General features: G+C 40.7%; 50 protein-coding genes (2 of these 50 cut by a window edge). 42 read left to right on the top strand and 8 right to left on the bottom strand.

The window, feature by feature from the left end; translation table 11 throughout:
• The 3 genes from spo0A to H2672_RS06780 form a co-directional block, all read left to right on the top strand.
• Nucleotides 1-57, top strand: the end of a protein-coding gene (gene spo0A, locus H2672_RS06790) for a sporulation transcription factor Spo0A (protein WP_186670545.1). 735 nt of this gene lie to the left of the window's left edge; the window shows 57 of its 792 coding nt (coding positions 736-792); its start codon lies beyond the left edge, outside the window; it ends in the stop codon at nucleotides 55-57.
• Nucleotides 58-1290: 1233 nt separating this feature from the next.
• Nucleotides 1291-2853, top strand: coding sequence for a flagellar assembly protein A (locus H2672_RS06785; protein WP_186670544.1), 1563 nt, complete (start codon nucleotides 1291-1293; stop codon nucleotides 2851-2853).
• The gene (locus H2672_RS06780; RefSeq protein ID WP_186670543.1) at nucleotides 2846-3553 is read left to right on the top strand and encodes a glycerophosphodiester phosphodiesterase; all 708 of its coding nucleotides are present in this window, start codon (nucleotides 2846-2848) and stop codon (nucleotides 3551-3553) included. Before H2672_RS06785 ends, H2672_RS06780 begins: the two co-directional genes overlap by 8 nt.
• Nucleotides 3554-3656: 103 nt before the next feature.
• Here the strand turns inward: H2672_RS06780 and H2672_RS06775 are convergent, their stop codons facing one another.
• Nucleotides 3657-3893, bottom strand: a complete 237-nt coding sequence (locus tag H2672_RS06775) for a DUF2627 domain-containing protein (protein WP_186670542.1) — start codon at nucleotides 3891-3893, stop codon at nucleotides 3657-3659.
• Nucleotides 3894-4020: 127 nt separating this feature from the next.
• Here H2672_RS06775 and H2672_RS06770 point away from each other — a divergent pair, with 127 nt between their 5' ends.
• The 11 genes from H2672_RS06770 to meaB all read left to right on the top strand — a co-directional run bounded on the left by H2672_RS06770 (nucleotide 4021) and on the right by meaB (nucleotide 19190).
• On the top strand, nucleotides 4021-6063 hold the full coding sequence (locus tag H2672_RS06770; RefSeq protein ID WP_186670541.1) for a sigma 54-interacting transcriptional regulator: 2043 nt from the start codon (nucleotides 4021-4023) through the stop codon (nucleotides 6061-6063).
• 31 nt (nucleotides 6064-6094) lie between these two features.
• Complete coding sequence (gene yqiS / locus H2672_RS06765; RefSeq protein WP_186670651.1) at nucleotides 6095-6997, top strand: phosphate butyryltransferase; 903 nt, start codon at nucleotides 6095-6097, stop codon at nucleotides 6995-6997.
• Nucleotides 6998-7036: 39 nt separating this feature from the next.
• Nucleotides 7037-8131: a Leu/Phe/Val dehydrogenase gene (locus H2672_RS06760; protein ID WP_186670540.1), complete on the top strand. Its 1095-nt coding sequence runs from the start codon at nucleotides 7037-7039 to the stop codon at nucleotides 8129-8131.
• Between the two features lie 94 nt (nucleotides 8132-8225).
• Nucleotides 8226-9308, top strand: a complete 1083-nt coding sequence (gene buk / locus H2672_RS06755; RefSeq protein ID WP_370569615.1) for a butyrate kinase — start codon at nucleotides 8226-8228, stop codon at nucleotides 9306-9308.
• Between the two features lie 28 nt (nucleotides 9309-9336).
• Nucleotides 9337-10764 carry a dihydrolipoyl dehydrogenase gene (gene lpdA / locus H2672_RS06750; RefSeq protein ID WP_186670538.1) on the top strand — a complete coding sequence of 476 codons (1428 nt, stop codon included), beginning with the start codon at nucleotides 9337-9339 and terminating at the stop codon, nucleotides 10762-10764.
• A gap of 60 nt (nucleotides 10765-10824) precedes the next feature.
• Complete coding sequence (locus H2672_RS06745; protein ID WP_186670537.1) at nucleotides 10825-11832, top strand: thiamine pyrophosphate-dependent dehydrogenase E1 component subunit alpha; 1008 nt, start codon at nucleotides 10825-10827, stop codon at nucleotides 11830-11832.
• On the top strand, nucleotides 11832-12815 hold the full coding sequence (locus H2672_RS06740; protein WP_186670536.1) for an alpha-ketoacid dehydrogenase subunit beta: 984 nt from the start codon (nucleotides 11832-11834) through the stop codon (nucleotides 12813-12815). Before H2672_RS06745 ends, H2672_RS06740 begins: the two co-directional genes overlap by 1 nt.
• A gap of 32 nt (nucleotides 12816-12847) precedes the next feature.
• Nucleotides 12848-14164 carry a dihydrolipoamide acetyltransferase family protein gene (locus tag H2672_RS06735; protein WP_186670535.1) on the top strand — a complete coding sequence of 439 codons (1317 nt, stop codon included), beginning with the start codon at nucleotides 12848-12850 and terminating at the stop codon, nucleotides 14162-14164.
• Between the two features lie 121 nt (nucleotides 14165-14285).
• Nucleotides 14286-15968, top strand: a complete 1683-nt coding sequence (locus H2672_RS06730) for a methylmalonyl-CoA mutase family protein (RefSeq protein ID WP_186670534.1) — start codon at nucleotides 14286-14288, stop codon at nucleotides 15966-15968.
• Nucleotides 15955-18114: a methylmalonyl-CoA mutase gene (gene scpA / locus H2672_RS06725; RefSeq protein WP_186670533.1), complete on the top strand. Its 2160-nt coding sequence runs from the start codon at nucleotides 15955-15957 to the stop codon at nucleotides 18112-18114. Before H2672_RS06730 ends, scpA begins: the two co-directional genes overlap by 14 nt.
• A 41-nt stretch (nucleotides 18115-18155) precedes the next feature.
• Complete coding sequence (gene meaB / locus H2672_RS06720) at nucleotides 18156-19190, top strand: methylmalonyl Co-A mutase-associated GTPase MeaB (RefSeq protein ID WP_186670650.1); 1035 nt, start codon at nucleotides 18156-18158, stop codon at nucleotides 19188-19190.
• Nucleotides 19191-19373: 183 nt separating this feature from the next.
• Here meaB and H2672_RS06715 read toward each other — a convergent pair whose 3' ends face one another.
• Entirely contained in the window at nucleotides 19374-20468 is a 1095-nt protein-coding gene (locus tag H2672_RS06715; protein WP_186670532.1) for a carbohydrate kinase, read from the bottom strand.
• 286 nt (nucleotides 20469-20754) lie between these two features.
• Here H2672_RS06715 and H2672_RS06710 point away from each other — a divergent pair, with 286 nt between their 5' ends.
• The 4 genes from H2672_RS06710 to H2672_RS06695 all read left to right on the top strand — a co-directional run bounded on the left by H2672_RS06710 (nucleotide 20755) and on the right by H2672_RS06695 (nucleotide 25015).
• Complete coding sequence (locus H2672_RS06710; RefSeq protein ID WP_186670649.1) at nucleotides 20755-21624, top strand: EamA family transporter; 870 nt, start codon at nucleotides 20755-20757, stop codon at nucleotides 21622-21624.
• 208 nt (nucleotides 21625-21832) lie between these two features.
• On the top strand, nucleotides 21833-22771 hold the full coding sequence (locus tag H2672_RS06705; protein ID WP_186670531.1) for a carbohydrate kinase family protein: 939 nt from the start codon (nucleotides 21833-21835) through the stop codon (nucleotides 22769-22771).
• A gap of 1 nt (nucleotide 22772) precedes the next feature.
• Nucleotides 22773-23696, top strand: a complete 924-nt coding sequence (locus tag H2672_RS06700) for a pseudouridine-5'-phosphate glycosidase (protein WP_186670530.1) — start codon at nucleotides 22773-22775, stop codon at nucleotides 23694-23696.
• 137 nt (nucleotides 23697-23833) lie between these two features.
• Nucleotides 23834-25015 (top strand): NupC/NupG family nucleoside CNT transporter, encoded by a 1182-nt coding sequence (locus H2672_RS06695; protein WP_186670529.1) that lies wholly within the window; start codon nucleotides 23834-23836, stop codon nucleotides 25013-25015.
• Between the two features lie 620 nt (nucleotides 25016-25635).
• On the opposite strand, the gene H2672_RS06690 is transcribed toward H2672_RS06695, so the two are convergent.
• Nucleotides 25636-26466 (bottom strand): squalene/phytoene synthase family protein, encoded by an 831-nt coding sequence (locus tag H2672_RS06690; RefSeq protein WP_255485525.1) that lies wholly within the window; start codon nucleotides 26464-26466, stop codon nucleotides 25636-25638.
• Nucleotides 26467-27261: 795 nt separating this feature from the next.
• Here H2672_RS06690 and H2672_RS06685 point away from each other — a divergent pair.
• From H2672_RS06685 to H2672_RS06605, 17 genes are all read left to right on the top strand, one after another.
• Nucleotides 27262-27570, top strand: coding sequence for a hypothetical protein (locus H2672_RS06685; RefSeq protein WP_186670523.1), 309 nt, complete (start codon nucleotides 27262-27264; stop codon nucleotides 27568-27570).
• A 458-nt stretch (nucleotides 27571-28028) separates the two neighbouring features.
• Complete coding sequence (locus tag H2672_RS06680) at nucleotides 28029-28823, top strand: excalibur calcium-binding domain-containing protein (RefSeq protein WP_186670520.1); 795 nt, start codon at nucleotides 28029-28031, stop codon at nucleotides 28821-28823.
• Nucleotides 28824-29739: 916 nt separating this feature from the next.
• Complete coding sequence (locus H2672_RS06675) at nucleotides 29740-30681, top strand: thymidylate synthase (protein ID WP_186670518.1); 942 nt, start codon at nucleotides 29740-29742, stop codon at nucleotides 30679-30681.
• A gap of 16 nt (nucleotides 30682-30697) precedes the next feature.
• Nucleotides 30698-31177, top strand: coding sequence for a dihydrofolate reductase (locus H2672_RS06670; protein WP_186670517.1), 480 nt, complete (start codon nucleotides 30698-30700; stop codon nucleotides 31175-31177).
• Nucleotides 31178-31273: 96 nt separating this feature from the next.
• Nucleotides 31274-32113, top strand: coding sequence for a DegV family protein (locus H2672_RS06665; RefSeq protein ID WP_186670516.1), 840 nt, complete (start codon nucleotides 31274-31276; stop codon nucleotides 32111-32113).
• A 38-nt stretch (nucleotides 32114-32151) separates the two neighbouring features.
• The gene (locus H2672_RS06660; protein ID WP_255485524.1) at nucleotides 32152-32967 is read left to right on the top strand and encodes a GDSL-type esterase/lipase family protein; all 816 of its coding nucleotides are present in this window, start codon (nucleotides 32152-32154) and stop codon (nucleotides 32965-32967) included.
• Nucleotides 32968-32978: 11 nt separating this feature from the next.
• On the top strand, nucleotides 32979-33554 hold the full coding sequence (locus H2672_RS06655) for a YpmS family protein (protein ID WP_186670514.1): 576 nt from the start codon (nucleotides 32979-32981) through the stop codon (nucleotides 33552-33554).
• Nucleotides 33555-33566: 12 nt separating this feature from the next.
• Nucleotides 33567-34097: a peptide-methionine (S)-S-oxide reductase MsrA gene (gene msrA, locus H2672_RS06650; RefSeq protein ID WP_186670513.1), complete on the top strand. Its 531-nt coding sequence runs from the start codon at nucleotides 33567-33569 to the stop codon at nucleotides 34095-34097.
• Entirely contained in the window at nucleotides 34094-34513 is a 420-nt protein-coding gene (gene msrB, locus H2672_RS06645) for a peptide-methionine (R)-S-oxide reductase MsrB (protein WP_186670512.1), read from the top strand. Before msrA ends, msrB begins: the two co-directional genes overlap by 4 nt.
• Before the next feature lie 30 nt (nucleotides 34514-34543).
• A complete protein-coding gene (locus H2672_RS06640; RefSeq protein ID WP_186670511.1) occupies nucleotides 34544-34765 on the top strand; it encodes a YozE family protein in 222 nt (73 codons plus the stop codon).
• An 81-nt stretch (nucleotides 34766-34846) separates the two neighbouring features.
• Nucleotides 34847-35551 carry a purine-nucleoside phosphorylase gene (deoD, locus tag H2672_RS06635; protein ID WP_186670647.1) on the top strand — a complete coding sequence of 235 codons (705 nt, stop codon included), beginning with the start codon at nucleotides 34847-34849 and terminating at the stop codon, nucleotides 35549-35551.
• Nucleotides 35552-35668: 117 nt separating this feature from the next.
• Entirely contained in the window at nucleotides 35669-37168 is a 1500-nt protein-coding gene (locus H2672_RS06630; protein ID WP_186670510.1) for a lmo1851 family serine protease, read from the top strand.
• A gap of 74 nt (nucleotides 37169-37242) precedes the next feature.
• Nucleotides 37243-38166: a CobW family GTP-binding protein gene (locus H2672_RS06625; protein WP_186670509.1), complete on the top strand. Its 924-nt coding sequence runs from the start codon at nucleotides 37243-37245 to the stop codon at nucleotides 38164-38166.
• 146 nt (nucleotides 38167-38312) lie between these two features.
• The gene (locus H2672_RS06620; RefSeq protein ID WP_255485522.1) at nucleotides 38313-39152 is read left to right on the top strand and encodes a CAP domain-containing protein; all 840 of its coding nucleotides are present in this window, start codon (nucleotides 38313-38315) and stop codon (nucleotides 39150-39152) included.
• Between the two features lie 184 nt (nucleotides 39153-39336).
• Entirely contained in the window at nucleotides 39337-40767 is a 1431-nt protein-coding gene (locus H2672_RS06615; protein WP_255485521.1) for a spore germination protein, read from the top strand.
• Nucleotides 40764-41783 (top strand): GerAB/ArcD/ProY family transporter, encoded by a 1020-nt coding sequence (locus H2672_RS06610; RefSeq protein ID WP_186670508.1) that lies wholly within the window; start codon nucleotides 40764-40766, stop codon nucleotides 41781-41783. Before H2672_RS06615 ends, H2672_RS06610 begins: the two co-directional genes overlap by 4 nt.
• A complete protein-coding gene (locus H2672_RS06605) occupies nucleotides 41780-42859 on the top strand; it encodes a Ger(x)C family spore germination protein (RefSeq protein ID WP_186670507.1) in 1080 nt (359 codons plus the stop codon). Before H2672_RS06610 ends, H2672_RS06605 begins: the two co-directional genes overlap by 4 nt.
• Before the next feature lie 50 nt (nucleotides 42860-42909).
• Here the strand turns inward: H2672_RS06605 and H2672_RS06600 are convergent, their stop codons facing one another.
• Entirely contained in the window at nucleotides 42910-44256 is a 1347-nt protein-coding gene (locus H2672_RS06600; protein WP_186670506.1) for an MATE family efflux transporter, read from the bottom strand.
• 116 nt (nucleotides 44257-44372) lie between these two features.
• On the opposite strand from H2672_RS06600, the gene H2672_RS06595 reads away from it, so the two are divergent.
• From H2672_RS06595 to H2672_RS06570, 6 genes are all read left to right on the top strand, one after another.
• Nucleotides 44373-45449: an undecaprenyldiphospho-muramoylpentapeptide beta-N-acetylglucosaminyltransferase gene (locus H2672_RS06595; RefSeq protein ID WP_186670505.1), complete on the top strand. Its 1077-nt coding sequence runs from the start codon at nucleotides 44373-44375 to the stop codon at nucleotides 45447-45449.
• 200 nt (nucleotides 45450-45649) lie between these two features.
• Nucleotides 45650-48460 (top strand): 2-oxoglutarate dehydrogenase E1 component, encoded by a 2811-nt coding sequence (locus tag H2672_RS06590; RefSeq protein WP_186670504.1) that lies wholly within the window; start codon nucleotides 45650-45652, stop codon nucleotides 48458-48460.
• Nucleotides 48461-48531: 71 nt separating this feature from the next.
• Nucleotides 48532-49755: a 2-oxoglutarate dehydrogenase complex dihydrolipoyllysine-residue succinyltransferase gene (gene odhB / locus H2672_RS06585; RefSeq protein WP_186670503.1), complete on the top strand. Its 1224-nt coding sequence runs from the start codon at nucleotides 48532-48534 to the stop codon at nucleotides 49753-49755.
• A gap of 117 nt (nucleotides 49756-49872) precedes the next feature.
• A complete protein-coding gene (locus tag H2672_RS06580; protein ID WP_186670502.1) occupies nucleotides 49873-50070 on the top strand; it encodes a DUF6501 family protein in 198 nt (65 codons plus the stop codon).
• Between the two features lie 302 nt (nucleotides 50071-50372).
• Nucleotides 50373-51236, top strand: coding sequence for an ATP-binding protein (locus H2672_RS06575; RefSeq protein ID WP_186670501.1), 864 nt, complete (start codon nucleotides 50373-50375; stop codon nucleotides 51234-51236).
• A 10-nt stretch (nucleotides 51237-51246) separates the two neighbouring features.
• Nucleotides 51247-53154, top strand: a complete 1908-nt coding sequence (locus H2672_RS06570; protein WP_186670500.1) for a hypothetical protein — start codon at nucleotides 51247-51249, stop codon at nucleotides 53152-53154.
• A 57-nt stretch (nucleotides 53155-53211) separates the two neighbouring features.
• Here H2672_RS06570 and H2672_RS06565 read toward each other — a convergent pair whose 3' ends face one another.
• Together H2672_RS06565 and H2672_RS06560 are read right to left on the bottom strand one after the other, a co-directional pair.
• Nucleotides 53212-54396 carry a toxic anion resistance protein gene (locus H2672_RS06565; protein WP_186670499.1) on the bottom strand — a complete coding sequence of 395 codons (1185 nt, stop codon included), beginning with the start codon at nucleotides 54394-54396 and terminating at the stop codon, nucleotides 53212-53214.
• The gene (locus tag H2672_RS06560; protein ID WP_186670498.1) at nucleotides 54389-55045 is read right to left on the bottom strand and encodes a 5-bromo-4-chloroindolyl phosphate hydrolysis family protein; all 657 of its coding nucleotides are present in this window, start codon (nucleotides 55043-55045) and stop codon (nucleotides 54389-54391) included. Before H2672_RS06560 ends, H2672_RS06565 begins: the two co-directional genes overlap by 8 nt.
• Nucleotides 55046-55246: 201 nt before the next feature.
• Between H2672_RS06560 and H2672_RS06555 the strand changes: the two genes are divergently transcribed.
• Nucleotides 55247-55543 carry a DUF1033 family protein gene (locus H2672_RS06555; RefSeq protein WP_186670497.1) on the top strand — a complete coding sequence of 99 codons (297 nt, stop codon included), beginning with the start codon at nucleotides 55247-55249 and terminating at the stop codon, nucleotides 55541-55543.
• A 132-nt stretch (nucleotides 55544-55675) separates the two neighbouring features.
• On the opposite strand, the gene H2672_RS06550 is transcribed toward H2672_RS06555, so the two are convergent.
• Nucleotides 55676-56344 carry a hypothetical protein gene (locus tag H2672_RS06550; protein ID WP_186670496.1) on the bottom strand — a complete coding sequence of 223 codons (669 nt, stop codon included), beginning with the start codon at nucleotides 56342-56344 and terminating at the stop codon, nucleotides 55676-55678.
• A 132-nt stretch (nucleotides 56345-56476) separates the two neighbouring features.
• Nucleotides 56477-57671: the 3' portion of an ABC-F family ATP-binding cassette domain-containing protein gene (locus H2672_RS06545; RefSeq protein WP_186670495.1), read on the bottom strand. Its footprint extends 422 nt past the window's final position; 1195 of the gene's 1617 nt are visible here — the last part of the coding sequence; its start codon lies beyond the right edge, outside the window; its stop codon occupies nucleotides 56477-56479.

The raw sequence follows: 57671 nt of genomic DNA, 5'->3' as shown, positions 1-57671 counted from the left end.
TCAGAATTTATCGCAATGATTGCAGATAAGATTCGTCTTGAGCATATGGCGAGCTGATTGTTGGTATGAAAGAATTTCATGAGCTACTAAGCCAACCTGTTTTCAGGATTTAGACTAAACTTCAATTTCTAAGCAAATAAACTCCTACTCAACAAGCCGACTAATTTTTAGATTAGTTGGTTTTTTTGCCTCCAGAAAGAAGTATATCTATTTTAGTTAGCAAACGGCAAGAGAGTGTAAGTGTAATTCATCTCCCACTATAAATCATCAATTACAAAGATAATCCCCTCTTCCTGACTAAAGGTGTTGCTGAATGGATTGAATACACAGGAAGAGCTGGATAGTTATTGAATTCGGTTGATGAAGACGAAAAGCTGACACATACATTATATTTATTAAGTTAGAATCGTGAAATGTGGTTCCTAACTGAAAGCGCAGATGAAAAAGTAACTATATACAACGTATATAGTGAAGGTTGAACTTTTATTTGTCAATCAACTATATAAATGAACAGAAATAGGCGCACGGAGTCATGCGAGGTCTCTGTGTGTTCTTTCTGTATAAATATTATTATGTAATTCAACTTTTATTCGAAGTGTCTTAAAGTGGATTCTGTGAGCTCTTAAATGAAGGAGGTATATCATATGGGGAAAATGACAGCAGAAGAAATGTTAAAGATGACTGAGGAATTAAAAAGGAAAGAAGAGGAGCCAAATAACGAAAGACAGGATAAAGAAGAACCACGCTAAGGCTCATTCAAAGGAAGTTCTTCTACATAAAGAGGATATTCTCCTAAAGAGATTTAAGAGCGCCAGAGAGGCCGGTCATTATACTGCAGAAAACGGATAATGTTCCTTTGGTTGGTGCGGTAAATCACTCCATACAGGTGAGAAGACTAAGTCTACTTTTTTATTTCCAATTGAAGGCTATCTATTCGTATATATTGATGATAAAATTGAGTTTGAAAAGATCAACTAATTTTATAAATTGTACAATAAACTTTCTGCTTTTTGAGTAGGTATGGAAGAAATTGAAGTTGATATAACAACGTTTATTAAGTCTAATTCTAGAATAGGTAAAACATGTTCAGAATTCATCGCAATGATCGCGGATAAAATTCGTCTAGAGCAGATGGCGAGCTGATTGAAAAATATCTAGTTACGATAATAGCTACGCCTACTCTCCGAATCTATTTTCGTGTGGTAGGCTTTTTTAAACTGAAAGTTAATTAATCTGACAAATTGGCTGAGAACGCTCTATAATGGGTAAGAGAGAAAGGATGAAGCGTCAGTGTTAGTTCAAAATGAGTTTTTCGATCTTTTAGTAAAAGAGGAAAAAGTGATATTGCGCACCAAGAAGAATGGTTTTCCACTTAAATCGTTCGATGCAATAACGCGTGAACATCCGCGTTTAAAAATAATTTCATTCCCGGTTTTAAGGAAAGCGCTTACAGAAGTAGAAGCAGAACATATAATAGGCAATTGGATTCCAACTATAGAAGTTGCTATTGCTGCTGATAAAATGACCGCTCAACTTTACATAAATGTGTCAACCAAGGAATTTGAAGAAAATAAACAATCAATCCTAAATCAGGCTGAAAAAGTGCTTGATGATACGGGGGTGATTTACGGCAGAACAACTTTGCTAGATGAGCCGTTTAAACCGGGTGAAACGATTATCGCGGCTATAGGAAGAAAGCCGCAAAAAGGTGAAGATGCGGTCGTGTCATATATAGAAATACCAGAAAGAAGACCGATGATTCGTGAAGACGGTTCTGCTAATTATTTTGAAATGAATTTCGTTACGCCTATCAAGCAAGGCGATTGGCTTGGTGAGAAAACATCGCCACAAGAAGGCATCGACGGTAAGGATGTTTTAGGTAACGATCTTGCAGCACAGCGTGGGGATGATGCGAAGATTTACTTTGACACGAAGTCAGTGGCTGACGAACAAGAAGCGGATAAAGTAGTGCTAAAGGCGTCACACGGAGGGGCTTTGGAAAGCATTGATGGTCTCATTAGTGTAAGGAAGCAATTAATTATCAGCGGTAATGTCGGACCTGAAACGGGCTCGATTAAATTTGACGGATCAGTTGCTATATACGGAACAGTACTTGCAGGATACTCGGTAAATGCGACTGGGGATATTTCTGTAGAAGGAAATGAAGGTATCACAAATGCGAAGGAAATTCAGTCATCTGAGGGAGACATCTACATTAAAGGTGGGATTTTCGGTGGTGGATTGACGATTGTCGAAGCGCAAGGAAATATTTTTGTTAAACACGCGAATAATTGCAAACTGTACGGGAAAGAAGTACATGTAGGCTTATATTTACTCGGCGCAGAAGTTATTGCGGAATCTGTATTTATCGATAAAAATAAAGGTAAAATTATTGGCGGAGAAATTAAGGCACTTTATAAAATTGAATGTGCATTTGCAGGTAATAGTCACGAACGAAAGACAATCCTTAGTGTGAAGGGGATTGACAAGGAAGTAATGTATATGGAAGTTCAAGAAATGGCTAAAAGTATGAAAGAACGCCAAGGAATCATCGAAAAGCTTGAGCAACATGCTCTCCCATTTAGGAATAGTGGAAGTCTTATGAAGGGGCCACAAGCTGAAGCATATGAAAAAATGCTGGAAACGATTGAATCGAACAGAGATGCTATAGTTGAACTTGACAAAGAAATTCAACTTGGGCTGCGTAAAATTAAGCAAGCAGTTCCCGCTCAAATCGAAGTGACGAAAGAAGCGTATCCGGGTACGATCATTCAAATTGGATCCAAGTCGTCTACACTTCATAGTGGGACAAAAGGCATTTTTGAAATCGTTGATGGTGTTTTGAATGTCTAATCCGACCGTTTTTGCACATCGGGGCTCATCAGGTATCCGCTTTGAAAATACAATGAAAGCATTTGAGAAGGCCGTCGATCAAGGTGCTGGCGGCATCGAATTAGATGTGCAATTGACAGAAGATGGAGTGCCGTTCGTCATCCATGACCCAGGGCTCTTAAGGCTTGCTGGCATTCGAAAAATGATTTCATCTATGACAAGTACAGAACTCACAAGAATTCGTGTGGGGAGAAGATACAGACGTTTATTCTGTGGGCACTGTATTCCGACGTTGATAGAAGCGGTGTCATTTTGCGAAAAGAACAATTTAGCACTCAATGTTGAATTGAAAGAAACTGTTTCGGATCGACCCGAATTGATCAAAATGATTGTTGATATTATTTCTGTGATGGAGAATGTTCACATATCCTCATTTGATTATCGCTTGCTTGAAGTGGTCAAGAAGGAAAGCGAGCGAATGGAAACAGCCTTTCTCGTCGGAAAGAAGAGCGTGGATTGGACTAATCTTAATCAGTATTCATGTGCAGATGGATTCCATTTTCACAAACGATTGTTAAAAGAGCCCTTTTTGACGAAACTTCTTCAATCTGGGAAAAAGATTCGGGTTTATGGAATGACTGGAACAGAACCAATCACTCTTAATCCGCCCCCTTATATAGACGGTTGGATAACGGACTACCCAGATCGATTCAGTCAATAAGCAAAAGGACCAAGACGATGAACATGTCTTGGTCCTTTTGCTAGTCTTCCAAATAGATTGTAGGCGCTTGCTCATAGCTATGACAACAGTAAAGCTTACGCTGTTACTGTTGTTTAAACCGTTCTTGTACGCGTCCTTTTCGTCGGTCGCGGCGTAATAAAAATCCTGCGAAAAACCACAGGCCTCCCGCAAACAGTAAAAAGCCTACAACGAATTGAAGCCAAATGAACGGAAATGGGTTAAATAATACGCCAAATATCGAATCTCGCATTAATTTTATACCGCCGGCCGCAAAAAGTCCGGGGATTAGCAAGACCATAAATGCTGCTAGACGTGCCATATACAACAACTCCTTACCGAATCTAATTTTACCTACTCAAATTTGATTGTCAAGAACAGCGCTTTCATGTATGATGAAATTGTAATTGCAATAGATTGCATGGTTCAAAAAAGGAGAATGAACATCCTTGCAAAACGTTCTCATTGTCGGGGCGGGGACAGGCGGATCGATAATACTGGACCTTCTCCAAAATTTAGAATTCATGAATGTAAACGCAATCATTGATACTGATGAACATGCACCGGGAATAATTCGTGCAAAAAAACAGGGTATCGCATATGGAATGAATTGGACGAATTACCTGACCGACGATTTGGATATCATTTTCGATGTAACCGGTGACAAGTCTGTATTCTCGGCGCTATTAAAAGCGAGGCCTGCCCATACCGTACTTATACCTGGTTCTGTCGCAAACCTCCTTGTAAGGCTGCTTGAGGAGAACGATACATATATTAAGCGCATTCATACAGAAATGTATAAGCAGCGAATGATCTTTGATTCAATTGAAGAAGGTATGGTTGGAATCGACGAGGAAGGAACTGTTGATTTCTTCAATAAAAGTGCCTCTAAGATGATTGGTTTCCCGATTGAAGAGGCTGTTGGCCGGATGATTACGGACGTAATTCCAACGACAGAGCTCCCAAGGGTATTCAATTCAGGTAAGGCGGAACTGAATGAGGAACAGATTCTTGGCAATGGCTTGAAAATAGTTACTTCCCGCTATCCACTCTTCGATTCCGCCGGGAAAAAAGTTGGTGCTTTCGCGGTATTTAAAGATATTACGGAAGTAGTTGCGCTAGCAGAGGAAATCACAGATCTGAAAAAAGTGAAAACTATGCTGGAAGCAATCATTCATTCGAGTGACGATGCCATTTCTGTCGTTGACGATAATGGAAATGGGATCCTCGTCAATCCTGCTTACACGAGGATTACGGGTCTTACGGAAGATGAAATAATCGGCAAGCCTGCAAATGCAGATATTATCGAAGGTGAAAGTATCCATATGAGGGTACTCAAGTCGAGAAAGCCGGTTCGTGGTGTCAATATGCGTATCGGCGAAAATAACCGAGAAGTAATTGTCAATGTGGCACCAATCATTGTTGATCATCAAGTGAAAGGAAGTGTTGGTGTCATTCATGACATCACTGAAATGCGCAACTTGATGAAAGAACTTGACCAGGCACGGACAATTATTAGGGAACTTGAATCTACTTATACATTCGATGATATCTTTGGCGGTTCGTCTGATATTGAAATTTCAATAGAGCAGGCAAAGCTAGCTGCCAAGTCCGACATCGCAATCCTTCTTCGAGGAGAAGCGGGAACAGGAAAAGAATTGTTTGCACATGCCATTCATAGTAGCTCCGACCGGCGGTTCAATAAGTTTATCCGTGTGAATTGTTCGGCAATTCATCCATCTAAATTGGAAGCGGAGTTATTCGGACAAGAATCGGGAGTTTCTCAAAATGGGAATGATAGCACGCCAGGACTTTTCCAAGCATCTGAAAAGGGCACGCTATTCCTTGATGAAGTGGTTGATTTACCACTTGTAGTTCAAGCGAGACTGCTTAACTATTTAAAAAGCGGAACAATCTTCAAAAATGGGGGGACTTATCCCGTTCATTTGTCGGTCCGTATAATTGCAGCGTCTACGAAAAATTTAGAAAAGGCAATGCATGAGGGAACATTTATTGAAGAACTCTATTATGTGTTAAACCGACTCTCTATTCAAATTGCACCGCTACGGTCTCGCAAAAAAGATATTCCATCCATTATTGGACACCTGCTAGTGAAATTGAATCAGGAGTTTGGGATGAATATTGAGAAGGTTACTGATGAAGCACAGGAGCGGCTAGGGCAATATGATTGGCCAGGAAATGTACGAGAACTCGAAAACGTACTTAGTCGCGCCATGATTTATATGGAGTCGGGAGATGCCGTTATCGATTTAAAAGACGTGGTTAAATCTCTGTCATCTAGGGAAAATACGGAAGAGGAACAGATTCTTCCGGAAAAAAGCACTCTTACTTCGATTATGGATGAATACGAAAAAACCATTCTTGAAACGGCCCTCCGTGAAAATAATGGCAACAAATCATTAACCGCCAATAGGCTTGGTATTTCACTGCGATCACTTTATTATAAACTGGAGAAATTCAGTCTTATTTGATCGACATGTAGTCACAGGAGGAGAGACAATGATTACACTCGACTCACTTATCAGTCAGGCGGCATCGAGGATAGGTCCCGTTGTTGCTGTCGCATCAGCCGCAGATCGAGAAGTACTTGAAGCGATTAGTATTGCTAGTGAAAAAGGCATTGCTTCATTCATGCTTTTCGCTGATGAAAGGCATATCGGCGAGTTGATCCAAGCAAATTATCCGTGGTTACTGGATAATGAAAAAATCAGCATTCATCACGCTGAAGATGATAATCAAGCAGCGACGCTCTCGGTGAAAGCGGTTTCAAGTGGACATGCACATGTGCTGATGAAAGGGAACTTAGCAACGTCAACCATCCTCAAGGCTGTGTTGAATAGCGAGTACGGTTTGCGGACGGGGAAAATACTGTCGCATGTCGCGGCGTTTGAAGTTGCCGGTTATAACCGTTTACTTTTCGTAACAGATGCTGCAATGAACATCGCACCTGACCTAGAAGCAAAAGCGCAAATCATTCGTAATGCAGTTGCTACTGCGCATGCGTGTGGTGTCTCTATACCAATCGTCGCTCCACTAGCTGCTGTCGAAACAGTGAATCCGGCGATGACACCAACGACAGACGCCGCCTCATTAGTTGTCATGAATCGACGCGGTCAAATCACCGGTTGCATCATTGATGGGCCACTTGCACTTGATAATGCGGTATCAGTGAAGGCTGCAACGCAAAAAGGGATTACGGGGGAAACAGCTGGTAAAGCTGATATTCTTGTCGTTCCGAATATCGAGGCAGGCAATATTCTCTACAAATCACTAATGTACTTCGCCAACGCGAAAGTCGGTGCGATTATCCAGGGCGCCAAAGCACCAATCGTTCTTACATCAAGGGCGGATAGTGCCGAAAGTAAGCTGTATTCACTAGCACTAGCAATTCTTTCGATAAAATAAAACAATAAAAATGAACGATACCCTTAGGAGGAATTTACAATGGAAATTTTTAAATATATGGAACATCAGGATTATGAACAACTCGTTATTTGTCAGGATAAAGCATCAGGACTAAAAGCAATCATCGCTATTCATGATACGACACTCGGACCGGCACTAGGCGGAACACGTATGTGGACGTATGCAAGTGAAGAAGAAGCAATTGAAGACGCACTACGCCTTGCGCGCGGTATGACCTACAAAAACGCGGCTGCTGGATTGAATCTTGGTGGCGGAAAAACAGTTATTATAGGAAATCCAAAAACAGACAAAAACGATGAAATGTTCCGTGCTTTCGGTCGTTATATTGAAGGTTTGAACGGTCGTTATATCACTGCAGAAGATGTAGGAACAACTGAGGCGGATATGGACTTAATCAATCTTGAAACAGATTATGTGACAGGTACTTCTGCTGGATCAGGTTCATCTGGTAATCCTTCGCCTGTTACTGCTTATGGCATTTACTACGGCATGAAAGCTGCAGCAAAAGAAGCATTTGGCGACGACTCGCTAGCAGGTAAAACAGTAGCAGTACAAGGTGTCGGAAATGTTGCTTATGCACTTTGTGAGTACTTGCATGAAGAAGGTGCAAAACTAATCATAACGGATATCAACGAAGAAGCTGTTCAACGTGCAGTTGATGCATTCGGCGCAACTGCAGTTGGCATCAATGAAATCTACTCACAAGAAGCAGACATATTCGCACCATGTGCACTAGGTGCAATTATTAATGATGAGACGATTCCACAATTGAAAGCAAAAGTTATTGCAGGATCTGCTAACAATCAATTGAAAGAACCACGTCACGGCGATTTAATTCACGAAATGGGAATTGTTTATGCACCTGATTACGTTATCAACTCAGGTGGTGTTATCAACGTTGCAGATGAGCTTGATGGTTATAACCGTGAACGTGCACTTAAACGTGTCGAAGGTATCTATGATGTAATTGGGAAAATTTTCGCAATCTCAAAACGCGATAATATTCCAACGTATGTTGCAGCTGACCGCATGGCGGAAGAGCGCATTGCACGTGTTGCGAATACAAGAAGTACATTCTTACAAAACGAAAAAAGCGTACTTTCAAGACGCTAATAAAAATAGTCTACAGCGGTCTGCTACGTCTGGTCGCTGTAGCTAAACATTTAGAAAAGAAGGAAGTTGCATTGATATGGAAGGAGGACCTATTGTGTATGAAAATCACCATAGGATCCTAGTTATTAACCCAGGATCTACATCAACAAAAATAGGTGTCTTTGAAGGCGAAAGTCAACTGATGGAAAGTACGTTGAGGCATAGTTCAGAAGAAATTGCACAGTACCCTTCCATTATCGATCAATACAGTTTTCGTAAAAAGGCAATTCTTCAATCACTTGAAAAAGAAGGCATCAACATTTCTACATTGTCTGCCATTTGCGGTCGAGGCGGGCTTCTTCGCCCAATCGAAGGTGGTACGTATTCTGTTAATGAAGCGATGATTCAAGACTTGAAAACAGGTTATTCAGGTCAACATGCATCGAACCTCGGGGGCATAATTGCGCATGAAATCGCATCCAGCCTAAACCTTCCCGCTTTCATCGTCGATCCCGTCGTCGTCGATGAACTTGCACCAATCGCGAGGATTTCTGGATTTTCGTCCATTAATCGAAAATCCATATTCCATGCGCTTAACCAAAAAGCGGTTGCAAGACGCTACGCAAAACAAGTCGGTAAAAAATACGACACCCTCCGGTTGATTGTCACCCATATGGGCGGGGGTATAACTGTCGGTGTGCACGAATTCGGCAAAGTAATTGATGTAAACAATGGACTTCACGGAGATGGGCCATTCAGCCCTGAACGTGCGGGAACTGTTCCTGCAGGGGAACTCGTCGAACTATGTTTTTCCGGTGAGTACTTCCGTCACGAAGTAATGAAAAAACTTGTCGGTCAAGGCGGTCTCGTTGGTTATCTCGGGACGAACGACGCAGTTCGCGTGGAACAACGAATTGAAGATGGCGATGAAAACGCAAAACTAGTTTACGAGGCAATGGCCTATCAAGTTGCTAAGGAAATTGGCAGTGCGGCTGCTGTCCTTCACGGCCAAGTAGATGCGATTATCCTTACGGGTGGTCTCGCTTATGGCAAGGGATTTGTGAAGGACATTACATCCAGAATCGACTGGATATCGGATATCGTTGTATATGCTGGAGAAGACGAACTACAAGCACTTGCAGAAGGCGCACTCCGTGTTCTAACTGGTGAAGAAATAGCTAAAATCTACCCGTCTTGACGGGTCGTTGTGAGGGAGGCCATCTATAATGGCGAGGGAATATGATGTAGTTATTTTAGGGGGCGGAACGGGTGGCTATGTCGCTGCTATTCGCGCTGCTCAATTGGGACTGAAAACGGCACTTGTTGAAAAAGGGAAACTAGGTGGCACATGCTTGCACAAAGGGTGTATCCCGAGTAAAGCATTATTAAAAAGTGCTGAAGTATTTGATATGGCAAAAAATCAGGCAGCAGATTTTGGTGTTAATGCTAAAGACGTATTACTGGATTTCAGCCGTGTACAAGCACGGAAAGACGGTATTGTTAAACAGCTGCATGCTGGCGTGACAGCATTAATGAAAAAAGGGAAAATCGACGTATTTGATGGACTTGGCAGAATGCTTGGGCCGTCAATTTTCTCACCAATGCCCGGTACGATTTCAGTGGAAATGAATAACGGTGACGAAAATGAAATGCTCATCCTAAAAAACCTGATTATCGCTACAGGATCTAGACCACGTACATTACCTGGTTTAGAAATTGATGAAAATCAAGTTATGTCTTCCGATGGAGCGCTTTCTATGGAAGCACTACCTAAGTCGATTATTATCGTTGGTGGCGGTGTCATCGGTATTGAATGGGCTTCTATGCTCAATGATTTCGGTGTGGAAGTCACGGTTCTTGAATATGCAGACCGAATCATTCCGACTGAGGACGATGACATCTCGAAAGAAATGAAAAAGTTGTTGACGAAAAAAGGAATCACTTTTGCGACAAGTGCGAAAGTACTCCCTGAAACGCTTGTTAAAGTAGAAGGATCTGTTACAATTTCTGCGGAAATGAATGGTGAAACGACGGTGTTCACAGCTGAAAAAATGCTTGTTTCTGTCGGTCGTCAAGCTAATGTCGAAGGAATTGGCCTTGATAATACGGAAATTGAAGTCGTCAATGGATTTATTAAAACACGACCAACATTCCAAACAAAAGAACATCATATCTATGCAATTGGTGATGTTATTGGTGGGCTGCAACTGGCGCATGTTGCTTCTCACGAAGGAATTGCGGCTGTTGAACATATTGCAGGCCTGAAAAACGAAGCGATTGATTATACAAAAATATCGCGCTGTATTTATTCTAGTCCTGAAGCATCAAGCGTCGGCATTACGGAGAAACAAGCGAAAGAACAGGGCTTTGACGTCAAAGTTGGGAAATTCCCGTTTATGGCAATCGGAAAAGCACTTGTCAATGGTAATTCGGATGGTTTTGTCAAAATCATTGCTGATAAAAAGACAGACGATATTCTAGGCGTTCATATGATAGGTGCACACGTGACCGATTTAATCTCAGAAGCAGGACTTGCGATGGTTCTTGATGCGACGCCATGGGAAGTAGCAAGCACGATTCATCCACATCCATCGCTCTCTGAAGTAATGGGCGAGGCCGCTTTAGCTGTCGATGGCAAAGCAATCCATATGTGAGAAATAGTGTCAATTAGTCTAAGATAAAAGACTGCGAACCATAGAAGGGGGATTTTAGAAATGGCAAAAACGCGTCATGAGGAACTAGGTTTAACACATGAAGATGCACTACAAATTTATGAAACAATGTTGATGGCCCGCCGTATTGATGAGCGTATGTGGCTCCTTAACCGTGCCGGAAAGATTCCATTCGTTATTTCATGTCAGGGGCAGGAAGCAGCACAAGTTGGAGCAGCTTTCGCTCTTGATAATGATAAAGACTGGATTGCACCCTATTACCGGGATATGGGAGTTGTTCTGCATTTCGGAATGACTCCGCAAGATTTGATGCTGTCCGCATTTGCAAAAGCAGAAGATCCGAACTCGGGTGGTCGTCAGATGCCTGGTCACTTCGGTCAGCGGAAAAATCGTATCTTGACAGGTTCATCTCCTGTTACGACGCAATTACCACACGCAGTTGGTGTAGCTCTTGCAGCGAAGATGAAGAAGGAAGATTTCATCACTTTCGTTACACTTGGTGAAGGTTCATCCAACCAAGGAGATTTCCACGAAGGTATGAACTTTGCAGGTGTCCATAAACTGCCGACTGTTATCATGGTTGAAAATAATAAATATGCAATTTCAGTTCCAGTTGAAATGCAACTTGCCTGTGTTAACGTTTCGGACCGTGCAATCGGTTACGGAATGCCAGGTGTTACAGTTGATGGAACGGATCCGCTTGAAGTCTACAAAGTGGTCAAAGAAGCAGCAGATCGTGCACGCCGTGGGGAAGGTCCAAGTCTTGTAGAGACCATCTGTTACCGATTGACGGCTCACTCTTCAGACGATGATCAACGCCAATACCGCGATGCTGAAGAGCTTGCAAATGAGAAGAAACTGGATCCGATTCCTATGTTTGCTGCTTATTTGAAAGAAGTTGGTGTACTAACGGAAGAACTCGAAAAAGAAATGGAAGAACGCATCATGAAAGAAGTGAACGAAGCGACCGATTATGCGGAAAACGCTGCGTACGCCGAACCTGAATCTGCGATGCTCCATGTGTATGCTGAAGATGGGGGGAACGAATAATGGCAGTTATGTCTTATATCGATGCAATCACACTTGCAATGAAAGAAGAGATGGAACGGGACGATCGCGTTTTCGTTCTCGGAGAAGACGTTGGACGTAAAGGCGGCGTTTTTAAAGCGACGGCAGGTCTTTACGATCAATTCGGAGAATACCGTGCACTCGATACACCACTTGCGGAATCTGCAATTGCAGGTGTTGGAATCGGTGCAGCAATGTACGGCTTACGCCCGATTGCTGAAATGCAGTTTGCTGATTTCATAATGCCGGCTGTAAACCAAATTGTTTCGGAAGCAGCAAAAATCCGTTACCGTTCAAATAACGACTGGTCGTGTCCGATTGTTATTCGCGCACCATTCGGAGGCGGTATCCACGGAGCGCTTTATCACTCACAATCTGTAGAGGCAATGTTCGCAAGCACACCTGGATTAAAAATCGTTATCCCGTCAACGCCATATGATGCAAAAGGACTTCTCAAAGCGGCAATTCGCGATGAAGATCCAGTATTGTTCTTTGAACATAAACGTGCTTATCGTTTGATTAAAGGCGAAGTGCCTTTAGACGACTACGTATTACCGATTGGAAAAGCAGATGTCAAACGCGAAGGTGATGATATTACAATCATCACCTACGGACTATGTGTCCACTTTGCGTTGCAAGCAGCTGAACGTCTTGCAGAAGATGGAATATCTACGCATATCCTTGATCTTCGTACAGTTTATCCACTTGACCAAGAAGGTATCATCGAAGCAGCTTCAAAAACAGGGAAAGTCCTGTTAGTTACTGAAGATAACAAAGAAGGAAGCATTATGGGTGAAGTTGCAGCAATTATTGCTGAAAACTGCCTGTTTGAACTTGATGCGCCGATTAAACGTCTTGCTGGACCAGATATTCCGGCAATGCCATATGCACCGACAATGGAGAAATTCTTCATGGTCAATCCAGACAAAGTAGAGAAGGCAGCGCGTGAGCTTGCTGAATTTTAAGCAGAATTTTAATCGGGACGGGGGTCAATCAATTGGCTATTGAAAATATTTTAATGCCACAACTCGGTGAAAGTGTGACAGAAGGCACAATCGAGAAATGGCTTGTCAAACCGGGCGATACAGTTAACAAATATGATTCACTTGCAGAAGTAACTACTGACAAAGTAACAGCTGAAGTACCTTCTTCATTTGCAGGTGTCATCAAGGAATTGATCGCACAAGAGGGAGAGACGCTTGCAGTTGGAGCACTTGTTTGTACGATTGAAACTGAAGGTGGTGGAACTGCGGAAGTGGCAGTAGAAGCGGTACCAGCTAAAGCAGAACCTGCAAACGAAATACCTGCAGCTGGTTCTGGGAAACCGACTTCATCTTTGAATAGCGAAAAAGGAGCAGCAGCAGGACGTTATTCTCCTGCAGTACTTCGTCTATCACAGGATAATGGCATTGATTTGTCACTTGTGGAAGGTTCAGGAAAAGAAGGGCGCATCACGCGTAAAGATTTGCTCGCTATCATCGAGAGTGGCAACATTCCGACAGCAGCAGTAGCTTCTGTAGCGCCAGTTGTGGAAACAGCAGCTTCGGCGCCGGTTACACAGGCAGCACCTGCACCTAAAGCAGTGGAGCAAGTCAATGTACCGGTTGCAGTAGGCGATATCGAAATCCCTGTTACAGGCGTGCGACGTGCAATTGCCAGCAATATGCTGCGTTCGAAACACGAAGCACCACACGCATGGATGATGATTGAAGTCGATGTTACGAGTCTTGTTCAATACCGCGATTCCCTGAAAAATGATTTCAAAAAGAAGGAAGGCTTCAACCTGACTTACTTTGCATTCTTCGTGAAGGCAGTATCTCAGGCATTGAAAGAATTCCCGATGATGAACTCGATGTGGGCCGGCGACAAAATCATTCAGAAAAAAGACATCAATATTTCCATCGCAGTGGCGACGGAAGATTCCCTTTACGTTCCAGTCATCAACAATGCTGATGAAAAAACAATCAAAGGCATTGGCCGTGATATTCAGGAACTTGCGGGTAAAGTACGTTCAGGTAAACTGAAATCATCCGAAATGCAAGGCGGTACATTCACTGTGAATAATACCGGTTCTTTCGGATCTGTACAGTCAATGGGCATCATTAATCACCCGCAAGCGGCAATACTACAAGTTGAATCAATCGTTAAACGTCCTGTTGTGATGGCGGGCGGCATGATTGGTGTGCGTGATATGGTGAACTTATGTCTATCACTTGATCACCGTGTTCTTGACGGTCTCGTCTGCGGTCAATTCCTTGCACGCGTAAAAGCGATTCTTGAAAATGTAACTGCAGAAAATACATCTATCTACTAATCAAAATTGTAAACCCCAGTGCCTTAAAATATAGCACTGGGGTTTATTTTACCTTTCAACAAATGCGCAAGTCGGGTAAACTAGTAATAGATTGATTATTTTGAGGAGGGAAGCGCAAAATATGACTATACATAACATGCAAACAACAACATTCGAAAAAGCTGGTTTCGAACAATGGAAAGCAGCCGCTGTCCAGTCATTGAAAGGCAAGCCTTTCGATTCGCTTGTTACGAAAACGATTGAAGGGATTGACCTTCAGCCATTATATACGCAGGAAAGCCTTGCGAAACGTGCACAGCAAATTCGTACGGCAAAAAAAGAGACAGGCTGGATTGTTGGACAGCAACAATATGCTACCGATGGACAACAGTTCGTCGCTGAATTAAAGAATTCGATTGAACGTGGCAATGAAGCGATTGTTTGCGATGGTACAAAACAACTTCACTGGGATGAGCCTTCTCTCGCTGAAATCGCCCAACTTATGAAGCAATATCCGATTTTCATTACAAATATGAAGCATGATAACTCATTTCTGCAAGCGTTTTCCCTTGTTCCAGAAGCGGACCGTTCCTCCGTAAACGGTGCGATTTGTGTATCCGGCTGGATCATTCCAACTGGATACACAAACGTCCGGACAGCCAGCGCAGATATGTGGGAAGCACATCACAAAGGGGCGGATGCAGTGACTGAACTTGCATTAGTCCTCGCAAATGCAGCCAATCAAGCGTCAATAGCGGCCAACTTTAGCGATTTTTCCGATGACTTTTTTGTTCGATTTGCGGTTGATACGCATTTCTTTATGGAAATTTCAAAATTCCGCGCGTTTCGTATTCTGTGGCAAGCATTCAGTTCTGCATATGGGATAGCTGAAGCACCTTATATTCCGATCATTGCAACGACATCGTTGCGTTCTTACTCGAAACTAGATCCATATGTTAACGTATTGCGGGCTGGAAATGAGACATTTGCCGCGGTTCTTGGCGGCGCTGACGTCATTACAGTCCACCCACACAATATTATTACTGGACCGACAAGCAGTTCTGTACGTATGGCACGTAATATTCAACTCGTTATTAAAGAAGAAACCCATGCTGATAAAGTTATCGACCCTGCAGGCGGTTCTTATTACATGGAAACGTTGACGTCTGAACTTGTTGATAAAGCATGGACACTCTTTTTGGAAATCCAGTCTATAGGCGGCTATGATGCATTCATTACCAGTGGCCAGTTAGGGAAATTGCTTGAACAACGCAGGGGTGACGTTTCGAAAGGGAAACAGTCGTTGATTGGTACAAATGTTTACGCTGAATTGACAGATACGAACTTTACTGATTGGGAAGGCTTCCAGATTGAAGGACGTCTTGCAGAACCTTTCGAAAAATTAGCTGCAATGCATAAAGATAGCACGACACGAATTGCATTATTGACGTTCGGTGAGTTAAAAGATTTCAAACCACGTGCAGATTTCGTCAGAGGCTTTCTAGCGACAGGCGGTATGCGTGCTCAATGGAGTCCTACATTCGATAATGCACAACAAGCTGTTTCATGGCTTACGGATGAAAAGCCTGATTATGCAATTGTTTGTGCAACAACTTCACTTACTGAAACTGTAATGGAACAATTGTTGGCAGGACGTCCTAAAGAACTTATCTTAGATGCAGCAGGAAAGTATGACTCTGCTCTTTCGGAAACGTGGCTTAATGCTGGTTTAAATGGCTTCATTTTCGCGGGTCAAGATAAAGTTGGAAAACTGATAGCAATAAACGTTAAATTGAAAGGAGGCCAGACTAATGAACAAGCCTGATTTCAACAAAGTAGACGTGCAGCAGATTGCTCGAAATACGATAGAAACAGCAAACCAGTCAGGAAAACTTTTTAGAACAAATGAAGGTATCGACGTTAAAACGATTTATACAGATAAAGACACGAAGAAACTTGATCATTTGACTGATTTACCTGGTATCGCGCCAAATACAAGGGGTCCCTATCCGACGATGTTCGTTTCACGACCGTGGACCGTTCGACAATACGCCGGATTTTCAACCGCAGAAGAAAGTAATGCATTTTATCGCCGAAATTTGGCAATGGGGCAAAAAGGATTATCGGTCGCATTCGATCTTGCAACTCACCGCGGATATGACTCCGATCATCCACGTGTGACTGGTGATGTCGGAAAAGCAGGCGTAGCAATTGATTCAGTTGAAGATATGAAAATCCTATTTGACGGTATTCCACTCGATCAGATGTCTGTGTCTATGACGATGAATGGTGCAGTTCTTCCGATTATGGCGTTTTACATCGTTGCAGCTGAGGAACAAGGTGTGTCACCTGAAAAGCTTGCAGGTACAATTCAAAATGATATTTTGAAAGAGTATATGGTAAGAAATACGTATATTTTCCCTCCTGAAATGTCAATGAAAATCATTGCGGATATTTTTGATTATACGTCTACTAAAATGCCGAAATTTAACTCAATTTCTATTTCGGGCTATCATATGCAAGAAGCGGGCGCAACGGCGGATATCGAACTTGCTTATACGCTTGCAGATGGTCTTGAATATGTACGGACAGGTTTGAAAGCGGGCATTGATATCGATTCATTCGCACCTAGACTATCGTTTTTCTGGGCGGTTGGCATGAATTACTTCATGGAAGTCGCAAAAATGCGCGCGGCAAGGAAAATGTGGGCGCAAATGATGCAGACGTTTGAACCGAAAAATCCCAAGTCACTTGCGCTTCGTACACATTCGCAAACGTCAGGCTGGAGTTTGACGGAACAAGATCCGTTCAACAATATAACGCGAACATTAATTGAAGCGAACGCTGCAGCGATGGGGCATACGCAATCACTCCATACAAATGCGCTTGACGAAGCAATTGCATTACCGACAGATTTCTCCGCACGTATTGCGAGGAATACGCAATTGTTCTTGCAAGAAGAAACGATGATGACAAAGGTGATTGATCCATGGGGTGGTTCATACTACGTTGAAAAATTGACTGATGAGTTGATGGATAAAGCTTGGGAATTAATTGCGGAAATTGAAGAACTTGGTGGCATGGCGAAAGCGATTGAAACTGGGCTGCCGAAAATGAAAATTGAAGAAGCGGCAGCAAAACGCCAGGCTCAAATTGACTCACGTGCAGAATCAATTATCGGAGTGAATAAATACCGTCTAGATACTGAAGATCCAATCGATATTTTGAACATCGACAATACGCTGGTACGCCAGAAACAAATCGATCGCATCAATCAGATGAAATCAGACCGAGACGAAACGGAAGTGACGACTATCCTTGCTGAGTTGACCGAAATTGCACGCAGTGGCGACGGTAATCTACTGGCGTGTGCCGTTAATGCAGCACGTGCACGTGCAACAATCGGTGAAATTTCAGATGCGATTGAAAGTGTGTCAGGTAGACATAAGGCGGTGATTCGTTCTGTGAGTGGCGTATACAGTTCGAATTTCTCGAACACAGAAGAAATTGACGAAGTGAAAATGATGGCGGAAGATTTCCTAGGGAATGAAGGCCGTCGTCCACGTATCCTTATCGCAAAAATGGGACAAGACGGCCATGATCGCGGTGCGAAAGTGATCGCTTCCTCATTTGCGGATCTTGGTTTTGATGTTGACATCGGACCATTATTCCAAACGCCCGAAGAAACGGCTCTGCAAGCCGCTGAAAATGATGTACACGTAATCGGAGTAAGTTCACTTGCAGCAGGGCATAAGACACTTGTACCGACGTTGCGTGAAGAGCTTGCCAAAATTGGTCGAGAAGATATTCTGATTGTTGTCGGTGGGGTTATACCTGCACAAGATTACGCATTTCTGCGTGAAAATGGGGCGGCGGCAATTTTCGGTCCTGGAACCGTCATTCCAGTCGCCGCGCAAAAAGTTATTGAAGAAATCTATCGCAGGCTTGGTTACGAGGAAGTGGCGGATTGAAAGACAACAACCGTTTAACTGATGACAGTGCGTTGAATGTGATGGGTGGGATTACGTCCTCACATGATGGTCTGGCAGCAACGGCGCGGAAACGATTTGTGAAAAAGGGTCGCGAAATCCCGGTTGAAGAGTTGACGGAAAAGATAGCGAGTGGATCTCGACTTCATCTTGCAAAGGGAATTACACTTCTTGAAAGCATCATTCTTAATGATAAAGTTGCCGGTCAACAGCTTTTGCTCAATCTGTTGCCGAAAACGGGCAATAGCATTCGGATTGGCATCACTGGCGTTCCAGGTGCGGGGAAAAGCACGTTCATCGAAGCATTTGGCCTAATGCTAGCGAATGCAGGCCAAAAAGTGGCGGTGCTCGCTATAGATCCGAGTTCTACTGTAACGGGCGGCAGTATCCTAGGCGATAAAACGCGGATGGAAGAACTTGCGAGGCATCCGAACGCGTTCATTCGCCCTTCACCGTCGGCAGGTACACTTGGCGGTGTTCACAAAAAATCGCGCGAAACGATGTTACTTTGTGAAGCAGCTGGTTATGATGTTATTTTGATTGAAACGGTAGGAGTCGGGCAAAGTGAAACGGTTGTCCGCGGAATGGTCGATTATTTCATGTTGCTCGTGCTAACTGGTGCCGGAGATGAATTGCAAGGGATGAAAAAAGGGATTATGGAGCTGGCAGATGGTGTTGTTGTTCACAAAGCTGATGGTGATAATTTGAGGCTAGCGAAGAAGACAGTACGAGAATATCGCCAGCTTCTTCACTTCCTTCAGCCTGCATCACCCGGTTGGACTTCGACTGCACTACCTGTTTCATCAATCAAAAATACTGGGCTCGAAGAAGTTTGGGAAATGATAGTATCATTCCAAGAAACAATGGATGGTGGAGGATTTTGGGACGAACGCAGGCAGTCACAGACGAAAGATTGGTTCCGTTCCATGATTAATGATCGGCTTATTGACACCTTTTTTGCTGAGCCTGGAAAGAAAGAAGTAGTTGCGGAACTTGAGAAAGCGTTAGTCGAAGGAAGTCTAACGGTGACGAGTGCAGTGGATTGCCTGTTTGGATAAAACACTGAGGCACGGGGAAGTCGCTCAATATCTATTGTTAAATGAAAATACAATGCCAACTAAAATGAAGATCAGACAACTACGCAAATGTCTGATCTTTTTTTGTTGGCCTTGGAATGATTATCGTAATAATGTTGAACCATGTATTAAAAGTGCGACTCTTGGTAAAAGCAGAATAGTGGATTATCGCAAAGATTCATCCACTATCTCATGAATTTTTTCGGGTTTTAAAAGTGATGAAACAGAATCCTCAGTTTGTTGGGTAAGTGCAGAGCCAGCAAGTCCTAATTGACAAGCTCGCAACAGTGATTCTTCGTTCATGAGCCCATATATTGCGCATGAAGAAAACGCATCACTAGCCCCCGTGACATCAACAACTTCAGTCTTGAATGGTGATATATGTCCAGATTCTTGTGGGGAAGAATAATAAACCCCTTGATCATGAAGCCTAATAATAACTTTTTGAACGCCGCGTGTTCTAATTTTTTCACAGACAGTTTGGCAATCCTCAAAAGAAGAGATTTTCGTATCAGCTAGCATTTCTGCTTCTTCTTGATTAAGTAGCAATAATTCTACTCCTTCAAGATGAAAGGGAAGTTTTTGCGCCTTGGCCGAAGAAATTGGATCAATGTATAATGGAATACTTTCATCTTTGCAACGATTAATTAAATAATTTATGCAATCCTTAGAGATATTTGTGTCCAAAAAAACGGCTTGTGAGGCAACTATATAAGACCATTTCTCTTCAATCATAGGAATAGTTATTTTCTCGTAGATGTTCATATCGGCCATGGAGACAATCATTTCACCATTAACATCCAATAAAGTGGTATAAGTTCCTGTCCGTTCTGTCTGTAAAACCCATACTTGACTGACATCTACTCCTTGGTTTTTCGTTTCCCTCAGTATCCAGTTACCTTCCTTGTCGTCTCCCACACAAGTCATAAGAGAAGTGTTATACCCAAGCCGACTTAAATTTTCGGCAAAGTTTCGTGCAACACCACCACAAACTTCAGTTGTTACTACAGGATTGGATGAATACAAATGCACTTCTTGATTCGATCGTGCTTTTCGATCTGTATTTGCTCCCCCGATACACACGATTGAAGATTCTTCTTGAAGAATATAGGCGCGCCCTTTGATTTCGCCGCGTTTTGTCAGGGTAGCAATATAGTTAGCTACTGCCGAACGTGATAAACCAACCTTATTTGATAGTTCTTGCTGCGAAATGAAAGGGTTTATTCTAATATGATGTAAAATTTGATGTTCTTTATTCATTGGAACAACCTCGCTTTTGGTTAAACAATAGTTTACAATGAAAACTATTGTTTGTGATACTTATTTGAAATAACTAAAAAAGAATTTATGGATGTTAAGAATTCCGTTAATAACCCGGAAATTAAGGTTTCGTGTATAAAAAAATCCTTTATTTAGGAATTGGTAGTCTTGTCCAAATCCAATATAAAGGAAACCTAATACAACAATCATACACCATTATTATCGTTTGGTAAATGCACTTCATCCATAAATATACAAAAATACAGGAGGGAATAAAACAATGAAAATGTGGTTATACCCTTTGTTGGTAGTTTTAGCAGCTAGTAGTTATGGTTTAGTATCAACTATTATTAAGCTCGCAATACAAAGTGGTTTTTCGGTCTCAGAAGCAATTACAAGCCAATTTTTTATAGGATTTTGTATAGCAATATGTATTTTCCTTCTAACAAATAGAGCCAAAATAAGCTTTAATGGGGTTAGAATTCTTATTTTGGCGGGAGGATTAACAGGATTGACGAATATTTTTTATGGGCGTTCTTTAATCTATTTACCCGCTTCTTTAGCGGTAGTACTTCTGTTTCAATTTACATGGATAGGTATGTTGATTTCTTGTATAGCTAAACGGCAACTACCAAGTCGAATCGAATTTATTTCGTTATTCGTCTTGTTTGCAGGGACAATACCCGCCGCAGGTCTGATTGATGTAGATTTAACACAGATACCTATACAAGGTTGGTTATGGGGATTAACTGCAGCACTTTGTTTTTCTTTATTTTTATTTGTTAATAGCAAGCCGATTAAGAGTATGAACACCTCTAACAGGTTACTATTGGTTTCCTTTTTTGCATTTATAACGACAGCTGTTTTTCAGTCCCCAGAGATCATTTGGAATGGAACTCTGTTTAGTGAGGGACTCTGGGTATATGGTTTGGCATTGGGATTATTCGGTATGATCATCCCGGTTTATTTATTTACTATTGCAGTTCCTAAAGTTGGATTGGGTATGTCGTCAATATTGAGTGCATTTGAATTGCCAATTGCGGTAATGGTATCAGTATTATTATTAAGCGAGATTGTTACACCATTACAAATAGTGGGTATAGTAATCATTATTATGGGTATAATTTTACCAACAGTCTTTAATAAAAAATTATAGATTCAAAATGAAGATTTTAAGCATTTGAAATGTAATCGCTATAGAAAAGACCTCATCCAATATGACAAAAAGGGTGGGGTATTTTTATGTTGACAACCTTTAAATAAGTCGTATAATAAACATATGTTCATTAAGTAAACTTTTGTTTCCGAGGAAATAAAGGAGGTGTAATAAAATCGCTAATGAAAATGAGGATTTAATTTTAGGGATGATTATAGAAAACCCACCTATTATATGCGTGGGAGGGGCTAATGTAGACAGAAAACTCTATGCAAAATTTGAACTTACTAATGAAACGTCTAACCCAGTAATATCTTCTCGAACGATTGGAGGAGTAGCAAGAAATATAGCTGAAAATCTAGGTAGACTGGGTGAGCAAGTTGCATTAATTTCAGCAAGTGGTAACGATTTAGAATGGAAAGAGATTTATGACATATCGTCTCCTTTTATGAATTTAGAGCATGTTACCCAATTTGAAAATGCATCAACTGGTTCCTATACAGCAGTGTTAGATAGGAATGGCGATTTATCAGTTGCATTTGCAGATATGGATATTTTTGAAGAGATTACCCCTGAGTTATTGAAAAAAAACAGTACTATTCTTAGAAGTGCTAAATGTATTATAGTTGATTTGAATTGCCCTGTTGAATCGATTGAATTTCTTTGTTCATTCACAACTACGCATAATATTCCATTAGTTATCATCCCTGTTTCGTCTCCAAAAATGAACCGACTTCCCAAAACATTGAGTTCGGTAAGTTGGCTAATTGTCAATAAAGATGAAACGGAAACTTTTATGAATATTAAAATTAGTGATGATAAGGATTGGGAAAGTGCAGTTGATAAATGGTTAGAGCTAGGAGTTAAAAATGTAATTGTAACTAACGGATCAAAAGGTGTATTTACAGGTAGTGAAGGTGGCGAGATTCGTTATTTCCCAGCTATCGAAGAATCAACGGTTGTAGATGTTACAGGTGCAGGTGATTCATTTTGTTCGGCAGTTATCTATTCCTGGTTACAAAAGAAAGAATTTGATTACATTATTAAATCCGGATTGGTCAATGCCCGGAAAACAATTTTGTCAAAGCATACAGTTAGACAAGAATTATCACAAAATCAATTTAAAATAGATATGGAGGAAATTTAATATGAAAAATTATATTGTTTTATCAAAAGAAGTACAACAGGCAAAAGAGGAAGGGAAAGCAATTGTGGCATTAGAGTCTACAATTATTTCTCACGGTATGCCTTATCCTCAAAACGTGAAAATGGCACGCGAGGTTGAACAAATTGTACGTGAAAACGGAGCTGTCCCGGCAACAATTGCTATTATTGATGGGAAAATAAAAATTGGTTTAACAGATGAAGAGCTGGAGTTATTTGGTAAGAGTTCAGATGTTGCTAAAGTGTCAAGACGCGACTTACCACAAATTATTGCTACGAAAAAACTTGGTGCAACGACTGTTGCAACAACAATGATCTGCGCAGAATTAGTAGATATCAAAATCTTTGTAACAGGCGGTATTGGTGGAGTTCATAAAGGTGCGGAAACTACAATGGATATTTCGGCTGACCTTGAAGAATTAGCTCAAACTGACGTAGCTGTAGTTTGTGCAGGAGCTAAATCAATCCTAGATCTAGCGCTTACTTTAGAATACCTTGAAACAAAAGGGGTTCCTGTGCTTGGCTACGAAACAGAGTGCCTACCAGCATTCTATACAAGAAATAGTGAATATAAATTAAACTTCTCTACTGATTCAATTGATGTAATTGCAGATGTGTTGAAAACTAAATGGGAATTAAATCTTAAAGGTGGGGTAGTAGTAGCTAACCCAATCCCTAAAGAATTCGCCATGGATGAAGCATATATCAATGGAATTATTGACCAAGCAATTAAAGAAGCAGCAGAAAATAATATTATTGGTAAAGATACTACACCATTCTTGCTCGGGAAAATTAAAGAATTAACAGATGGTAAAAGCCTAGATGTAAATATTGAATTAGTAAAACACAATGCTAAAGTAGGAGCCCAAATTGCAGTTAATTTAAACAGCAAAACTAACGAACAATAAAATTAATACTTAAGGCAAGCTAAGTTCCAATAATATTAGTTCACTCCATATAGTTCCTTTTCGTATTTACAAAAATATGAAAAGGAACTAATATTTTCAGGTAATTGAAAGCGCTAACATTAAAGGGGAGTATTTACATGAAGTTTTTGTTCTTAATATCTGGGATTTTACTTGCTTTTTTTATTGCGTTTATATTTAGTAATGATAGAAAGAAGATAAAATATAAACGTATTCTGATTATGTTAGCTGTGCAAATCGTTTTAGTATACTTCATGATGAATACTAGTATAGGTCTTATTGCCATTACTAAAGTTGGCAAGTTTTTTGAAAAATTGCTCGCTATTGCTGATACAGGAATTCAATTTGTATTTGGTGGTCTCGTGAATGAAGGTGAAATATCGTTTATATTTGTAGCGCTATTACCTCTAGTATTCCTATCCGTCCTAATAGGAATACTAAATTATATCAAAGTATTACCATTCGTTATTAAATACTTAGGTTTAATTTTAAGTAAAATAACTGGTATGGGTAAACTTGAAAGCTATTTTGCTGTATCTACTGCTATTCTTGGACAACCTGAAGTATTTTTGACAATTATTAAACAAATCCCGCTTTTATCTCCAAAAAGACTTTACACAATTTGTACTTCGGCAATGAGTGCAGTAAGTATGGCGATGGTTGGCGCTTATATGACGATGTTAGAACCGAAATATGTTGTAACAGCTGTTGTTTTGAATATTTTTAGTGCACTCATAATTGCTAATATTATTAATCCCTATGATTTAGATAATGATGAGGATTTAATTCAAATTGATGAAAATAAGAGAGTTCCTTTTTTCCAAATGGTTGGAGATAGCATAATGGATGGTTTTAAACTAGTTGTTACCGTAGCTGCTATGCTCTTAGGATTTATTGCTTTGATGGAATTGATTAATGTGATTTTTCAAGGTGTATTTCAAATTTCATTCCAAACAGTTATTGGTTATATCTTTGCACCAATCGCATTCTTGATGGGTGTTCCATGGGCAGAAGCCGTACTGGCCGGTGGAATTATGGCTACAAAACTTGTTACTAATGAATTTGTTGCAATGTTGAGTTTTGGTGAAATTTCAACAAAACTTTCAGATAAAACAGTAGCAATTGTATCGGTTTATTTGGTTAGCTTTGCAAATTTTGGAACTGTTGGTATTATTGCAGGTTCAATTAAGTCTATTAGTGAAAAACAAGGTCATTATGTTTCGAAATTTGCTTTAAAACTGTTGTTAGGTGCAACACTAGCCTCTGTAATTTCAGCAACTATCATTGGTATTGCTATGTAAGTTTATATCAGAAAACACATTTACAAAGATGGATTCCTATAGTTTTGAAATCCGGCAACTACATGTCACCCTTTTGCTTTACTTGGTTTTTATAGCTAGTTAAAAGTTGACTGATTGGCTTGAATATATATACCCTCAAAAACGTTCAATTCAATTTTGGGGGCAAAGTTAATCAGATATGATCAACAACTGAATCCAGATGTCTGTTTGTATATATTAAACAAATATATGGGTAACCTGGCCAAACCAAACCAAACCAAACCAAACCAAACCAAACCAAACCTCATTTCCTGGCCGCTTTCGCATGCTTTCATTTTGATGGACATGTACCTGTACCTGCGTATAAAATTATTCGGAAAATATATTTCAAATAGATAGAAGAAAGTAAGAATTCGGCTGTATTATGTGGGTGATCTCTTTTTTTGTATATTTATCCTCTTTGACTTTAAAATATGGGATCCAGTCATAGATTAATCTTTAACAAGATGATTACACAAGTACAGCTTAAGGCACCTGATAGTTAATCAAAAAGGCGACTTTACATTCAATATTCGAATGTACAGTCGTCTCTTTTTGAAAGTCATTAAAAAACATAGATTGTTTCAGTGACCTGAAACAATCTAATCGTTTTTTTTCTCGTTAATAATTTCATTCACAGTGGATTCTACTTCGGCACGTGACATTTTTTCATTGCCATTTTTTAAGGTTGTGAGTGTCCTCTTTGCCAAGGCAAGTGGGATTTTACAGAACAACTGAATATTTTTAGTATCAATCGATTTTAAATATTCATCCGCTTTATTTAAATTCATTGTTGCGTACGCAAACATATCATTTCGGTCCCATCCATCAGGAATAAAACGTACACCGCGATCAGCATCTTCATCCTGATTTCGTAGCATATTAACCGCTTGCAGACCTCGGCCATAGCCAATTGCCAATTCGCGATCCGTTACTGTCCCGTCATACAATTCCCATATATCAGATAGCATAATACCTACTAAGCCCGCTACATAATAAGTATACTCATCTAGATCTTCCTTTGTTTTTACTACCCAATCCTTTTCTACCCAACGGGCCATTCCATCTGCCATAATGCTTGTTGACTCTTTAACCTTGTCAATAATATTTTCTGGACAAACGGAAAGCCAATCACCGAGTCTTAACGTCACTTCAGGTAAAATATTTTCATATGGCTTTAGAAGTTGTTGATAGGCAATGTCATCAAACTTCGTTTGTAAAAGCTTACTAGTCGAACGTAACAGATGCTGCTTAGTTTCAGATAGTAAGTCTTCGTGATCTTCAATTTCATCAATCGCGCGCATACATAAATAGGCAGAGCCCACCGTCTTTCTTAACATTGGATTAAGCAGTTTAATTGGAATGTAAAACGTTCTACTTGTCAGCTTTAGTACATGCATGGCTTCTTTTTGCAATGTGGTTTCAATACTCAATGAGATTTTCCCCCTTCAGCATATGGTAGTATTTTTTGACTTGTCTTATCGCCTTGTACGACATCGGTTGTGTGTTGATGTTTCAGTCTTCTAGAAGGGTAAATAGTTATAGACGGAAAAAAACATTGTTATAAAGAAAAAAGAAGTATTGAACGTAGAACTTCTGAAATCTACACCTTTTACTCACAAAAGCTGAAAATAAAGATTATACTCTTATTTAATCATATTCGGGTGAAAAACGGAAGTCACTGGAACGACTAATTCGAGAAAGACAGGGAAAAATAGGCATTTTATCTAGATGTCAATCATGTAATTATTTGAATTGCTTAAAATCGGCAATAGAAAAGTGGGAAGTGGAATAGTTCATTACAAGCTGTATGCGTAGCTGGAAACATATATGGATATGTTTAAACGTTCCTGCGAAACTAGCTATTGATTACTGAAGAGTCAGTGATGTTAAAAAAAAGGTGGAAAGGGATATTTTGATAAATAGTGGATAAAGAAATCTCTTATTAGCAACTGGTGGAATTTAGTGGGCAGTTTGGATATCGTTAACCAAGATGGGGATACTTTGTCCGTTTTAAAGAGAATTGGTACTGTATTAAGCTCTGCTGCTTTATCTATTGGAATGTTACGTCTGCTGCCAGTGCTTCAACCACGGTGATTCGGCAGCCTGGAAAAGTGCGAATTCAAGTCGCTTAAACAGAAACGGTTTTCGCAAAAGTTTATTTAATTAAGAAAATTAATAAGTTGTTTCCTAATCGATTTGATTTCTTAACGCATAGTGATTTTCAAATGGGTGGTAGTCACTTTTATCCTGATGACGATAAGTTACGTTATGATCTAATGTTCACTAAGACAATTAATGGTATGCGGTTATACGGTAATGTTGTATTTGTTGGAAAGGATCTAAAAATTGAGCAATTTTACTATCAACCACCCATTGAATCAGAAGCGCTATTTACAGCAAAGACCTCAAAGGTAGTGTCTAGAAAGATAGCAGTCGAATTTGTTAAGAAGTTTGTTGATGGTGAGGAATATCAGTTAGAGACAGATCGCTTCAACTACTATCCGAGGCAAATATCAACAGAACCAATTCGTTAATCATTCTCCTTTTCGCGTACTAAAAATCAAGTACCCATTTCTGATCAAAGAATAGAAGTATCCGTTCTAGGAAATGGCGAAGTTGTTAATTTCTATTGGCGTTCTGAAAAGTTGGGCTCGACAACTTTTGATGACTTAAAACAACTAAAAAATTAAAATGAAATTTTGACCTTTTTATTTTAGGTTCGAATACTATAATATGAGATTAAAATTATTTAATCCTAAAAGACTATGAGAACTGTTACTGTTCTCTTTTTTTGTTGTCCTGAGAATTGTGAAAATCATATTTTAATTTGTATGTAATGTGGTCAATTTTGTTGGTGTTTGATTAGAAGTGGTTATTTTTATTCAGTTATAATTTATTATTAGAACTGTGCTTTATCAAAAGTAGTATAGTTTAACTGAAATATGTGTTATATTAATATGTTTGTAATTCTAATTTGAGTAGGAGTGGTCAAATGAATACTTTTTTTGCCTTATTAGTATTCGCTAGCGGTATAGCGGTTATTGTATTTTTAGTAATATCCCTATTAAAAAAACTAGGAAAGAAAAAAGGTTCTAAAAAGAGTTTACGTAATGCGGGCATTTCCTTCGCAATTGCAATTGTTTCCTTTATTGTATTTGGAGTAACTTCTGATTCTTCTATGGAAAAGGAACAAGAAAAGCAAGAAATAGTAGAAGCGAAGGCTAAAACAGAAACAGAAGCGAAGGCTAAAGCAGAAACAGAAGCGAAGGCTAAAGCAGAAACAAAAGCGAAGGCTAAAGCAGAAACAGAAGCGAAGGCTAAAGCAGAAACAGACGCGAAGGCTAAAACGGAAACAGAAGCGAAGGCTAAAGCAGAAATAGAAGCGAAAGCTAAAGCGGAAACAGAAGCGAAGGCTAAAGCAGAAACAGAAGCGAAGGCTAAAGCGGAAACAGAAGCGAAGGCTAAAGCAGAAACAGAAGCGAAGGCTAAAGCGGAAACAGAAGCGAAGGCTAAAGCAGAAACAGAAGCGAAGGTAAAAGCGGAAACAGAAGCAAAGGCTAAAGCAGAAACAGAAGCGAAGGCTAAAGCGGAAACAGAAGCAAAGGCTAAAGCAGAAACAGAAGCGAAGGCTAAAGCGGAAGCTCGAAAACCGCAAGCTACATCTACATATGAATCATTCCAAAACTGTACAGAAATGCGCAAGGTATATCCAAGTGGTGTTGCTAGTTCACACCCTGCATATGAAAATAAACATGATAGAGATAAAGATGGATGGGCTTGTGAGTAAGTAGTTTGTAATGGTAAAAGATTTGAGAGCTAATAAGTAGCTCTCTTTTTTATGGGCTTATATATCAGAAGCGTTCAAAGGAAAATATCTTATCTTTACAGGTGCTTCGCAGTTTCCAAGAGTATTAATGCAATAAATCGCAATAGCGTGTGGAGAAGAAGTATGGGCTATTAAAATTAACAAAGCAATAGAGTTATATGTGCAGATGAATGAGAATAGTTGGTTTATTGATGTTGTCTTTCAGAATTTAACAATTGAAGAATCTGAGCATAAGCCGATGGAGCTAGCTAGCAGTTCTGAGCTAGCACAGTATTCACCTAAGCAATCCTCATACAAGTTACTTAGTGAGTTTGAAGGTAAGAAAGTGAATATAGCTTACCTAAAGTTACGAGTGCAAAGCATTGTCGGTGGGTTACTTTAAAACATGGGAGCAATAATTGTCGCTAGCCCAAGTGCAATGAAAGTAGACTACATGATTTACATAGACAATGGTGAGTACAAGTTATTAGAGCAGTCTGTTGAGTTGTAGGAACACGCTATGAGTTTTCCTTTGAGTAAGGGTGATTCATTTTGTGGTAGTAGCTGTGACCACATCAAGAGCTTGTAGTGAACAGATAGTAGGGGACGGGGTTTCCGATATTTGGGCAGGGTATCTTTCTAATTAAGTCTTATTCCCAGTTGATATTACCCATGTATTTTTGGAATATGTAACCACAACCGATCTCCATAATACTTGGGTAGCCAAGACCAAAATGCTATAGTTAGGTAACAAAAACCAACAGACTTTTCATTATCAAGGCCGAAAAGCACACCTCTGGCATGGTTATCCTAAATAACCATGCCAGAGGTGTGCTTTTTTATTATGATAGCTAGATCATATTTGATATACTGAACACTAATGCAAGGAGGCTTTTTAATGAAACAGTATTTAGAATTATGTAAACATGTTCTTGAAACGGGTGAAAAGAAAGAAGATCGCACAGGGACAGGGACAATCAGTGTCTTTGGTTATCAAATGCGCTTCAATTTAAATGAGGGATTTCCACTCATGACAACGAAAAAAACGGCTTTCCGTCTTATTTCATCTGAATTGTTATGGTTCTTAAAAGGCGATACGAATGTCAAAACGCTTATTGAAAATCGAAATCCAATCTGGGATGAATGGGCTTTTGAACAATGGGTGACGAGCATCGAATACAGTGGTCCAGATATGACGGACTTCGGACGTCGCGCTTCAAAAGACACCGAGTTTGCGGCTGTCTATAAAATTGAAATGGATGCATTCAAAAAGCGTGTAGTGGAAGATGAAGAATTTGCCGCAAAATACGCCGACCTTGGACCGGTATATGGTAAACAGTGGAGATCATGGTCAAATGGGGAACAAACGATTGATCAAATTGCCAATTTAATTGAAGGCATTAAAAATAATCCGGATTCCCGTAGGCATATTGTTACTGCATGGAATCCTTCTGAAGTGGAAGATATGGCATTGCCGCCATGTCATGCATTATTCCAATTTTATGTAGCAGACGGGAAGCTATCATGCCAGCTTTACCAGCGAAGTGCGGACATCTTCCTTGGCGTACCATTTAATATTGCATCTTATGCACTTCTAGTTCATTTGATTGCGCATGAATGCGATCTTGGTGTAGGCGAATTCGTCCATACGCTTGGGGATGCGCATATTTACTCGAATCATGTTAATCAAGTAAATGAGCAGTTGACTCGGGAACCGCGAACGTTACCGACATTAAAATTGAATATCGAAGGCAAAACGATTTTCGAATTAGAAACGCAAGATATAGAACTTGAAAATTATGAACCACATCCAAAAATTAAAGGACCAATAGCTGTCTAAAGAAAGGTGGATTTCAATGATTTCACTACTTGTAGCTCATGATCCGAACCGGGTCATAGGTTTGAATAACGATTTGCCCTGGCATATTCCAGCTGACCTTGCTTACTTCAAAAAGATGTCGATGGGAAAAGCAATGGTAATGGGGCGTAAAACGTTTGAGTCAATCGGTAGACCTTTACCTGGTCGGCTCAGCATCATCGTTACACGAAATGAAGCGTATACAGCTGAAGGCGCTGTTGTCGTACACAATCTAACTGATGCGATTGCAAGGGCAGGAGAGTATGCAGAAGAAGTGATGATTATCGGTGGTGCGGAAATATTCCGTGCAGCACAGGGAATAGCGGATCGCCTCTACATTACGTACATTCAAAAAGAGTACGAAGGGGATACCTTTTTTCCTTCATATGGTCCTGAATGGAAGCTCATAACGACTTCGCAAGATCACATTACAGAAGATGAAATTCCGTATTCATTTCTTGTTTATGAAAAGGAATAAAAAAGTCCCTATTTACAAGTGAAGGAACTTTTTACTTCGAATTATATATCATTTACTTATATTGATAACTGCTACTACTCGAGGGGAGTGCGCATTATGAAAAAAGTCCATATCGTCACGGATTCAACAGCTGATTTAAAAGTGGAGGATATTCTAAAGTATGGTCTACATGTTGTTCCACTTACGATTCAAATAGATGGTAAAACGTTTATCGACGGTGTAGATATACAACCTGAAGAATTTCTGGAAAAGATGAGAAGTTCTGCTCAACTGCCGAAAAGCTCGCAACCAGCGGCAGGTGTTTTCAAGGAGTTGTATGACAAACTGGGGGAAGATGGCAGTGAAATCATCTCCATACATATGACTGGCGGCATGAGCGGTACTGTGAAATCTGCCCAGGCGGCAGCTGAAATGACAGATTCCAAAGTAACTGTCATCGATTCAATGTTCATCTCACATGCTTTAATGTTTCAAGTAATGGAGGCTGCGGAGTTGGCTGAGCTAGGGAAGTCAGTTACTGAGATTGTTGAACGGCTGAACACAATCCGTAATAATACATCGCTTTTCGTTGTTGTCGATTCACTCGATAACCTTGTGAAAGGCGGCCGAATCGGAAAAGGGAAAGCAATGATTGGTTCCTTGTTGAATATAAAACCGATTGCGACTTTGCAGGGGGGCGTTTATACACCTGTCGCGAAAGCGCGCAGTCACAAACAAGTCGTAGCCCATCTATTCAAGGTTTTCAAAGAAGAGACGGCTGGAAAGATTATTCGTGGGGTCGGTATTTCACACGCTAATGGGTTGAAAATGGGAGAACCATTGAAGAAAATGATACAAGAATCGGGCATCAAAGACGTGAAGCTTACATTTACGGCTCCAATCATCAGTACACATACTGGAGAAGGAGCGATAGGCTTCATGTATTATGCGGATTAATGAATGATTCTTTATTGAAGAAAAGGGGAACTCTACGTATGAGAAGAGTATTTCTGATTGTGATCGCCTTCTCATTATTTTTGTCTGGCTGTCAACAAACGCAAATCGAAAAAACAGGTGCATTTACTGGTCGACAAGAAATCGCATTTACTGAGTGGACTATCCCAGGGTATTTCATTCCAAAAAATATCAATGTAATTGGATTAGGGGATTCACTTACACAGGGTGTCGGAGATGAACTGAAAAAAGAAGGTTATTTTGGCCGTGTAACTGACAAAATGGATGAATGGAAAGGGGTTAAGGATGTTGATGCTTCTAATTTGGCAAAGCGGGGTCGAAGAAGCGACCAACTCATCGACAAACTGGAAGAACCTGAAGTTCAATCGTCTTTGAAAACGGCAGATCTAATCTTTTTGACAATTGGCGGCAATGATATTATGAAAGTCGTTAAGTCCAATCTATTCAATTTGAAGACGGAACAATTTTATAGTGAACTAGGTAAGTTTGAAAATAGGCTCGATGAATTATTCAGTATCATCCGAGATTTGAATGGCGATGCAATCATTATTGTAGCAGGTCTTTATAATCCGTTTTCAATTGTGACGGATGAAACGAATGAATTTGAAGATATTATTGCTGACTGGAATGAAGCGATTGAAGTTCGTGCCATGATGGACGGAAAGTCATGCTTTGTCCCCGTTTTGGACCTGTTCGATTCAAATACGAACATGGTGTACCACACCGATTTCTTTCATCCGAATGCAAAGGGGTATGACGCGATGGCGGAACGTTACCTTGAAAAGCTGGAAGAATGCGGCTTGCAAAAATTATCGGACGGGGAATTGGAAATGTAGGAGCTGATCGCGTGAATCGATGGAAAATAGGTTTTTTTTTACTTGCAGGTCTTGTTGCAGCAGCACTTTCAGCCATAATTTTTTTCATCAGTAGTACCCCTGACTCGATCCCACTTCCTAATATGGAAGTAGTGGACGCATCGAATAATGTCTTAACAGTGAGTGCGACAAAAGAAAACCTCGAATCGATTGCCAATACGTATGTTCGGAAAATGACGAAAGGCGGGCCACTCCCGTTAACGATTAAAGTGGATGGCGATGTGGCATTATTTTCGGAACTGACAGTTTTCTCATTTACATACCCTGTCATTATGCATTTTGACCCGGTCGTACGAGAAGATGGTAATTTGATTTTGAAGCAATCATCAATGGAAATCGGGCTATTAAACATCCAGCCTTCAACCGTCTTGAAAATATTGAAGGACTCAGTGAAATTTCCTCCTTGGCTGATTGTTCGTCCCAAGGAAGAGGAGTTTTTCATCGACCTGTCGGAAATTTCTGTTTCGGGTAATTTAAAAGTGAGAGCGAAGACATTCAATTTGGCGGATGATGAGATTATCTTGGAAATTATTATACCGAAAGAATAGGGAGGTTTTACAATGGCGAAATCATTGGCCACATTTGCTGGAGGTTGTTTTTGGTGCATGGTGAAACCGTTCGACCGATATGACGGTGTCCATTCAGTCATTTCTGGCTATACTGGCGGGGATGTAGTAAACCCATCTTATGAACTGGTCTGTACGAATGAGACCGGCCACCGTGAAGCAATTCAAATTACGTTTGATGATGAAGTCATTTCGTATCGCGAACTGATCGACATCTTTTGGAGACAGATTGACCCAACCGATTCGGGCGGCCAATTTTTCGACCGGGGTGAATCCTATCAGACAGCCATTTTTTATCATACACCCGAGCAACTACAACTCGCTGAGCTAACAAAGGCTGAACTAGATGCTTCAGGGAAGTTCGACAAAGCCATCGCAACTGATATTCTACCTGCGAAACCATTTTACGTAGCTGAAGAAGGGCATCAAGATTATTACATGAAAAACCCAACACATTATAATCGATATGCAACTGGCTCAGGCCGTGAAAGGTTCAAATCTGATAACTGGGGTGAAGATTCATGACAGAAGAATTGAAAAAAAAATTAACCGAAATACAGTACCACGTCACACAGGAAAATGGGACTGAACCACCGTTTCGAAATGAATTCGATAGCCATTTTGAAGATGGGATTTATGTCGATATTATTTCAGGCAAGCCACTGTTTAGTTCAAAAGATAAATATGATGCGGGCTGTGGGTGGCCAAGCTTTACAAAACCGATTGAATCGGTGGAAGTTGTAGAGAAAACAGATAGGACCCATGGTATGAAACGTGTAGAAGTGCGCAGTAAAACTGCTGATTCGCATCTTGGTCATGTATTTCCAGATGGACCTGGTGAAGGTGGACTCCGTTATTGCATCAATTCCGCGGCACTTCGTTTTGTAGCTGTAGACCAACTTGAAACAGAAGGTTACAGAGAGTACTTGAAACTATTTTAAATGATGAAAACTGAGAAGGGAGATGAATGGATGGATCGATCTTTTTATCGATTCGCCCTATCCTTCCGCGGTGGGACGATAGATGATTTAAAATCAACGTTTGCGGAATATATGTTTAAGGATTCTAGTTTTCCAAAAGAAGAAAAAAATTTCGACCCTTTATCGCGTTATGTCGAAGAAAAGGCTGATTCAAAAATGGCATCTGTCGTTTTCGACGAGTTATTTCTGTTATATGAAGAGCGATTTTTGTAAGTAGCTTCTGCATCTTCATTGCATAATGGATAGGTTGAATGTATGATTGAAAAAGAAAATTTGAAAGCGGGGCTATTTATTATGAGTATACATATCAATGCAAAAAAAGGTGACATCGCGGATACGATTTTGCTTCCGGGAGATCCACTACGTGCAAAATACATTGCCGAAACATTTTTAGAAGATGTAATACAATACAACGAAGTACGGAATATGTTCGGCTATACAGGAACATATAAAGGGAAACGCATTTCTGTTCAAGGTACAGGTATGGGTGTTCCATCCATTTCTATATATGTAACAGAATTGATGCAAGAATACGACGTTCAGAAATTAATCCGTGTAGGTACTTGTGGTGCGATCCAGAAAGACGTTCATGTACGGGATGTTATTCTTGCACAAAGTGCTTCTACAGATTCTAAAATGAACGAAATCATATTCAGTGGTATCAGCTACGCACCAACTGCAGACTTCGATCTTCTTTTGAAATCGTATAATGCGGGACTTAAAAAAGGGCTTGATTTGAAAGTCGGAAATGTGTTTACAGAAGACGTTTTCTATAATGAATATGCACAACATGAAAAATGGGCTCAGTATGGTGTCCTAGCTGTTGAAATGGAAGCGGCGGCATTGTATACGCTTGCTGCGAAATTTGGCCGCCAAGCACTGGCAATTCTTACTGTGAGCGATCACCTTCTAACGGGTGAGGCGACATCATCAGAAGAGCGCCAAACAACGTTTAACGACATGATTGAAGTGGCACTCGAAGCAGCAATACAAGAATAATCGAGCAGTAGGACCGCCCGCTATACAGCGGTCCTTTTTTAGAATTGTACAGATGTCTAGCCGGTGTAGCTAGACACAGGGGAATCTTGCAATAAATAGTAGAGAGTGGGGAATGGGATGGAAGAGAATAATGGCCACGAAACAGAAATTGAGCCAAATCGTCAACCGCCAGCAAAACGATATATTAAATTAAAACCGTTCTCTTTTGTCATGCTTGTATTCGGACTTGTACTGGCCAGTGCTGCCATAACGTTTTTCGTATTAACAACGGGTGATGATAAAGTTGTCGAAGTTGTAAGCCCACAAAAGCAACCGCTAAAGGACCGAAAAGAATTTGAAAAGTTATATAATGCCTATGATGAAATGGAAGGGAATTACTTCGAAGATATCGATCAAACAGCAGTTATTGATGGTGCCATCAATGGGATGATTGATGCACTCGGAGACCCGTATTCCGATTATTTGAATCAGAAGGAAGCCCGACAACTAAACGAGAGTATTTCGTCTAGTTTCGAAGGAATTGGTGCTGAGATTCAAGAGAAAAATGGATACATCAACGTCGTTTCTCCTATAAAAAATTCACCCGCAGAACGAGCAGGGATATTACCGAACGATACAATCATTGCGGTCGATGGTGAAAGTATCCAGGGAATGTCATCATCAGAAGCGGTTCTTTTAATCAGAGGCGAAAAAGGGACAACTGTGACTTTAAGCATTAAACGAGGTGCAGCAGTCGAGCCGGTAGACGTAAAAATCAAACGTGACGTTATTCCGATTGAAACAGTTTATGCTGAGATGCTTGATGATGGAATTGCACATATTCACCTTACAAGCTTCTCTGAAGGAACGTACGATGAGTTGCTAGTTGCCCTTGATGAGATGGAAGCGAAAGGTATGAAAGGGTTAGTTGTCGACGTACGCCAAAATCCAGGCGGTAGACTTGACATAGCCATCAAAGTTTCTGATCTGTTTTTGGAAAATGGAAAGAATATTTTCCAATATAAAGAAAAAGAATTGCAACCAGAAATATATACAGCCTCTGGAAAAAGAAAAATTGGAGTTCCGGTTACAATGGTTATTGATGACGGTAGTGCCTCAGCATCAGAAATACTGGCAGCTGCGTTAAAAGAATCTGCCAATGTTCCACTTATCGGTGTGAAAACATTCGGTAAAGGAACCGTTCAATCACCTAAAAATCTTCCAGACGGCTCAAATTTAAAACTAACTACAGCTAAATGGCTTACGCCTAATGGCAATTGGGTTCATAAAGAAGGAATTAAACCGGATATCGAAGTGCCGTATCCATCTTATGCAATGCTTCCGTTTCTTGATCCAGCAATCGAAATGAAAGTGGGTATGCTTTCACCTTCCATTAAAGCTGCAGAAGAAATGCTTGAAGCTGTTGGTTATGAACCAGGTGAAATTGATGGCTTGTTTGATGAAAAAACAACTCTGGCTGTCAAAAAGCTGCAAAAGGATCTAGCGCTAGACACCAATGGTATTCTCTTAGGAGAAACAACATACGGTCTGATGGAAAAACTTCGGACGAAAATTCAAGAAGACGATCCACAGCTGTTGAAAGCAAAAGAAGTTTTACTTGAAAAAGTAGGGAAATAATTAAAAAGCGTCCAGTCCTAATCCGGCCGGACGCTTTTTTTGAATTTATCGAAAAAATGAAATGAGGCGTACATATGATTGATGTTTACTTATTTAGTGGTTTTCTAGGAAGCGGAAAAACGTCACTATTACTTCATACAATTGCACAATTGAAAGAACAAGGAAAAAAACCTGCTGTATTGATGAATGAATTTGGAGCATTGCCTTTCGATTCAGATGCTGTAGAAGGAGAAGGTGGAGTTCCGCTTAAAGAACTGCTAGACGGATGTATCTGTTGTACAGGTTCAGAGAAAACAGAGGCACAGCTTCAGGGGCTGCTTGAGGAGAACGATGATATCGATGTCATCTTAATTGAAACAACGGGTGCTGCACACCCCGTGGAAGCACTAGACGCTATCTACTCTCCTTTATTCGCAGACCGGCTTAACATAAAAGGAATTATAACAGTTGCCGATTCGAAGCGCTGGCTGGAACGTGATCTGTTATCTCCGCAAGTACGTGCTTTATTCATGGAACAAATTCGTCATGCTCATTTACTACTAGCAAATAAAGTTGATCTCCTAACTGAAGAAGAAGTAGCGAAAGTGACATTTGAACTAGCTAGTTTCAATGAATCTGCTCCAATTATACAAACGGTGGGCGCAAAAGTTGCGTTCTCCTTCATTGAGAAAACCCTTAGTTCGTCGAAAAAAGGGACTGATAAACAAATCATATCAGGAAAAGGCCTTCCTCTTTCTTCAAAACTTCTTACATTTAATGATAGTGTTACAAAAGAAGAATTTGAGAATTGGGTGAAATCACTTCCTGATACAGTGTATCGGATGAAAGGTTATGTGCCCATTAGCGGCTATAAAAATCCATTTATGTTTCAATATGCATATGGAATGGTCAACTGGTTGCCTGAATACGTCAAGATGGAAGCCTGCCTAGTTATCATTGGTGAAGGCATCGAATCGATAAATTATGAGGTCGTCAACCCCTTTTCAGATGAAAATTAAAGATAGTTGACCAGACTTATCCATTTCCATAGAATGTGAGGTCCTTTGCTAGGGTATTTATTTAAGAACTGGGTTTACTGGTAAAAAACCCCGATATTCTAAATCTCCCACGCGTTATGATAGATTGCGAAGGGAGGAGTAATGAGATGAAAAAATCGATTGCAGTACTCATGCTCGGTTCGGCGCTCTTACTGCCGAACAACAATAATGTAGAAGCTTCACAATTGGACAATAATGTACAGGTGCACAAGTACATTCAAAGCTACATAGGGGGGGACAAACAACCCGACATGTACAATGTCTTGCTTGGAAAAAATATTAATTTTGAGCAACTTTATAGTTTAGCTAAGTCTTATGCAAAAAATACAGGCGTTATTGACAAACAGGTAAATAAGCCAGTTATAGTCAAGCCAATCAAGAAACCGGTGAATAAGCCAGTTATAGTTAAGCCGGTAGAAAAACCAGCTCCGACTAAACCGGTACCAACACCAACACCAACACCAAAACCGGAAGCAACTCCACCGGCTAAGCCAGCACCAACACCGGAAGTAACTCCACCGGTTAAGCCAACACCAGAAAAACCAGCGGAAACAACATCAGATGCTTCTGTTTCTGCGATTGAAAAAGCTGTACTTGACCTTACAAATGTTGAAAGACAAAAAGCAGGTCTTAAACCATTACTAACAGATGCGAAGTTGATGAACTCTGCACGACAAAAGTCAACAGATATGGCATCAAAAGGATACTTTTCGCATACAAGCCCGACATACGGATCACCATTCGATCAAATGAAATCAAATGGTATAACGTATAAATCGGCAGCGGAAAATATTGCTATGGGCCAACGTTCGGCTGAAGAAGTTGTAAAAGGATGGATGAATTCACCAGGGCATAGACAAAATATCTTAACACCTGGATTCACTCACATCGGCATCGGCTATGACAAAAACGGCAACTACTGGACACAGCAGTTTATTCAAAAATAATAGCAGTCAAAAACTATTCTTCGAACCGACAATAAATCGGTTTGGAGGATAGTTTTTTTACTATACCTTTGTACGCAAAACATTGTTATAGATGCTAGAACTAAGTTATTACATAACAAACCTCACCAAGTGAATGTTTAAATTTTTTCCGGCATGCTCAAACTCTTCATAGGAGGTGAGCATAATGGATGACATGGTTTCGACTGATAGTTTAATTTTATACATAAAAAAAATATTTCATAATTCCTCCGATCTGTTCGTCGAAGAAACGAAATGGCAGGACCGTACAGCTGTCATCTGTTACTACACGGTAATGACCGAAGGAGCACAGGTGAACCTGCAGCTCGAACTAATTAGGAAAAGGGCATCGGACGGACTGATTGATTGGGGAGAAACCGCTATCTCGTCCGTACACGCTTTTTCCGTTTCAACTCTTACTGAAAGTGTTAGTTCAGGCTTCGTAGCTGTTATATTTCCCGAAACAAATTTGTTATTGCAAATCAAAATGCCGAAATTTGCAATGCGAAGTCCTAACGAACCTGACAATGAACATGTTATCCGTGGCTCGCATGATGGGTTCGTCGAAGGATTTGATGCGAATATGTCCCTCATTCGAAAACGGCTTGCAATTCCTGATCTGGTCGTTCAGTCACTAAGGATTGGAAATGATACCAAAACGCATATTAATTATGTATATATAGAATCGATAGCGGATGAAGACGTTGTCGCTGATGTCAAAAAACGACTAGAAAGCATTAAATCGAACAAAGTAATAAGTATAGGTCAAGTAGAGGATTATTTGGAAGACTCCGTATGGTCGCCGTTTCCGCAGTTTCTCAATACGGAACGACCCGATCGTGTTGTTGCGAATTTACTAGAAGGGAAAATAGCACTTTTCACTGATAGTTCTCCAACGGCGCTTATCGCCCCGGTAAACTTTTTTTCGTTTTATGAGTCTCCGGATGATTATAATGGGCGTGTTCTTGTTGGTTCATTTTATAGGCTTCTCCGGATGTTAAGTTTTATGACTGCTATTTTTTTACCAGCATTCTATATAGCGGTCATCGGTTTTCATTCCGATATCATTCCGCTTGAATTAGGTAAACAAGTGAAACTAGCGGTGAACGATATTCCGTATCGACCTATATTTGAAGCGCTACTTCTGGAATTGTTTATCGAGCTCATACGGGAGTCGGCCATCCGCCTACCCACCCCGATTGGCCAAACGGTAGGAATTGTAGGTGGTCTCGTTATTGGTAATGCAATCGTTAGTGCCGGTCTGGTATCGAATTTCATGGTGATTGTCGTAGCGATGACTGCAATTTCGAGCTTTGTCGTTCCATCTTGGGAAATGAATATGACAATCCGAATTATTCGCTTTCCATTTATGATTGCTGCTTCATTGTTCGGCTTTTTTGGAATAGCAATTGGGACACTTGTCCTTTTCATCCACCTTATGAATGTGTCGTCATTGAAACAGCCCTATTTTTCGCCGATCGTTCCTTTTGATCCATCTAGATTTAAAGATGTGTTCTTCAGGTCTCCGTACGTCCGTCTAAAAAAACAGCAAAAAACGTTTACGCATGGTGAAGATAAAGAAGGTGGGAACCGTTGACGTTTAAATTGTCAAGAATCCAGTTTTTTTTAATCATGTTTATTGCACAAACTGGTACTGTTTCTCTTTCCTTTCAAACCCCATTCATCAACGTGGTAGGGCGTGACGCTTGGCTCATTTTCATTGGAGTAGGAATTTTCCATTACGTTTTGTTGCTGTTATATGAAAAAAATTATAAATACTTTGTGCTAGGACCGTTTGGATCTTGGCTCTATAAAGGGTACTGGCTCCTTATCATCGTCTCCTTCATTTCTTATATAGATTATACGCTTGCGGTATGGGCATTTCCTGATACTCCCCAGATTGTCGTCATTTCAATCATGGTAGGCGTATCGCTGTATGCAAATTTGAGCCGTCCTGAAACTGTCATTAATTTAAGTGTCATCCTCATCCCGCTAATACCTATATTTTACCTTTTACTGCTACTTGCATGGCCTGAATTCGTATGGACAAATTTGTTCCCTATCGGTGAGGTAGATAGTTCAAGATTGTTGAAAGGGATTCTAACTTCACAATTTACATTTATTGGGATAGAACTGTTTTTGTTTTTCAGGAAGCATGTAGACATCAAACAAAAAATTAAAGGGTTACCACTTCTCATCTACCAAATGTTTTGGTTAGTCTTTTTTTTAAGTTCGGTTTTGTTCACCCTTCTTTATTTCTCATTAGAGGAAATTAAAATGATCCCTGAGCCAGCCATGTATATTTTGAAATCACAAACCGTTACGTTTGTAGAACGGATTGATTTATTCTTTATTTATCTTTGGATGATGTGGAGTATTATCACGATTTCCCTTTTTGCCTTTACAACGATGTATGTCCATCAGCTTCATGCAAATGGGCACAAAAAAAGGAATACAATTATTTTTCATATCCTGCTCGTCCTATTACCACTTTTCTTACACTCAAAAGAGCATGTAGCAATAATTCAAAAATCACTTGTCTATTTCCATTTATTTTTCGCAATTGTTGTTCCAACTGTGGTTATACTCATGAACCGGAGGAAGAAGAAATGAAAAGAAATGCATGTATTCTACTAATCTGTTCATTTCTATTAAGTGGTTGTTGGGACGAAAGGCAATACAAGGATATAACAATTGTTTCCTTAATCGGAGTAGAAGGGAAACCAGGAGATGTTAAGGCACAATTTGCATATCCAACATTTGAAGATGGTTCTATAAGTTATTCAACATCCAAGGGAAGTGGTAAAACGCTTCGGGAAGCACGAAACGATGCGAATCATAGAACGATGGAGGGGCTTAACATCGCATCCCTTCAAGTTCTTTTTATAGCGGAAGACACTGCAAAATCTGATATATATGAGTACATTGATATGTTGTATAGAGATCCCCGCAATCGACTTGGTGCACATATGGCCATTGTCCAAGGTGACCTGGCTTCTTATTTCAAACCGTCAGCTCATGTAGGGGATGATGTTGCAACTTATTATTCAAACCTTTTAGAAACGGCAATCCGGTATACATTTATACCGGATATCGACATTCAACAAGTGAGTACAGTTCTTTTTGCAGAAGATATATCCCTGTCACTGCCCTATATTGAAATCGAGAAAGAAAGCGGTATACCGGAAATTGCCGGTACTGCGTTATTTAATAAGAAGGAATTTACTGGGGAAACACTTGATAAAAAAGAGTCGATACTACTAAATTTACTAAGAAAGAAAAAGGGGAGCTTTGCACGCTTTTCTTATATATGGAAAAGTGGTGGGGAAGAGAGTCCACTTACAGTCCAAGTGGTTGATAATCATAAACAGTGGAAAATATCTAATGATAAGATAGAGGCGTTTTATAAATTGAAGCTTAGCGTCGAAGAATTCCCGCACGTCGGATTGGATAAAAAGAAAGTAATTAAAGAAGTGGAGGATTTTCTTTCGAAGGAAATGACGAAGGAATTTAACGGAGTTGTAAAGAAATTGCAAGAAGCAAAAAGCGATGCGGTAGGGTTCGGGCGACCGGTACGGGCATTCCATCCCGCACTATGGGGAAAAGGGGATTGGACCGAGACATTTGCCAAACTGCCAATTAGCGTTAAGGTGAAGGTCGAGGTTTTACGAACCGATATTTTGAATTAGACTAGTAAAAACCCGCAAATGCATATTGCTGCATTTGCGGGTTTTCGCGTTTATATAAATTTCTTTTTCTGAATATAGATCAACCGTCCGGTAAGTGTAATCGCGCCCACTGTCAATCCCGCAATGAGACCAACCCAGTATCCGTATGGACCAAGTTCAGTAAACGTCGCCATCATATAACCAATTGGCAAACCAAGGACCCAATAGGAGACAATAGCCATGATGAATGTCATATTAACGTCCTTATAGCCTCGTAATGCACCTTGGACTGGAGCCTGTATTGCGTCCGATAATTGGAACAACGCAGCATAGATGAAGAACTGTGTCGCCAATCCGATAATCTGTCCGTCTGTTGTATAAAGGGAAGCAATTGTCGCCCTGAAAACGAGAAGAATCGCAATTGATACAGAGCTAAAAGCAATGGCAAGTCCAACACTGAGATAACTGTACTGTTTAGCATCGCGCATCTGTCCTGCGCCGACAGCTTGGCCGACAAGTATTGTCGCACCCATCGAAATGCTCAGCGGTAACATATATAACAGAGAAGTGAAGTTTAGTGCAATCTGGTGTGCGGAAATAACCGCAGTCGAATAGTTGCTCATCATAAGTGTGACGGCGGAAAAGATACTTGTCTCTACAAATATTGAAATCCCGATTGGCACCCCAATGAATAAAATCACTTTCCATTTTTTAAATGAAATCTTTTCCCATCCATTGAAAAGTGCGTAGTCCTTAAAAGGCTTACGCTTCCACGCGACGGAACTAGCAATGAAGAACACAAGCCAATACGTTATAGCGGATGCATATCCGGCCCCAGCACCGCCAAGTTCAGGAAAGCCCCAATTCCCGTAAATGAGCAAATAATTTATGAAGATGTTAATGGGAGCAGATAATAAAATGATGAACATCGAAACGCGTGTCGCTCCAAGCGCATCAAAAAATGAGCGTAGCACTGTATAAGCAAAGAGGGGGAGTAGGCCGAAGCTCATTCCTGTCAAATAGTCCGCTGCGACAATGCGTACTTCAGCCTCAAGCGACATTGCTTCTAGTATAGGTGGAACTGCGAATAGAATAATGACAAAGACGATTGCGGCCAGAGCTACCGATACGTAAAGGCCTTGTTGGACGGAAGGTCGGACTTCCGCGTGGAGACGTGCTCCGATGTATTGAGCAATGATTGGTGTAAGTCCTATTAAAATACCAGCAAGCCCTGTATAGACTGGGAGCCAGAAAGAAGATCCAATCGTAACGCCTGCAAGATGGTATGTATCATATCGCCCTGTCATAAGAATATCGAAGAACGTCATCATATACAGAGCAACTTGTGTAACAAGGATTGGCAAGACAATTGTTGCCAATCTGAACGGCTTTTTCTTCAGTGGAACTGCAGTTTCCAAATAAATCACCCTTTAATCTACAATTAAACACCATTGTACCATGCTTCGTTTGCTATAATGGCAATGAAGTTAAGTAAAGTTACACTATATATCTAAAATAGAAGAGGTGAATGGCTATGAAAAGGCCAGTTATATTATTGACAGGGGGCGGCACAGCAGGGCACGTATCTGTGAATGAAGCCCTTATCCCTGTATTCAGTGAAAAAGGATACGAAATTCATTACATTGGGTCGCATAACGGAATCGAAAATGAATTAATCCGTGATGGTCACCCCGAAGTAATTTATCATGCCATTCAAAGTGGAAAACTAAGACGCTATTTCTCCATGAAAAACTTTACTGATCCATTCCGTGTAGGTGCGGGTGTTCTTCAAGCGCTAGCGGTCATTAGGAAAGTTAAACCCGAAATTATTTTCTCCAAAGGCGGTTTCGTATCAGTACCTGTCGTATTGGCAGCGAAAATGGCGAAAGTACGTGTAGTCATCCATGAATCGGACGTGACACCAGGGCTTGCGAATAAAATGGCTTTACCTTTTTCCAATCATATCTTTACTGTGTTCGAACAGACACTTAATTATGTGCCCGCAGGTAAGGCGACTTGCTCCGGTGCGATAATCAGACCCGAGTTGTTTAAGGGTGTACGAAAAGAAGGCTTGCGCATTGCGGGCTTGTCAGGTGAGAAACCTGTGCAAATTATCATGGGTGGTAGTCAGGGGTCGTCCATACTCAACGATGCCGTTCGAAAAGATTTACCTGCAATTTTGCGTACCTTTGATATTATCCATCTTTGCGGGAAAGGGAATCTTGATCAAACGCTCGAAGGTACACCCGGCTATACTCAATTTGAATACGTAACGGAAGGCCTGCCACATTTGCTAGCGGCATCCGATTTTGCGGTTTCAAGAGCGGGGTCAAATGCAATCTTTGAACTACTGGCATTACGTAAACCGATGCTGCTTATACCACTTTCTGCCGCAAAGAGCAGAGGGGATCAGATCTTGAATGCCTCTCACTTTAAATCGCTCGGACTCGCACATGTATTGAAAGAGGAGGAAGTGGGACTACGCCCATTGTCCGAAGAATTCGCTTCATTTGTAGATGAGAAAGGCAGTTTGATTGGGAATATGAAAAAAGTAGCAACCCCCAAAATACCGGAAGAAATGGTTGAAATGATCCTGTCACACCGAAAATAACTGGAAAAGACAGTTTACATTTTTTCGGAGGGTTAACGAATGGTTGCAAGTAATGTGAATCCAGTGTATTCTAGTTGACGGTAATAAAGTTAAAGAGTTAACGCTAAACCCTTTCAGTTAAAGTGTTTGCGTGGTAAAATTAACGAGGATAAAAAATATAATCACAATATGCCTTTTGGCAAATGTGGAGGTCATTTTACATGTCGAACAATGCTGACACTCATCGTTCCCCTTATGCTGCTTTTTCGGGTCCGAACCTTGGGTATATAATGGAAATGTACGAACTGTTCAAAAGGTCACCTGAATCTGTAGATGCTGAACTTTCCGAAATGTTCAGCCGTTTTGGTGCGCCCGTAATGAGTAACACAGACCACGACAATGCGGTCGGGGCAGTAGCTCCTGGCGACTTCGGTAAAGTATTGTCCGCCTATCAGTTGCAGACTGCAATCCGTACATACGGACATCTTGCAGCAGATATCTATCCGCTAAGTGATCGTCCAAAAGATTCAACACGTCTTGAACTTTCCACTTATGGGCTTACGGAAAGTGATCTACAAGCAATGCCAGCATCTCTTTTCTTTAAAAATGTTCCTGCAAGCGTAGAAGATGGGCTTGAAGCAGTAAATTATTTGAAGTCATTGTATACAGGTAAAATCGCCTATGAGTTCGATCATGTCATTGACGAAGATGAAAGAAACTGGATTCAATCCAAAATCGAAAACGGAAATGTTACGTCTACATTATCTGTAGACGAGAAAAAAGCACTTCTCGAACGATTGACGAAAATTGAAGGGTTTGAGAAATTCATTCACCGGACTTTTGTCGGTGCGAAACGGTTCTCTATTGAAGGGCTGGATACACTAGTTATCTTCCTTGACGAACTTGTTCGTCTATCTGAAGAACAAAAAACGAAAAAAGTATTAATTGGGATGGCTCACCGTGGTCGCCTAAACGTACTGACGCATATTTTGAATAAGCCATATGAAACAATGTTTGCACAATTTGCAGGTGTTTCTGAAGATCCATTCCTTCCAACAGACGGTTCACTTGAAACAACACGCGGTTGGTTCGGCGATGTGAAATACCATATGGGTGCCTTATACAAAGGCAAATCGGGCATGCAACGTTTCCTTGCTTATAACCCATCCCACTTGGAAGTCGTCAATCCTGTTGTTACAGGTCAAACAAGAGCTGCACAGGAAAACACGGATAACCCGGGAATTCCTGTACTAGAAACAGATGCTGCTTACGCAGTGCTTATCCATGGAGATGCTGCATTCCCTGGACAAGGAATTGTGCCAGAATCATTCAACTATAGCCGTGTTCGCGGATTCAAAACAGGTGGTTCCATTCATGTCATTGCGAATAATATGATTGGATTCACAACTGAATATTACGATTCTAGATCAACACATTATTCATCGGATCCTGCAAAAGGCTATGAAGTTCCAGTATTGCACGTCAATGCAGATAGCCCTGAATCAGTGATTGCAGCTGCATCATTCGCATTCGAATACCGTCAAAAGTTCAGCAAAGATATTCTGATTGATCTTCTTGGCTACCGTCGTTATGGACACAACGAAATGGATGAACCACTCGTGACGAATCCAGTTATGTACCATTCAATTCATGAGCATCCAACAGTTCGTGCACTATACGGATCTGAACTTGCATCTGCCAACATTTTGACAGAAGAGGATGTAACGAAACTGGACGCTTCAGTTTTTGCAACGATGCAGGCAGCATACGACAAAGTAAAAGAACATACGTCAGAAAAAGCATTGATTTCAAATGCTACACCTGAAGAAGTACTTGTAGGGTATCCAAGAGACCTTGAAACTGGTACGGATGAAGCGAATCTTCGCCGCATCAATGAAGAGTTACTGACGTATCCTGAAAACTTCAATGTATTTGGGAAGCTTGAAAAAATCCTGAAACGTCGCCAAGACCCATTCAACGGAAAAGGGAAAATCGATTGGGCACATGCTGAAACGCTAGCATTTGGTGCAATCCTTCAAGATGGTAATCCAATCCGTATGACAGGTCAGGACGTCCAACGTGGAACGTTTGCACACCGTCACGTAGTCCTTCACGATGAAAAGACGGGTGACGAACTTGTTCCACTTCACCATATTAGCGGTTCAAAAGCATCATTCGTCGCGTATAACAGTCCTTTGACAGAAGCGGCAATTGTTGGTTATGAATTCGGCTATAACTTAGAAGACCAAAAAGTGTTGTCAATTTGGGAAGCGCAATATGGAGACTTTTCGAATATGGCTCAAGTAATGTTCGATCAGTTCGTTTCTTCAAGCTACTCTAAATGGGGTCAGCAATCGGGACTGGTATTGCTATTACCGCATGCCTATGAAGGGCAAGGACCCGAACACTCAAGCGCAAGACTTGAACGTTATCTGCAACTTTGTGCGGAAAATAACTGGACGGTCGCAAACCTTTCTAGTGCGGCAAACTATTTCCATATTCTTCGCAGACAAGCAAAAATGCTCGGTGATAAATCGATGCGTCCGCTTGTTATTGTGTCACCTAAATCACTTCTTCGTCACCCGCTTGTCGGTGCTGATGTCAACGACTTGACAGAAGGCCATTTCCAAACGGTGCTTGAGCAACCAGGAACAGGCAAAAAAACGGATAAAGTAGAGAAAATCTTATTCGCAAGCGGTAAAGTGGCGATTGATCTTGCAGAACGCGTGAAAGATGGCAAAGACTTCGATCATTTGCATATCGTTCGTGTCGAACAGCTCTATCCGTTCCCAGCTGACAAAGTGAGCGATATCATATCACGCTATCCGAATGCCAAAGAACTTGTTTGGGTACAAGAAGAACCGAAAAACATGGGGTCATGGCATTTTGCAAATTCTTATATCCGCGAAGTTGCGCATGGTAAGAAAGTATCCTATGTTGGACGAATTCATCGTGCAAGCCCATCAGAAGGCGACGGGGAATCTCACAAGATTGAACAGAATCGCATTCTTGATGAAGCATTGAAGAAGTAAGGTTAAGTGAAGTTATACTATTAAGTGAATGTTTAGACCGTTGTAACGGTAGACTTGAGGAGGAATTTATTGTGGCAGAGATCATAGTACCAGAACTTGCAGAATCAATTACAGAAGGAACGGTTGCACAATGGTTGAAACAACCAGGTGAAAGCGTTGAGAAAGGCGAATTCATCGTTGAACTTGAAACAGACAAAGTAAACGTTGAAATCATCTCAGAAGAAGCAGGAATTGTCCAAGAACATCTTGCAGCGGAAGGCGATACAGTCCAAGTTGGTCAAGTCATCGCAATCGTTGGTTCAGGTTCAGGCGCACCAGCTGCAACTCCATCTGCACCAGTTACAGAAGCTGCTCAAAAAATGGAAGCAGCACCAGTTGCTCCAGCGGCTATTGAAGATGCAAGCGGATCAGACCGTACAATTGCAAGCCCGGCAGCGCGTAAACTAGCTCGTGAAAAAGGAATCGACCTTGCGGCAGTATCTCCAGTTGATCCAATGGGACGCGTTCGTGTTCAAGACGTTGAAGCGCACGGTACAGCTCCTAAAGCACAACCAGCGGCTACTGCACCAAAAGCAGCTACAGTAGTAGTAGAAGATGGACGTGTTACACGCGAGAAAATGACACGTCGTCGTCAAACAATCGCAAAACGTCTTCTTGAAGTTAAACAATCAACAGCAATGCTTACAACATTCAACGAAATCGACATGACAAACGTTATGGCACTTCGTTCACGTAAGAAAGACCAATTCTTCGAGCAAAACGATGTTCGTCTAGGATTTATGTCATTCTTCACGAAAGCAGTTGTCGCTGCACTTAAGAAATATCCTTATGTTAACGCTGAAATTGACGGCGATGAAATTATTCTTAAAAACTTCTACGATATCGGTGTTGCAATTTCAACAGATGGCGGACTAGTTGTACCAAACGTAGTCGACGCTGATCGTAAAAACTTTGCTGAAATTGAAGGAACTATCGTGGAACTTGCTAAAAAAGCACGCGATAACAAATTGACAATTGCAGATATGACAGGCGGTTCATTCACAATTACAAACGGTGGCGTATTCGGCTCACTAATGTCAACACCAATTATGAATGGTACACAAGTCGGAATCCTTGGCATGCACACAATCCAAAAGCGTCCAGTCGCGATTGGTAACAATGTTGAAATTCGTCCAATGATGTATGTCGCTCTTTCTTATGACCACCGTGTTATCGATGGTAAGGATTCAGTTGGCTTCTTGAAAATGGTAAAAGAATTGATTGAAAATCCGGAAGATCTTCTTCTAGGATCGTAATACGAAAAGCGGAGGGCTGGCGCCCGAAGTCTAGACAAGAATAGTTAGGTAATCGGCCCGTTATTGTTAGCGGGTCGATTTTTCCTTATCCACCCCACAGAAAAGGCGTGATTAACAATGACATTCAAAGATTGGATGACCGCACCTGCAATCCGTACTGTCGTCTGCAAGCATGCAGACGCTGAAAAATATGTAGTGAACAATGTTCTGACACCAGGTAAAGAGTATGAAGTGAAAAACGAAACAGATGAATTCATTTTCATTCTCGATAATTCCGGTAAAGTCGGGGGTTATTATAAAACGTATTTTGAATAATCAAAAGCGGAAGCGCCTGTTCAGCCCCGAAAAGCGCTGAAAGTCTTGCGGGTAAACGCGCTCTTTGCCTTTATCTGCAAGACTGAAGTGGCAGAAAAGAAGGCAGCATAATTTCGCCACGTTCTTTGGCAACAGCTACATGGCTCACTTCGTGTGAGCCCGGGCTAGGCGCTGGAGTCTAGACGTGAAATTGCTAAGTTGGAAATTCTCCAAAATACGAGATTTGATATTTAGTTAAACAAAAACTAAAAGCCCGCTACCCACTCGTTGGTGTGCGGGTTTTTTTATAAGGAGGCAAGTTTATGAACTCGTTAGTAGAAAAAGAACAGCAGCATCGCACAACGAAAACGCATGACACCGCAGCGGTACGATTAATCCAAGAAGGTGGCTACGTTTCTCCAAGCCCTCATTTATGGGATGACGTACTCATTAGTGTGGTATTAAAAAAACCAGTGTTATTGAAAGGGCCTTCGGGTTCTGGGAAAACAAAATTAGCCCAAACCATTTCACATTACTTTAATCAGCCGATGCAAAGCATAAACTGTTCAGTTGATTTGGATGCTGAAGCCTTGCTTGGTTTTAAAACGATAATCAGCAAAGACGGAGAAAGCATTATTGAATTTGTCGAAGGACCCGTAGTCCAAGCTATGAAAAAGGGACATATTTTATACATCGATGAAATCAATATGGCTAGACCTGAAACGTTGCCCATCCTTCATAGTGTTTTGGACCATCGTCGTATGCTGACAAATCCATTTACGGGTGAAGTGATTTATGCGCATGAAGACTTCACGGTCATTTCAGCCATAAACGAAGGCTACGTCGGAACATCTCCGATGAATGAAGCGTTAAAAAATCGTTTTGTATCGTTCACAGTTCCCTACCTAACTGGAGAACAATTAGAATTAGTTATGAAGGATACGTGTCCTTCTGCCCCGAAACAGCTTGTTGAGACTTTCCTTAATATCAGTAACGATTTGAAGAAACAAGTAATGAACGGATTATTATCCGATGAGGCTGCATCAGTGAGAAGCCTGCTCGACGCTATGGGGTTGGCTGAACATATCCCTGTGAAACGTGCAGTCCAGTATGCTATCGCGGAGAAGCTGGATGATACAATTGAACGTAGACTTGTCATGGAATTAGTCGATACTTGGGTGAAATGAGGCGATCACTATGGTGAAGATGAATCGATTCATTCAATTTAATGATGAAACGGTCGATGCCAAGACGCTTTTATTGTATGAACGATTAGGGCGCGCGTTAGCAGACGCACCTTTCATTGAATTAACGGAACGAAAACTACTTGAATTCCGACCTCAAGAAGGGATTATCTCGATGAGTGTTTTTTGGCGTCACCGGACAGATGAAGTGATTCATGCGGGAAGACTTTCTGATATTTATTTGTTAACTGCAGGTTATTGGAAGCATTTTAGTGTTAACTCATGGATGGAGTTCACTCAAAAAAATGGCCCACATCCACTTCGAAAATTTGCATCGGAACTATTGATGATGCTAGAAGAGTTTCGTCTGATTGATCTAATTGCAAAAGAAAGGCCAGGCACCGCACATGCATTTAAGACTAGGAGGGAAGCGTATGTCCACTCCCACCGAGGTGTGCTATCTTCGAATATGCATAAAAATCACCTTGCCGATGCACTAATGAATCAGCTGTTCATATCGCTACATGAAGGACTTTTTGCGGAAACATCTATCGACTGGGGTGCCCACTCCATCGACTTTGGCCTTATTCAATCCGTTCTGCAGCATGCCTACGATTCAAAAAGTACAGAGGACAATACATTTATTGCGGATAGAATTACTGAGATTGTAGAAAGGTCAATTGATAAAGACCTTGTCCATCAGTATTTTTCAGTTGGCGATTCCATTACCGAAGAAAATGCAGTATTTCATTATCATAAAGGGATGTCTGACGCCGAAGAAGGCGAGGAAGGTCCAAAAGAGACAATCGAAGAAGTGTTTCGGTCCTGGCATCGTGAAAGCGAGAGTGAATCAGGCGTCCACCTTGAATTTGAACTCGAGCACGGCCGTTCTGGGAAGAGTGATGCGAACGACGCAACTCCGGGCAATGAAGACGCTGAAATCGAAGAGACGGGCTCTGGTGATTCAGAGGGGAATGATAGCGACCGCTGGACGGATGACACCAGTGACAAAACGGACAAGCGGGATCGAAAGATGAAGGCGGGCAAGATGTTTGGAAAAGAGCATGTCAACGTCGTGTACGAGGAACAACGAATAGAAGTCGTAGACGAGGTTGGAAATCGTCAACAATTGACTGTTTGGCGAGAAGAGCAAAAGCCGTATGTCCGGTCCTTCGTCGAGGAGATGAAGAAACGGATCGATTTGAAACAGGATTCGAAACGTGAGCGCCTTATGAAAGGGCGACTGTCGACGAAATTAACGACGATGGTTGTGGATGAACGACCGAAACCATTTTACAGGAAGAATGCACCTTCTGTTAATCTAGATGCAGTATTTGGTCTACTAGTTGATGGTTCTGCTTCGATGCTCGACAAATTGGACGAAACAAAACAGGCCGTTTTAATGTTTCATGATGTACTCCGTCAACTTGGCGTCAGTCATGAAATTTCGTCCTATTATGAGGATGCAAATAACGCTACAAAGGAAGTTCAACCAAACGTATTTGAGCTTATGCATACGTTTACAGATCGTAATAAAGATAACGGTTTATCAATTTTATCGTTTGATGCTAATGAAGATAACCGCGATGGATTCGCGATTAGATGGATGGCCGATCAACTGGGGGCGAGACAGGAGAAGCACAAGTTTTTGCTGGTCTTCTCAGACGGAGAACCATCGGCGTTTGGCTATGATAGGAACGGTATCCTCGACACGGCAGAAGCAGTAATGGAAACCGAAAAGAAAGGAATCTCCATCATTCATTTATTCCTTTCGAAGGAAGAACCGACTGTTGATCAAAAAGCACTTTTTTCAATGATGTTTGGCAATAAAACCGTTTCATCGAACTCAGTGGATAGCTTTACAGATCAGACCTTGCGGATACTGAGGAAATTGCTCGCGATTGTAATTAGAACTTCGTGAATTTCGGGAATCGCGGGTAAACCCGTATAATTACGGAATAAAAATACAAAACCGCCCTTAGATAGGGCGGTTTTGTGTTTTTTCATGGACAGCAAGAAGGCGCTGTTTCAATTCATCTTCCATTCGTCCGATTTCTATTTCAGCAGCTTTACGTTTTGCACGACCGTCTGCTTGGATAATCAGTGTCTCTTCAATAGTTTGAATCAAGTTTTCTTGCGTCTTTTTCAACGTATCAATTTCGATGATACCGCGTTCATTCTCTTTTGCTGTTTCAATTGAATTGATTTTCAGCATTTCCGAGTTTTTCAAAAGCAGGTCATTTGTCGTTTTCGTAACGAGTTTCTGGGACTCTACTGCTTTCATTTGACGGTTTAACGTCAAGGCAATTGCAATTTGATTTTTCCATAGTGGAATTGAAGTCATAATAGATGACTGGATTTTTTCCGCAAGTGTTTGGTTTGTCTGTTGAATCATCCGGATTTGAGGTGCACTTTGAATAGTAATTTGACGTGATAATTGCAAATCGTACAACCTTTTTTCCAACCTGTCTAGGAATTGTGCCATGTCATTCACTTCTTGGAATGCCATTTGATCGCTCGATAATTCAGCTTTTCTGCGCATTTCAGGGATGATTTCGTTGGCGAGTTCATCCTGCTTTAATTCTGCAGCAGCTATGTAGATATTCAACGCTTGGAAATAGGTTTTATTTTGATCATATAAATTATCGAGCATTCTAACATCCTCTAAAAGTCCACGTTTTGAATGCTCAAGTTGAATACCAATCCGATCAATTTGAGTACTAAGTTTTTGATATTTCGTCATCATTTCTTGAACAGACCGCGTTGCTTTATTAAATAACCTGCTTAGACCAGATTTCTTCTTGTCCGATAAATGGTCAGGATCTATTTCAGATAGCTTATTCATCAGATCTTTCAATACATCTCCAACAGGTCCAATATCTTTGCCTTGAACATGATCGAGCATTTGAGTGGAGAACCTTGAAAGCTCGCTTTGAGCATTTGCGCCGTACGTAATAATCGCTTCGTAGTTGCCGACAGGAATTTGCTGTGCAAGCACTTTTGCCTTTTCTCTTTCCTCAGGAGAAAGACGATCAATTAGTTTAATGCTCGTTTCAACCTCTTTTTTTTCTGTTTGCATTTCCTTTGGAAGAAGGGGTTCTTGAAAATCAAAAGGACTATCAAGTAAATCATCAATTGTTTTTTTAGGGTTATTTTCAGTCATTGTGTGGATCTCCTTTCATTTCAAGAAGCGGCTTTTTATTATTCATGGATACATCAACAAAGTCAATTTCCAATTGGAGCTGGTCTATATCAGATGCCAAAACGCTTCGTAGGTCTTGCTCCAATTGCTTGTTAACATCACCAAGCGTTTCACGCGTATTTTGTAATGCGATGCGAAGTTCTTTATCCTTCAATGGTTGGTTGATAAGCAGCGCATATTTCGAAGTCAATTCGACTGCAGAATCAAGATGGGCATAGAAAAATTTCTCGACATCGTAAAACTTTTTAGGATTGGATCGAACGAGATTAAGAATCCTTCTAGATAGGCTACTCATTTCATGAAGTTGCCTAAATGCCTGGATTGACCTAACTTGTCCATAAAGACCATTCAGTCGTTTAATTTTCATTTTCGCACCAGTAATTTGTCCTTTAATGTGACTGTATTCAGAACGGGACATCCCGAGTTTTTTTAAGTTGGATGAAAGTTGAATCTGCTTTAGAGTAAACGTTCCGCCTAAATAGATCGCTACTAAAAGGCCAGTAGCCGCAAAAATATTCATACCTGCACCCATAACAAAGAAGAGCCAGGATCCAAAACTGATTGGAGCTGTAATGAAATGTCTAATGAAAAATTGTTTGACTTCCTTCATGATCTATTCATACCTCCTTTGACCTTATACTTTATACGTTTCAAAATGAATAAAGTTTCATGTCAGTAGTTCAATTATACCCGATAAATGCAATCTGCACCTACCATTTGAATTCTAAAGGAAAGCAATTAATTGGACATCAGGAGGGAGTTTGTTAAAATGAAGGACATTCAACTAAGAGTTACATAGGAGGTTTGGAAAATGTATGAAGTGATTTATATGAAAGCAGATTATGAGCCATGGTGGATGTTTGAAGAGTGGGAAGAAACAATCCGTTCACGCCATTCATTCGAGGATAGAGCACTTGCTGAGGTGCACTTTAATAAATTGACTAGTGAATTACGAGACAAGCATAAACGTGAAGCTATGAAAAAAGAATGTTTTTTTGTCTTTTGGTCTGAAGACGAAATAAACTTCTGTGAAGGCTGTGATGAAGATCTCCAACTGTATCATGGTGTTATCTTAATGAAGGATGGGAAGCCCAATGCTTTCTGCTAAAATAAGCATTGGAAATAAACACGCATTCGCATCTTCCAAAAGGTAATCGTCATTGTCGGTACCTTTTGGAAGATGTGAATTTATTGCACAATTTAAAGAGGCGTCCTGACTAGGGACGCTTCTTTTTTCACGCTATTTGTCGACTGTTTGCAATGAAGAGGTAACAACAGATTTACCATCATCTGTCTGCATAATTGATTCCCGTTTGACTTCACCAAACCCTTCAACGAAATACTTACGGTTGACGAAGTCATCGGTTTTCATTTCGATAACAATAGCATGATCAAACTTCTTGTACGGTGTCTCGACGGTTGTGTCCATTTCAACAATCGACCACGTATCAAATGTTGTACCTATTTTTAGGGGTTTCTTGAGATAAACGCCAGTTGGAATCAATGCATCCAGTTCTTCCTGTGAAGGAAAGTCTTTCACTAATTCGACAGTTTTCTGATCCAAGATACTAATTTTGTCAGGTTCGATTTTATAAATATGGCGAACCAGGGAACCGCCATTATTCTCATGGACGACAACATAATTTTCAAACGGCCGTGTCACTTCAACATCTAGTTCTGCAAATTCATTTCCTTCACCTAGATAATGTGCCTTTGAACCATCCGGTAGAAAAAGATCGGTTAAAGAAATTTCCCCATCTTTCTCACTTTCACTTTCTTTGACAACATCTTCACCAATTGTGCCATTGGTTGACCCTGAATTATCAAGGGTAGTCGGTTGTTTTTTTGAACATCCTGAAAAGACAAGAACCGCTACTAACAGAAAGACGAAAAGATTTATTTTCCTCATGAAAACACTCCTTTCTATTGGTTATACCCAATTCGACGGATATCATACAATAGTGAATTAATTCCAATCGGAACTCCAACATCATTTATCGATAAAAATAGCCGTTTCCCAATGAAGGGAAACGGCTTAACATTATTTCTTTTTGTTTTGTTTTTCTTGTTGTTCTTTCCATTCTAGGTACTCATCATAATTCATCAATTTATCGAAGATTGTACCATCATCATGGATTTCAATGATTCGATTCGCAACCGTTTGGATGAATTGTTGGTCATGAGATGTGAAAATCATTGCGCCTTTGAATGAAATCAGTCCGTTGTTAAGTGCTTGAATTGATTCAAGATCCAAGTGGTTCATCGGTTCATCCAGAAGAAGAACGTTCGAACTTGTCAGCATCATTTTTGAAAGCATACAGCGAACTTTTTCTCCACCGGATAATACAGATGGCTTTTTGTTCACTTCGTCACCAGAAAACAGCATACGCCCTAGGAAGCCGCGCAGGAATGTCTCGGTTTGGTCGTCCGGTGAATATTGACGTAACCATTCGACAAGTGAGTTTTCCGAACCTTGGAAGTACTTACTGTTATCGATAGGGAGGTATGCATGTGTTGTCGTAACTCCCCATTTGATAGCTCCAGAATCAGGCTCGGACTCTCCAGCAAGCAGTTGAAGGAGTGCTGTTTTGGCAAGAGGATCTCCAAGAAGAATGACTTTGTCTTCTTTATCAATTGTAAATGAAGCATCTTTAAGCATTACTCTACCATCTTGTGTTTTGTTAACTTCTTGGATACTTAGAACATCATTTCCAATTTCACGGCCCATTTGGAAGTTGACGAAAGGATAACGTCTTGAAGATGGTTTAATATCATCCAATTCGATTTTTTCCAACGTTTTCTTACGTGAAGTAGCTTGCTTAGATTTCGAAGCATTGGCACTAAAGCGGGCAACGAATGCTTGAAGCTCTTTAATTTTTTCTTCTTTTTTCTTGTTTTGATCTTGTGACATTCTTAGTGCAAGTTGGCTGGACTCGTACCAGAAATCATAGTTACCCGGGTAGATCTGGATTTTAGAAAAGTCGACATCCGCAATTTGCGTACAAACTTTGTTTAAGAAGTGACGGTCATGCGATACAACAATAAGAGTGTTTTCGAAGTTCATAAGGAATTCTTCTAGCCATTGAATTGCTTTCAAATCAAGTGAGTTTGTAGGCTCATCCAGAAGAAGAACGTCAGGCTTGCCAAACAAAGCTTGTGCAAGAAGTACTTTCACTTTATCAGAACCGTTTAGTTCAGACATCTTCAGTTGATGATATTCATCTGCAAGACCAAGT

It is taken from the genome of Sporosarcina sp. BP05 (genome assembly GCF_014282005.1).
Taxonomy (GTDB): domain Bacteria; phylum Bacillota; class Bacilli; order Bacillales_A; family Planococcaceae; genus Sporosarcina.
The sequence above is the reverse complement of the archived record's forward strand: the minus strand, read 5'-3'. Positions and strand labels throughout refer to the sequence as shown.

Coding starts and splice junctions, on each gene's coding strand:
- H2672_RS06715 (WP_186670532.1), bottom strand. CDS start 20,468: ATGAATAAAGAACATCAAATTTTACATCATATTAGAATAAACCCTTTC.
- H2672_RS06640 (WP_186670511.1), top strand. CDS start 34,544: ATGGATCGATCTTTTTATCGATTCGCCCTATCCTTCCGCGGTGGGACG.
- msrA (WP_186670513.1), top strand. CDS start 33,567: ATGGCGAAATCATTGGCCACATTTGCTGGAGGTTGTTTTTGGTGCATG.
- H2672_RS06615 (WP_255485521.1), top strand. CDS start 39,337: ATGGATGACATGGTTTCGACTGATAGTTTAATTTTATACATAAAAAAA.
- H2672_RS06665 (WP_186670516.1), top strand. CDS start 31,274: ATGAAAAAAGTCCATATCGTCACGGATTCAACAGCTGATTTAAAAGTG.
- H2672_RS06780 (WP_186670543.1), top strand. CDS start 2,846: ATGTCTAATCCGACCGTTTTTGCACATCGGGGCTCATCAGGTATCCGC.
- H2672_RS06625 (WP_186670509.1), top strand. CDS start 37,243: ATGATTGATGTTTACTTATTTAGTGGTTTTCTAGGAAGCGGAAAAACG.
- H2672_RS06710 (WP_186670649.1), top strand. CDS start 20,755: ATGTGGTTATACCCTTTGTTGGTAGTTTTAGCAGCTAGTAGTTATGGT.
- H2672_RS06740 (WP_186670536.1), top strand. CDS start 11,832: ATGGCAGTTATGTCTTATATCGATGCAATCACACTTGCAATGAAAGAA.
- H2672_RS06775 (WP_186670542.1), bottom strand. CDS start 3,893: ATGGCACGTCTAGCAGCATTTATGGTCTTGCTAATCCCCGGACTTTTT.
- scpA (WP_186670533.1), top strand. CDS start 15,955: ATGAACAAGCCTGATTTCAACAAAGTAGACGTGCAGCAGATTGCTCGA.
- H2672_RS06695 (WP_186670529.1), top strand. CDS start 23,834: ATGAAGTTTTTGTTCTTAATATCTGGGATTTTACTTGCTTTTTTTATT.
- H2672_RS06760 (WP_186670540.1), top strand. CDS start 7,037: ATGGAAATTTTTAAATATATGGAACATCAGGATTATGAACAACTCGTT.
- H2672_RS06675 (WP_186670518.1), top strand. CDS start 29,740: ATGAAACAGTATTTAGAATTATGTAAACATGTTCTTGAAACGGGTGAA.
- H2672_RS06685 (WP_186670523.1), top strand. CDS start 27,262: ATGGGTGGTAGTCACTTTTATCCTGATGACGATAAGTTACGTTATGAT.
- lpdA (WP_186670538.1), top strand. CDS start 9,337: ATGGCGAGGGAATATGATGTAGTTATTTTAGGGGGCGGAACGGGTGGC.
- msrB (WP_186670512.1), top strand. CDS start 34,094: ATGACAGAAGAATTGAAAAAAAAATTAACCGAAATACAGTACCACGTC.
- H2672_RS06660 (WP_255485524.1), top strand. CDS start 32,152: ATGAGAAGAGTATTTCTGATTGTGATCGCCTTCTCATTATTTTTGTCT.
- H2672_RS06570 (WP_186670500.1), top strand. CDS start 51,247: ATGGTGAAGATGAATCGATTCATTCAATTTAATGATGAAACGGTCGAT.
- H2672_RS06730 (WP_186670534.1), top strand. CDS start 14,286: ATGACTATACATAACATGCAAACAACAACATTCGAAAAAGCTGGTTTC.
- H2672_RS06550 (WP_186670496.1), bottom strand. CDS start 56,344: ATGAGGAAAATAAATCTTTTCGTCTTTCTGTTAGTAGCGGTTCTTGTC.
- H2672_RS06595 (WP_186670505.1), top strand. CDS start 44,373: ATGAAAAGGCCAGTTATATTATTGACAGGGGGCGGCACAGCAGGGCAC.
- H2672_RS06590 (WP_186670504.1), top strand. CDS start 45,650: ATGTCGAACAATGCTGACACTCATCGTTCCCCTTATGCTGCTTTTTCG.
- H2672_RS06630 (WP_186670510.1), top strand. CDS start 35,669: ATGGAAGAGAATAATGGCCACGAAACAGAAATTGAGCCAAATCGTCAA.
- H2672_RS06565 (WP_186670499.1), bottom strand. CDS start 54,396: ATGACTGAAAATAACCCTAAAAAAACAATTGATGATTTACTTGATAGT.
- H2672_RS06700 (WP_186670530.1), top strand. CDS start 22,773: ATGAAAAATTATATTGTTTTATCAAAAGAAGTACAACAGGCAAAAGAG.
- H2672_RS06605 (WP_186670507.1), top strand. CDS start 41,780: ATGAAAAGAAATGCATGTATTCTACTAATCTGTTCATTTCTATTAAGT.
- H2672_RS06705 (WP_186670531.1), top strand. CDS start 21,833: ATGATTATAGAAAACCCACCTATTATATGCGTGGGAGGGGCTAATGTA.
- meaB (WP_186670650.1), top strand. CDS start 18,156: ATGGGTGGGATTACGTCCTCACATGATGGTCTGGCAGCAACGGCGCGG.
- H2672_RS06555 (WP_186670497.1), top strand. CDS start 55,247: ATGTATGAAGTGATTTATATGAAAGCAGATTATGAGCCATGGTGGATG.
- H2672_RS06670 (WP_186670517.1), top strand. CDS start 30,698: ATGATTTCACTACTTGTAGCTCATGATCCGAACCGGGTCATAGGTTTG.
- H2672_RS06620 (WP_255485522.1), top strand. CDS start 38,313: ATGAAAAAATCGATTGCAGTACTCATGCTCGGTTCGGCGCTCTTACTG.
- H2672_RS06560 (WP_186670498.1), bottom strand. CDS start 55,045: ATGAAGGAAGTCAAACAATTTTTCATTAGACATTTCATTACAGCTCCA.
- H2672_RS06745 (WP_186670537.1), top strand. CDS start 10,825: ATGGCAAAAACGCGTCATGAGGAACTAGGTTTAACACATGAAGATGCA.
- H2672_RS06575 (WP_186670501.1), top strand. CDS start 50,373: ATGAACTCGTTAGTAGAAAAAGAACAGCAGCATCGCACAACGAAAACG.
- H2672_RS06580 (WP_186670502.1), top strand. CDS start 49,873: ATGACATTCAAAGATTGGATGACCGCACCTGCAATCCGTACTGTCGTC.
- deoD (WP_186670647.1), top strand. CDS start 34,847: ATGAGTATACATATCAATGCAAAAAAAGGTGACATCGCGGATACGATT.
- H2672_RS06680 (WP_186670520.1), top strand. CDS start 28,029: ATGAATACTTTTTTTGCCTTATTAGTATTCGCTAGCGGTATAGCGGTT.